The sequence below is a fragment of the Acetobacter indonesiensis genome (assembly GCF_000963945.1).
GTDB lineage: Bacteria > Pseudomonadota > Alphaproteobacteria > Acetobacterales > Acetobacteraceae > Acetobacter > Acetobacter indonesiensis.
In genome coordinates this window covers 115,343-171,518 of the sequence record NZ_BAMW01000007.1, presented here as the reverse complement: position 1 = coordinate 171,518, position 56,176 = coordinate 115,343, and the positions used below count along the sequence as shown (strand labels likewise).

Annotated in this window: 56 protein-coding genes (2 of these 56 cut by a window edge); 37 read left to right on the top strand and 19 right to left on the bottom strand. The window is 55.3% G+C overall.

Annotated elements, in window-relative coordinates; translation table 11 throughout:
* Nucleotides 1-412 carry the 5' portion of a DUF3159 domain-containing protein gene (locus tag Abin_RS03660; protein ID WP_048844991.1) on the bottom strand. The gene continues 206 nt to the left of window position 1, outside the view, so only the first 412 of its 618 coding nucleotides appear in the window; its start codon is at nucleotides 410-412; the stop codon falls past the left edge of the window.
* Between the two features lie 166 nt (nucleotides 413-578).
* On the opposite strand from Abin_RS03660, the gene Abin_RS03655 reads away from it, so the two are divergent.
* Nucleotides 579-1,190 carry a TetR/AcrR family transcriptional regulator gene (locus Abin_RS03655; RefSeq protein WP_048844990.1) on the top strand — a complete coding sequence of 204 codons (612 nt, stop codon included), beginning with the start codon at nucleotides 579-581 and terminating at the stop codon, nucleotides 1,188-1,190.
* 99 nt (nucleotides 1,191-1,289) lie between these two features.
* On the opposite strand, the gene Abin_RS03650 is transcribed toward Abin_RS03655, so the two are convergent.
* Nucleotides 1,290-1,898, bottom strand: a complete 609-nt coding sequence (locus tag Abin_RS03650) for a superoxide dismutase (protein WP_048844989.1) — start codon at nucleotides 1,896-1,898, stop codon at nucleotides 1,290-1,292.
* Nucleotides 1,899-2,163: 265 nt separating this feature from the next.
* On the opposite strand from Abin_RS03650, the gene Abin_RS03645 reads away from it, so the two are divergent.
* Nucleotides 2,164-2,916 (top strand): squalene/phytoene synthase family protein, encoded by a 753-nt coding sequence (locus Abin_RS03645; RefSeq protein WP_048844988.1) that lies wholly within the window; start codon nucleotides 2,164-2,166, stop codon nucleotides 2,914-2,916.
* Between the two features lie 83 nt (nucleotides 2,917-2,999).
* Here the strand turns inward: Abin_RS03645 and Abin_RS03640 are convergent, their stop codons facing one another.
* Nucleotides 3,000-3,293, bottom strand: coding sequence for a helix-hairpin-helix domain-containing protein (locus Abin_RS03640; protein ID WP_048844987.1), 294 nt, complete (start codon nucleotides 3,291-3,293; stop codon nucleotides 3,000-3,002).
* 72 nt (nucleotides 3,294-3,365) lie between these two features.
* The gene (locus tag Abin_RS03635; protein ID WP_255319307.1) at nucleotides 3,366-4,247 is read right to left on the bottom strand and encodes an NAD(P)-dependent oxidoreductase; all 882 of its coding nucleotides are present in this window, start codon (nucleotides 4,245-4,247) and stop codon (nucleotides 3,366-3,368) included.
* 141 nt (nucleotides 4,248-4,388) lie between these two features.
* Here Abin_RS03635 and msrP point away from each other — a divergent pair, with 141 nt between their 5' ends.
* The 4 genes from msrP (at nucleotide 4,389) to sthA (ending at nucleotide 8,108) form a co-directional block, all read left to right on the top strand.
* Nucleotides 4,389-5,333, top strand: coding sequence for a protein-methionine-sulfoxide reductase catalytic subunit MsrP (gene msrP / locus Abin_RS03630; protein ID WP_048844985.1), 945 nt, complete (start codon nucleotides 4,389-4,391; stop codon nucleotides 5,331-5,333).
* 4 nt (nucleotides 5,334-5,337) lie between these two features.
* Nucleotides 5,338-5,964, top strand: coding sequence for a protein-methionine-sulfoxide reductase heme-binding subunit MsrQ (locus tag Abin_RS03625; protein WP_084593434.1), 627 nt, complete (start codon nucleotides 5,338-5,340; stop codon nucleotides 5,962-5,964).
* Between the two features lie 24 nt (nucleotides 5,965-5,988).
* Complete coding sequence (locus Abin_RS03620; protein WP_048844983.1) at nucleotides 5,989-6,558, top strand: nucleotidyltransferase family protein; 570 nt, start codon at nucleotides 5,989-5,991, stop codon at nucleotides 6,556-6,558.
* Between the two features lie 77 nt (nucleotides 6,559-6,635).
* Nucleotides 6,636-8,108 (top strand): Si-specific NAD(P)(+) transhydrogenase, encoded by a 1,473-nt coding sequence (gene sthA, locus Abin_RS03615; RefSeq protein WP_048844982.1) that lies wholly within the window; start codon nucleotides 6,636-6,638, stop codon nucleotides 8,106-8,108.
* 131 nt (nucleotides 8,109-8,239) lie between these two features.
* Here the strand turns inward: sthA and Abin_RS03610 are convergent, their stop codons facing one another.
* On the bottom strand, nucleotides 8,240-9,712 hold the full coding sequence (locus tag Abin_RS03610; protein WP_048845040.1) for a SulP family inorganic anion transporter: 1,473 nt from the start codon (nucleotides 9,710-9,712) through the stop codon (nucleotides 8,240-8,242).
* A 151-nt stretch (nucleotides 9,713-9,863) separates the two neighbouring features.
* On the opposite strand from Abin_RS03610, the gene lpxB reads away from it, so the two are divergent.
* Nucleotides 9,864-11,054, top strand: a complete 1,191-nt coding sequence (lpxB, locus tag Abin_RS03605) for a lipid-A-disaccharide synthase (protein WP_048845039.1) — start codon at nucleotides 9,864-9,866, stop codon at nucleotides 11,052-11,054.
* A gap of 126 nt (nucleotides 11,055-11,180) precedes the next feature.
* Here the strand turns inward: lpxB and Abin_RS03600 are convergent, their stop codons facing one another.
* The 7 genes from Abin_RS03600 to Abin_RS03570 form a co-directional block, all read right to left on the bottom strand.
* Nucleotides 11,181-11,993: a mechanosensitive ion channel family protein gene (locus Abin_RS03600; protein WP_048844981.1), complete on the bottom strand. Its 813-nt coding sequence runs from the start codon at nucleotides 11,991-11,993 to the stop codon at nucleotides 11,181-11,183.
* Between the two features lie 245 nt (nucleotides 11,994-12,238).
* A complete protein-coding gene (locus Abin_RS03595; RefSeq protein ID WP_048844980.1) occupies nucleotides 12,239-13,228 on the bottom strand; it encodes an SPFH domain-containing protein in 990 nt (329 codons plus the stop codon).
* A gap of 37 nt (nucleotides 13,229-13,265) precedes the next feature.
* Nucleotides 13,266-13,688: a phosphoribosyl-AMP cyclohydrolase gene (gene hisI, locus Abin_RS03590; protein WP_048844979.1), complete on the bottom strand. Its 423-nt coding sequence runs from the start codon at nucleotides 13,686-13,688 to the stop codon at nucleotides 13,266-13,268.
* Nucleotides 13,685-14,566: a CAF17-like 4Fe-4S cluster assembly/insertion protein YgfZ gene (ygfZ, locus tag Abin_RS03585; RefSeq protein ID WP_048845038.1), complete on the bottom strand. Its 882-nt coding sequence runs from the start codon at nucleotides 14,564-14,566 to the stop codon at nucleotides 13,685-13,687. The genes hisI and ygfZ overlap by 4 nt, the downstream gene beginning before the upstream one ends.
* Nucleotides 14,567-14,610: 44 nt before the next feature.
* Nucleotides 14,611-16,377, bottom strand: coding sequence for an asparagine synthase (glutamine-hydrolyzing) (gene asnB / locus Abin_RS03580; protein ID WP_048844978.1), 1,767 nt, complete (start codon nucleotides 16,375-16,377; stop codon nucleotides 14,611-14,613).
* Entirely contained in the window at nucleotides 16,377-17,453 is a 1,077-nt protein-coding gene (locus Abin_RS03575; protein ID WP_255319302.1) for a glycosyltransferase, read from the bottom strand. Before Abin_RS03575 ends, asnB begins: the two co-directional genes overlap by 1 nt.
* A complete protein-coding gene (locus Abin_RS03570) occupies nucleotides 17,450-18,355 on the bottom strand; it encodes a glycosyltransferase family 9 protein (protein WP_048844977.1) in 906 nt (301 codons plus the stop codon). The genes Abin_RS03575 and Abin_RS03570 overlap by 4 nt, the downstream gene beginning before the upstream one ends.
* 184 nt (nucleotides 18,356-18,539) lie before the next feature.
* On the opposite strand from Abin_RS03570, the gene Abin_RS03565 reads away from it, so the two are divergent.
* The 5 genes from Abin_RS03565 to Abin_RS03545 all read left to right on the top strand — a co-directional run bounded on the left by Abin_RS03565 (nucleotide 18,540) and on the right by Abin_RS03545 (nucleotide 23,653).
* Nucleotides 18,540-18,932 (top strand): hypothetical protein, encoded by a 393-nt coding sequence (locus Abin_RS03565; protein WP_084593433.1) that lies wholly within the window; start codon nucleotides 18,540-18,542, stop codon nucleotides 18,930-18,932.
* Between the two features lie 178 nt (nucleotides 18,933-19,110).
* Complete coding sequence (locus Abin_RS03560; RefSeq protein WP_048844976.1) at nucleotides 19,111-19,803, top strand: tetratricopeptide repeat protein; 693 nt, start codon at nucleotides 19,111-19,113, stop codon at nucleotides 19,801-19,803.
* Between the two features lie 7 nt (nucleotides 19,804-19,810).
* On the top strand, nucleotides 19,811-21,205 hold the full coding sequence (locus tag Abin_RS03555; protein ID WP_048844975.1) for a PQQ-binding-like beta-propeller repeat protein: 1,395 nt from the start codon (nucleotides 19,811-19,813) through the stop codon (nucleotides 21,203-21,205).
* Nucleotides 21,198-22,655 carry a ribosome biogenesis GTPase Der gene (der, locus tag Abin_RS03550; RefSeq protein ID WP_048844974.1) on the top strand — a complete coding sequence of 486 codons (1,458 nt, stop codon included), beginning with the start codon at nucleotides 21,198-21,200 and terminating at the stop codon, nucleotides 22,653-22,655. Before Abin_RS03555 ends, der begins: the two co-directional genes overlap by 8 nt.
* Before the next feature lie 113 nt (nucleotides 22,656-22,768).
* Nucleotides 22,769-23,653 carry a hypothetical protein gene (locus Abin_RS03545; RefSeq protein ID WP_048844973.1) on the top strand — a complete coding sequence of 295 codons (885 nt, stop codon included), beginning with the start codon at nucleotides 22,769-22,771 and terminating at the stop codon, nucleotides 23,651-23,653.
* 54 nt (nucleotides 23,654-23,707) lie between these two features.
* On the opposite strand, the gene Abin_RS03540 is transcribed toward Abin_RS03545, so the two are convergent.
* On the bottom strand, nucleotides 23,708-25,051 hold the full coding sequence (locus tag Abin_RS03540; RefSeq protein ID WP_048844972.1) for a GntT/GntP/DsdX family permease: 1,344 nt from the start codon (nucleotides 25,049-25,051) through the stop codon (nucleotides 23,708-23,710).
* A gap of 314 nt (nucleotides 25,052-25,365) precedes the next feature.
* Here Abin_RS03540 and Abin_RS03535 point away from each other — a divergent pair, with 314 nt between their 5' ends.
* Nucleotides 25,366-26,757, top strand: a complete 1,392-nt coding sequence (locus tag Abin_RS03535; RefSeq protein ID WP_048844971.1) for an MFS transporter — start codon at nucleotides 25,366-25,368, stop codon at nucleotides 26,755-26,757.
* On the opposite strand, the gene Abin_RS03530 is transcribed toward Abin_RS03535, so the two are convergent.
* Both Abin_RS03530 and Abin_RS03525 read right to left on the bottom strand, forming a co-directional pair.
* Nucleotides 26,758-28,185 (bottom strand): glutamate--cysteine ligase, encoded by a 1,428-nt coding sequence (locus Abin_RS03530; RefSeq protein WP_048844970.1) that lies wholly within the window; start codon nucleotides 28,183-28,185, stop codon nucleotides 26,758-26,760.
* A 66-nt stretch (nucleotides 28,186-28,251) separates the two neighbouring features.
* Nucleotides 28,252-29,016 (bottom strand): 16S rRNA (uracil(1498)-N(3))-methyltransferase, encoded by a 765-nt coding sequence (locus Abin_RS03525; RefSeq protein ID WP_048844969.1) that lies wholly within the window; start codon nucleotides 29,014-29,016, stop codon nucleotides 28,252-28,254.
* Between the two features lie 253 nt (nucleotides 29,017-29,269).
* Here Abin_RS03525 and ubiA point away from each other — a divergent pair, with 253 nt between their 5' ends.
* From ubiA to Abin_RS03445, 16 genes are all read left to right on the top strand, one after another.
* On the top strand, nucleotides 29,270-30,193 hold the full coding sequence (ubiA, locus tag Abin_RS03520; protein ID WP_048844968.1) for a 4-hydroxybenzoate octaprenyltransferase: 924 nt from the start codon (nucleotides 29,270-29,272) through the stop codon (nucleotides 30,191-30,193).
* A gap of 251 nt (nucleotides 30,194-30,444) precedes the next feature.
* Nucleotides 30,445-31,023, top strand: a complete 579-nt coding sequence (locus Abin_RS03515; protein WP_048845035.1) for a LolA family protein — start codon at nucleotides 30,445-30,447, stop codon at nucleotides 31,021-31,023.
* 185 nt (nucleotides 31,024-31,208) lie between these two features.
* The gene (locus Abin_RS03510; protein WP_048844967.1) at nucleotides 31,209-32,579 is read left to right on the top strand and encodes a replication-associated recombination protein A; all 1,371 of its coding nucleotides are present in this window, start codon (nucleotides 31,209-31,211) and stop codon (nucleotides 32,577-32,579) included.
* A gap of 10 nt (nucleotides 32,580-32,589) precedes the next feature.
* On the top strand, nucleotides 32,590-33,573 hold the full coding sequence (locus tag Abin_RS03505; protein WP_048844966.1) for an RluA family pseudouridine synthase: 984 nt from the start codon (nucleotides 32,590-32,592) through the stop codon (nucleotides 33,571-33,573).
* 36 nt (nucleotides 33,574-33,609) lie between these two features.
* The gene (locus Abin_RS03500) at nucleotides 33,610-35,772 is read left to right on the top strand and encodes an AsmA family protein (RefSeq protein ID WP_048844965.1); all 2,163 of its coding nucleotides are present in this window, start codon (nucleotides 33,610-33,612) and stop codon (nucleotides 35,770-35,772) included.
* The gene (locus Abin_RS03495; RefSeq protein ID WP_048844964.1) at nucleotides 35,769-36,521 is read left to right on the top strand and encodes an ATP12 family chaperone protein; all 753 of its coding nucleotides are present in this window, start codon (nucleotides 35,769-35,771) and stop codon (nucleotides 36,519-36,521) included. The genes Abin_RS03500 and Abin_RS03495 overlap by 4 nt, the downstream gene beginning before the upstream one ends.
* Before the next feature lie 427 nt (nucleotides 36,522-36,948).
* Nucleotides 36,949-37,461, top strand: coding sequence for a Spy/CpxP family protein refolding chaperone (locus tag Abin_RS03490; protein WP_048844962.1), 513 nt, complete (start codon nucleotides 36,949-36,951; stop codon nucleotides 37,459-37,461).
* Nucleotides 37,462-37,578: 117 nt separating this feature from the next.
* A complete protein-coding gene (gene ffh / locus Abin_RS03485) occupies nucleotides 37,579-38,973 on the top strand; it encodes a signal recognition particle protein (protein ID WP_048844961.1) in 1,395 nt (464 codons plus the stop codon).
* 46 nt (nucleotides 38,974-39,019) lie between these two features.
* Nucleotides 39,020-39,373 carry a 30S ribosomal protein S16 gene (gene rpsP / locus Abin_RS03480; RefSeq protein ID WP_048844960.1) on the top strand — a complete coding sequence of 118 codons (354 nt, stop codon included), beginning with the start codon at nucleotides 39,020-39,022 and terminating at the stop codon, nucleotides 39,371-39,373.
* 29 nt (nucleotides 39,374-39,402) lie between these two features.
* On the top strand, nucleotides 39,403-39,945 hold the full coding sequence (gene rimM / locus Abin_RS03475) for a ribosome maturation factor RimM (protein WP_048844959.1): 543 nt from the start codon (nucleotides 39,403-39,405) through the stop codon (nucleotides 39,943-39,945).
* Complete coding sequence (gene trmD / locus Abin_RS03470; RefSeq protein ID WP_048844958.1) at nucleotides 39,942-40,694, top strand: tRNA (guanosine(37)-N1)-methyltransferase TrmD; 753 nt, start codon at nucleotides 39,942-39,944, stop codon at nucleotides 40,692-40,694. Before rimM ends, trmD begins: the two co-directional genes overlap by 4 nt.
* Nucleotides 40,695-40,708: 14 nt before the next feature.
* Nucleotides 40,709-41,095, top strand: coding sequence for a 50S ribosomal protein L19 (gene rplS, locus Abin_RS03465; protein ID WP_048844957.1), 387 nt, complete (start codon nucleotides 40,709-40,711; stop codon nucleotides 41,093-41,095).
* 255 nt (nucleotides 41,096-41,350) lie between these two features.
* Entirely contained in the window at nucleotides 41,351-42,754 is a 1,404-nt protein-coding gene (gene leuC / locus Abin_RS03460; protein WP_048844956.1) for a 3-isopropylmalate dehydratase large subunit, read from the top strand.
* Nucleotides 42,754-43,377: a 3-isopropylmalate dehydratase small subunit gene (leuD, locus tag Abin_RS03455; RefSeq protein ID WP_048844955.1), complete on the top strand. Its 624-nt coding sequence runs from the start codon at nucleotides 42,754-42,756 to the stop codon at nucleotides 43,375-43,377. The genes leuC and leuD overlap by 1 nt, the downstream gene beginning before the upstream one ends.
* Nucleotides 43,378-43,394: 17 nt before the next feature.
* Complete coding sequence (gene leuB, locus Abin_RS03450; RefSeq protein WP_048844954.1) at nucleotides 43,395-44,513, top strand: 3-isopropylmalate dehydrogenase; 1,119 nt, start codon at nucleotides 43,395-43,397, stop codon at nucleotides 44,511-44,513.
* 199 nt (nucleotides 44,514-44,712) lie between these two features.
* Entirely contained in the window at nucleotides 44,713-46,830 is a 2,118-nt protein-coding gene (locus tag Abin_RS03445; RefSeq protein ID WP_048844953.1) for a prolyl oligopeptidase family serine peptidase, read from the top strand.
* 83 nt (nucleotides 46,831-46,913) lie between these two features.
* Here the strand turns inward: Abin_RS03445 and Abin_RS03440 are convergent, their stop codons facing one another.
* A complete protein-coding gene (locus Abin_RS03440) occupies nucleotides 46,914-47,843 on the bottom strand; it encodes a Dyp-type peroxidase (RefSeq protein ID WP_048844952.1) in 930 nt (309 codons plus the stop codon).
* 385 nt (nucleotides 47,844-48,228) lie between these two features.
* On the opposite strand from Abin_RS03440, the gene Abin_RS03435 reads away from it, so the two are divergent.
* Genes Abin_RS03435 through Abin_RS03425 form a run of 3 tightly spaced genes read left to right on the top strand, consistent with a single transcriptional unit; the run spans nucleotide 48,229 to nucleotide 50,828 of the window.
* Nucleotides 48,229-49,656, top strand: coding sequence for a cytochrome ubiquinol oxidase subunit I (locus tag Abin_RS03435; RefSeq protein ID WP_048844951.1), 1,428 nt, complete (start codon nucleotides 48,229-48,231; stop codon nucleotides 49,654-49,656).
* A 2-nt stretch (nucleotides 49,657-49,658) separates the two neighbouring features.
* Nucleotides 49,659-50,693, top strand: coding sequence for a cytochrome d ubiquinol oxidase subunit II (cydB, locus tag Abin_RS03430; protein WP_048844950.1), 1,035 nt, complete (start codon nucleotides 49,659-49,661; stop codon nucleotides 50,691-50,693).
* A 15-nt stretch (nucleotides 50,694-50,708) separates the two neighbouring features.
* A complete protein-coding gene (locus Abin_RS03425; protein ID WP_084593430.1) occupies nucleotides 50,709-50,828 on the top strand; it encodes a DUF2474 family protein in 120 nt (39 codons plus the stop codon).
* 113 nt (nucleotides 50,829-50,941) lie between these two features.
* Here Abin_RS03425 and Abin_RS03420 read toward each other — a convergent pair whose 3' ends face one another.
* On the bottom strand, nucleotides 50,942-51,886 hold the full coding sequence (locus tag Abin_RS03420; protein WP_048844949.1) for a hydrogen peroxide-inducible genes activator: 945 nt from the start codon (nucleotides 51,884-51,886) through the stop codon (nucleotides 50,942-50,944).
* 102 nt (nucleotides 51,887-51,988) lie between these two features.
* On the opposite strand from Abin_RS03420, the gene Abin_RS03415 reads away from it, so the two are divergent.
* Nucleotides 51,989-53,443, top strand: a complete 1,455-nt coding sequence (locus tag Abin_RS03415; RefSeq protein ID WP_048844948.1) for a catalase — start codon at nucleotides 51,989-51,991, stop codon at nucleotides 53,441-53,443.
* Between the two features lie 39 nt (nucleotides 53,444-53,482).
* Here the strand turns inward: Abin_RS03415 and Abin_RS03410 are convergent, their stop codons facing one another.
* On the bottom strand, nucleotides 53,483-53,947 hold the full coding sequence (locus tag Abin_RS03410; RefSeq protein ID WP_048845034.1) for an Lrp/AsnC family transcriptional regulator: 465 nt from the start codon (nucleotides 53,945-53,947) through the stop codon (nucleotides 53,483-53,485).
* A 198-nt stretch (nucleotides 53,948-54,145) separates the two neighbouring features.
* On the opposite strand from Abin_RS03410, the gene Abin_RS03405 reads away from it, so the two are divergent.
* Nucleotides 54,146-54,787, top strand: a complete 642-nt coding sequence (locus Abin_RS03405; protein WP_218026270.1) for an AzlC family ABC transporter permease — start codon at nucleotides 54,146-54,148, stop codon at nucleotides 54,785-54,787.
* Nucleotides 54,784-55,077 carry an AzlD family protein gene (locus Abin_RS03400; RefSeq protein ID WP_048844946.1) on the top strand — a complete coding sequence of 98 codons (294 nt, stop codon included), beginning with the start codon at nucleotides 54,784-54,786 and terminating at the stop codon, nucleotides 55,075-55,077. Before Abin_RS03405 ends, Abin_RS03400 begins: the two co-directional genes overlap by 4 nt.
* 131 nt (nucleotides 55,078-55,208) lie before the next feature.
* Here the strand turns inward: Abin_RS03400 and rpsU are convergent, their stop codons facing one another.
* On the bottom strand, nucleotides 55,209-55,412 hold the full coding sequence (gene rpsU / locus Abin_RS03395) for a 30S ribosomal protein S21 (RefSeq protein ID WP_048836534.1): 204 nt from the start codon (nucleotides 55,410-55,412) through the stop codon (nucleotides 55,209-55,211).
* Between the two features lie 201 nt (nucleotides 55,413-55,613).
* Here rpsU and def point away from each other — a divergent pair, with 201 nt between their 5' ends.
* Both def and Abin_RS03385 read left to right on the top strand, forming a co-directional pair.
* Nucleotides 55,614-56,144, top strand: a complete 531-nt coding sequence (gene def / locus Abin_RS03390) for a peptide deformylase (protein WP_048844945.1) — start codon at nucleotides 55,614-55,616, stop codon at nucleotides 56,142-56,144.
* Nucleotides 56,141-56,176: the beginning of a ubiquinone biosynthesis protein COQ9 gene (locus tag Abin_RS03385; RefSeq protein ID WP_048844944.1), read on the top strand. The gene runs 645 nt beyond the window's last position; only the first 36 of its 681 coding nucleotides appear in the window; the start codon lies at nucleotides 56,141-56,143; its stop codon lies off the right edge, out of view. The genes def and Abin_RS03385 overlap by 4 nt, the downstream gene beginning before the upstream one ends.

Below are 56,176 nucleotides of genomic sequence, written 5' to 3'. Positions count from 1 at the left end.
CCCAAACCAATGTGAACGCGCGAAAATAGGCTTTCAGCTCCAGACGGTCTGGTGGGAAAGGGAAGCCCTGTCTTTCCTCGACTATTTCCTGCACCAGAGAGGTAGAACCAAATGCGCTGACAGTAAAACAGACCGCCGTGATCAGATTGGTCAGGACTGCTTCGTAGGGCAGCAGGAAAGGCGAAATGGATATCAGGTCGATCACCCCGAACAGGATGGCCAACGTGTTGATAATAATCCACAGGCGGGGGAAGGATCGCCCGTTGCGGTAGCGGCGCACAGCATCCCAGATAATAAAGACAAGCGTGCCCGCAATGGCCACACGGAGAGAGAAAAGGGATGCCAAGACCCAGAAAACCAGCAGACTACCGGCTTCCAACATAATTTTGGCCAGAGGGAACGAGCGCGCCATTGTGAGACCTTCAGTCTGAAGAGCGAAGGAGACCGCTCTGTTTTATTGTAACGGAATAAAAACGAGTCGATGCAGTTTATGTGTTTGGCTGATGCTTCGCAGTTTTCTGCGGGTTGTCAAGAATAATTTACAATGTAAAGATTGGTGCAACACAAGGCTTTATTCTATGGCAGAAAAACAGACTTCCGCTGGTAAGGATGACTATCACCACGGTAATCTGCGTGTAGAGTTGCTACGCGTAGCGCGTGATATGCTGGAGGCAGAGGGGATCAATGCCCTGAAGCTAAGGGCGATTACCCGTGAGGCGGGTGTTTCCGCCATGGCAGCAACACCCCATTTTGGGAATCTGCGCGGATTGCTGACAGCCCTTGCGACACAGGGGTTTGAGGAACTGGCTTGCACTCTTCGTGAAGGTAACGGGCGTTCCGTGAAGGATGCCGGGTTAGCCTATGTACTTTTCGCAGTGCGAAATCCCGGTTTGTTCACACTGATGTTTCGTGGAGATGCCATAAACAGGCATGACGCAGCTTTTACCCATGCGGCACAACAGAGTTTTGGGTTGCTGGGGCAGTTATTAGCCCAGACTGAGCCACCGAAAACGCACAAATCGGATGTTGGGGGAGAAGTCGGGCAGGCCGCTTTATGGGCCAAGGTGCATGGTCTGGCTGTGCTGGCAATAGACGGGTTATTGGCACCGTTGGTCGTGCAATCAGGCTTTGCTGATCATCAGGAAGCGTTTCTGGCACAGGCGCTGGATGCGATGGTGGGCCCAGTTTAGTGCGTGGGGCTTTTTGGAAAGCTCTCTTCAGTTTTGCTGAAAATGGGTGATCTTAAGTTATAAAAAAAACGGGCCCCCGAAGGAGCCCGCTTTCTCAAATCACGCAGCGTTAAGCTGTGCTTCGGCGAATTCATAGTTCGCCAGCTTGTCCAGATAGTTGGTGATGTAGTCAGGACGACGGTTGCGGAAATCCAGATAGTAAGCGTGTTCCCACACATCCAGACCCAGCAGCACCTTGCCCTGACCTTCGGCCAGAGGGTTGGAACCGTTAGCGGTTTTGGTAACAGCCAGTTTGCCGTCTTTACCCAGAACCAGCCAAGCCCAGCCAGACCCGAACTGCGTGGTAGCCGCCTTCTTGAATTCTTCCTTGAAGGTTTCAACGCTACCGAAGTCGCTGTTGATTTTGGAAGCCAGCTTGTCGGGGATAGCGCCACCAGCAGCGGACAGGTTCTGCCAGAACAGAATGTGGTTCCAATGCTGACCAGCATTGTTGAACACAGGAGCCTGAGCGCTGTCGCCCTTAACAGCCAGAATGATTTCGTCCAGAGACTTGCCCTGAAGTTCTGGTTTGGCTTCAACAAAGTTGTTCAGCGCCGTGACATAAGCCTGATGGTGCTTGTCATGATGCAGTTCAAGCGTTTCCTGGCACATGCCACGAGCGGCCAGTGCATTGTAGGAATAGGGAAGAGCTGGCAGTTCAAAAGCCATGACATACTCCGTTAAAAATCAGGGCGGAAATGCGCCGTTCCCCAGAGCTATGGGGCTACGGCTGATGCGTCAAGAGACAGCGGCATGACAAATGCTGCTGAAAGGGTGCCTCACACATTCTTGCCCTTGGTGGGGGTGTGCCCTGCTAACGCATCGGAGGGAAAAAGGATGCGTCCACAAATGGCTGCCTGACTTGCCGCAGGGATAATCCGTCCGTGTCTTGGGCTGATACCGAGTCTGGGGTAGGAAGGACGGAACACAGTTGATGACACGGAACAGAGCGGCGAAGATGCATTTATTGGAAGAACGCGCCCGGCAGGCCGACCCCGACAGAACGCTGTGTGCCCGTTTTCTTCCTGTTGGCATCCGGCCTGCGGTGTGGAGCCTTATTCTATTTCATGATGAATTGGTCCGGGCACTTGCTCCCGCCCGCTCGGCGGCGGTTGCGGGGCCTATTGCCGGGTTTGTCAGGTTGCAATGGTGGCGGGAGGTGCTGGATGGTCAGCGGCCCCCAGACCACGAATTGGCCCCAGCCATTATGCACGCGATAGAGGGTGGTGTGTTTCAACAGGCCACACTGCTACGTCTGATTGACGCCCGAGAAACAGAGTTGATTCCCAATACTGACAAAGCGGCATGGCAGAGCATGATGCGCCACGGGGCAGGGGGGGTGCAGCGTGCCGTGGGGGAAGCTCTTGGTATAAAAGATGAGGCTTTGCTTGCCAGTCTGGAAGCATGTGGTGCGGCTTACGGGGCTGGGGCCATGTTGCGGCATTGGCCTAAATTACAACAAAGCGGCCGTTTTCTTTGTCCCGAGGGTGAGGACGGCTTGAAAGAGGCGGGGCAGATTTTTCTTGCGCAAGCCGAGGTCTTCTCTTTTCCCAAAGAAACGCATGTCGCATTTTTGCCCAGTATTTTAGCCCAGCGTGATCTAGCGCGGGGAAGCCAGCAGGCCGGTCAACCGCGCGGGCTGGGTGATAGAATGGCCGTCATGAAAGCAGGTTTCTTTGGCGGATAAACAGAAAGACAGATTGTAACGGTCAGCTTTTGTCCGGGATGAATGATGGACCGGATGCCCGGCAAAATTTAACCAGCAACACTCTATTTTTCGACTGTAATGTAGTCTGGAAAGCATCCTTCCTGCTGGCGCGTTTTGCGGGCAGGGGTAAAGTGCCACCAATCCAGTGCTTCACCTGTGCGCGCCTGATGAATGGCGGCTGTCAGCACATCATGCACACATGGGTCATGGCGCTGGTTGGTGGCCTGACAGAGCGCCACGTAAAGGGTGTCAGCGTCTCGCGTGGCTAAATCCTCAACAGAAGTCACGTTCAGGATGGCGAAGTCAGCTAAGGCGGCTTTCCCGATATTGCGCAGGTCTGTGAGCGAGCGGGTCATGGCTGATGGGTCATGATGAAAACCCCTGTTGGCCGAGGGAAGATGTCCCCCGGCGTGGGTTGGCGGGCGTTTTCAGGCGTCGTTGGCGACAATTTTTTCCATCACGCCAATCAGGGCAGAATAGTCGGCATCTTCAGCCGCGCGGCGTGTCAGGGACAGTTGCTGCGTGGTGGCCGCAAGCGTGGGCACAGGCACGGCCAGACGGGCGGCTGCATCCAGCAACAGGCGCATGTCTTTCTGCATCAGACGGGTAGGGAACTGTGGTGAAAAATCGCCAGATTTGGCAGCCCGGATTTTGCGTTTGTGATGAGGGGAAATGACAGCAACTTCATCCAGCGCATCAAACAGCATGGACCGATTAAGCCCTGCGGCCAGACCATATGCGATGGTTTCCGCCACAGCGGCCAAGCCAGCCCCCATAATCCCGTTGATAACCAGCTTCAGACGGGCACCGCTGCCTGCTGGGCCAGCATGAATGGTGGTTTTGCCTATGGCATCAAAAATTGGTTTGGCGCGGGCCAATATGGCATCGTCCCCCCCAGCCAGTACGACCAGATTTCCTGCTTCGGCTTCGGGGGTGCTGCCAGAAACGGGACAATCAATCACGGCAATATGGCGGTCTTGCGCGGCGTTGAATAACGCATCGGCTGCTTCGGGGGAGACAGAACTGGTATTCAACAGAAGTTGATCGGCTTTCATGCCAGCCAGTGTGCCTTTTGGCCCATACATGGCAGCAGCAAGGGAGTCATCATCCGGCACGCAGACCAGAACGATATCTGCTTTTGATGCAACATCAGCCGCGGTGGGAAGAAAAGAGGTGCTGCCGTCTCCGCCCTTGCCAGACGGGGTATAGGCAATGGCACCATAGCCTGCTTTTTTAAGGTTATCGGCCATACGGCTGGCCATGGCACCAAAACCAATGAACCCAATGGTCTGCTGAGACGTCATTTCAATAAATCCTTTCTCTTGCGCTTGCGGCCTGTGGCACAAACGAAGGGTGGTCTAATCGGGTTGCCTGTCAGCCAAGTCTGGCGGGCGTGTACGTGGAAGTCGAGTCCCAGAAGCTGGGTCTGTTTGGAAAAAGGTGTTCACACTATGGTGGCGTATCAGTATCCCCGGCCCAGAAGTTCTGAAATTACACCACAGCCCCTGTTTGTTTCACGCCGTGCGGTTCTAGCCGGGGGCATAATGGCGGCAGGGTTGGGGGCATCGTCCGCTTTTGCGGCAGATGGCGGGCCTGACAACGTGGCTGCCTGGCCAGCCGCTGAAAAGCCAACGCCGCTTAATGATGTGACACATTATAATAATTTTTATGAATTTGGGACCGACAAATCAGACCCGGCAGAACTGTCAGGCAGTTTCAAGCCCACACCTTGGAGCGTGCAGGTCGATGGTATGGTGGATAAGCCCAAACAATGGGATCTGGCTGACCTGCAAAAACAGTTTGGTCAGGAAGAGCGTTTGTATAGGATGCGCTGCGTTGAAGCGTGGTCTATGGTGATACCGTGGAACGGCTTTTCTCTGGCGGCCCTGCTGAAAGCTGCCGGGCCAAAAGTCGGTGCCCGCTATGTGGCATTTACGTCTGTGGTCCGGCCATCAGAAATGCCGGGTCAGCGGGGCGGTCTGTTTGCCCTCAAATGGCCCTACGTGGAGGGGTTGAGGCTGGATGAAGCCATGCATCCCCTCACGCTTTTGGCAACCGGTGTCTATGGGCAAGCACTGCCAGCACAAAATGGAGCCCCCATTCGTCTGGTTGTGCCATGGAAATACGGGTTTAAGGGCATTAAATCGATAACGCGCATTACTCTGACAGATCAGCAACCGCCAACAAGCTGGAATTTAATGGCACCCGAGGAATACGGGTTTTATGCAAACGTAAACCCAGCCGTTGACCACCCCCGCTGGAGCCAGGCCAGCGAGCAGATTATTGGCGAGGGTAGTCTGTTCCGAAGTGCCAGAAAACCAACGCAGCTTTTTAATGGCTATGCAGAACAGGTTGCGCACCTGTATCAGGGAATGGATCTGCGAAAGGATTTCTGAGCGCATGCCTTCGTCTCCGTCGCCACGGCGCAAGCGTGCGCGTTTTTCGCCCGTAACACGGCAGGTTTTTCTTTATCTGTTTTTTCTATTCCCCGCCGTGTTGGATATTGCACAGGGCATGACCGGGGCACTTGGGCCTAATCCTGTTTCTGTCTGCCTTCATGATTTCGGGCGGTATGCCTTTCGCTTTTTGCTGGCATCGCTTGTTGTGACACCCCTTAAACGGTTTTTAGGGGTCGATATCATGCTGTATCGGCGTCCGCTGGGGTTGTTGGCGTTTACCTATGCGGCCCTACATGTGTTCTTTTATGTCGTTGTGGCACGGCAGCTTGATATGCATGTATTGTGGAAAGATTTCACGTCACGTCCATTCCTGACATTTGGTATTCTGACATTCATCATTCTTGCCGTGTTGGCTGCAACGTCCACACGGCGGGCAATCCGCGCTTTGGGCCGGAAATGGGCGCAGTTGCACAAGCTGGTGTATGTGGCAATGGTTCTGGCCAGCATCCATTACAGTATTGCGTTCAAGACGTGGCATGTTGAACCGTTTATCTATGCGGCCCTTGCTTTATTCGTCCTTGCATTACGGTTGGTGCCGAAGCAGAACAGACGTAAAGTTGGAACTTAAAGACCAGAAAAAAGATTTTCTGGAATGACGAATGACGTTCACGCGCTTGTATCGTTGTTGCAAAAAGACTCCTTAAGGCTGCACTTGTTAAAGTTGGTGCATGACGTGAGTGGGCCAGAATGCTGGCTTGCTGCCGGATTTGTTCGGGATGCTGTGTGGGGTCAGTTACACGGGTTTCAGCCAACCAAACCGCAGGGGGATATTGACCTTGTATGGTTTGATACCCAGCGCACTGATCAGGAACACGACACGTTGCTGGAGCAAGCGCTGCGACTGAAAGCGCCAGAATATTTATGGTCTGTAAAAAATCAGGCCCGCATGCACCTGCGAAATGGTGATGCTCCCTATCAGAGTGTGGCTGACGCCATGCGACACTGGCCGGAAACAGCAACAGCCGTAGCTGTTCGTTTGGGGCCGACAGGGTGCATTGAGGTCAATGCCCCGTTTGGGCTGGATGATCTGTTTCAACTCCGCCTGAAACCGGGCCCCTGTTTCCTGCACGCCAAACACGTCATGTTTGAAGAAAGAGTCAGGAAAAAGAACTGGTTACAGCGTTTCCCACTGTTGCGTGTGGAAGGAAAAGACGTCGGATAGCGCTATAATAGGCAACCTGCGGCCAGCAGGAACGTCCTTGCTAGACAGAACCAACTGGCTAGGTGCGGAAAACTGTCATGACCCAAGCCTATGACTATGACCTGATTGTTATTGGAAGCGGCCCGTCAGGCCGCAGGGCTTCCGTACAGGCCTCGAAATTCGGAAAATCTGTTCTGGTTATTGATCGGCATGGGCAGATGGGGGGCGTTTCTGTGCATACAGGCACGATCCCGTCAAAAACCTTGCGCGAAACAGTGCTGAACCTGACCGGCTGGCGCGAACGCGGAATCTACGGCATCAATTATCGGGTTAAACAGCATATTGATGCACAAGATCTGGGGCGGCGGGTAGGGAAAACCCTTTCTGACAAAGTGGACGTTCTGGAACACCAGTTTGCCCGGAATGGCATTACACTGATGTATGGCTCTGCCCGATTTCGTGACCCACACACGCTGGAAGTTACAGATGCACAAGGGGACGTTCAACACGTTACCGGCAAGTCGATTGTGATTGCTGTCGGGTCAGAACCGCACAGACCGGACCATATTCCGTTTGATGGCACTTGTGTGATTGACAGCGACGGTATGGTGAAGCTGGATAAAATCCCACGATCTCTGGTGGTGATTGGTGCCGGTGTTATTGGCATAGAATACGCAACCATATTCAGCGCGCTGGATGTTCGGGTAACGGTGGTTGATCAACGCGACCATATTCTTGATTTTATTGACCGTGAGACCGTGCAGGAATTTGTCCATCAACTGCGTGAGCGGGGCGTGAATTTTCGGTTGGGATGCACCCTTGATTCCATTATCATGGAAGCAGGGCAACCCGTCGCCATTCTGGATGGGGGCCGCCGCGTCAGGGGGGATTTGCTACTTTATACCGGCGGTAGGCAGGGGGCGACGGCAGACCTTAATCTGGCAGCAGCAGACCTGACGGCGGATAGTCGTGGCCGGCTGAAGGTAGACCCAGATTCTTTTCAGACTGACGTCTCACACATCTATGCCACGGGGGATGTGATTGGCTTTCCCGCTCTGGCCTCCACCTCCATGGAACAGGGGCGCATAGCGGCCTGTCATGCCTGCGGGTATCCGGTGCCACCAGCACCAACGTATTTTCCATATGGCATTTATTCGGTGCCAGAAATTTCAACTGTCGGCCTGACAGAGGAAGAAGCACAACAAAAGAAGCTGCCTTATGAAACCGGAATTGCCCGGTTCCGCGAGACCTCACGCGGGCAGATTATGGGTGAAACAGCTGGGTTTCTGAAAATCATAGTCTGTTTGCAAACCCACAAACTTCTGGGTGTGCATATTGTTGGTGAAGCGGCAACAGAACTGATTCATATCGGGCAGGCGGTGCTGAATTTTGGCGGTAGTTTTGAGTATTTTATTGAAGCGACCTTCAATTATCCCACATTTGCAGAAGCCTATAAAATAGCGGCTCTGGATGTGTGGAACCGTATGACACCACGGCAGGATGGCGAGCCACCTGCCATAGCGCCAGAAGCACTCTCCCCTGAACGCGGAGCAGAGGGAGCCGCAGTTTAACCGCAGACATGCTGGCTGTGGACGCTGCCCTCAAAATTCTCCATGTCCGCAATACACTATCTCTAAAAACAGAAAAGCCGGACTGCACTGAATGTGCAGCCCGGCTTTATTCGTTATGCCTAATAGGGTTTTCAGGCCGGTTGCGTATCGTCCAGTAAAGTTTCGTGCCCTAACGCATTGAGCAAACGGGCTGCTCGTTCATCCGTATGCGTGATGTGCACGGTCTTACTCCGCGCCTGAAGCCGAGACACCAGCTTTTCAAGCGCATCGGCCGCACTGATATCCCACAGGCGTGCGGCACTCAGGTCAAGCACAACGTGCGGCGCAGCATCCTGAAAATCGATTGCGTCTGTCAGAATAGTTGTTGATGCAAAGAAAAGCTGGCCTCGCACATGATAGGTGCGCGTTTGACCATCCGTGCTCAGGCTGGAGGTAATCTGCAAAAGCTGCATGACCTGAAAGGAAAAGAACAGGCCACTCAAAATCACGCCGCAGGCCACACCAGCCGCAAGGTCATGCGTCAGCACAACCACCACCACTGTTACAATCATGACGGTGGAAGAAAGCCGTGGATGGCGGACAAGATCACGCAAGGAAGACCATGAAAATGTGCTGATGGAGACCATGATCATGATGGCAACCAGTGCGGCAACCGGAACCTGCGCTACAAAATTATGCAAAACAACCAGGAGCAAAAGCAGAAAAGCCCCGGCGGTAAATGTCGAAAGACGGCCTGTACCCCCATAACGCAGGTTACCAACTGTCTGTCCAATCATGCCACAGCCAGCCATGCCACCAAACAGGCCCACCAGAATGTTTGAAACCCCAAGCCCAGTGCATTCCATACGTTTGTTGCTATGCGTGTCGGTCATTTCATCCACCACACCCGCGGTCATCAGGGATTCCAGAACGCCTACCATCGCCATGGCAAAAGCGTAAGGCAGCACTATTTTGAAGGTTTCCAGCGTGAGTGGCAGATGCGGAAGCGTGAAGGACGGAAGCCCGGTTGGTAATGGGCCAAGGTCTGAGACCACATGCACGGGCATGGGATAGGCTATGCTTATACCTGTCAGCACAACAATGCAGATCAAGGGGGAGGGGATAAGTGTTGTGATGCGGGGCAGCAGATACACAATAGCCAACCCAAGGGCGATAAGCGCGTAAGTCTGCCAACTGACATGCACCATTTGCGGAATCTGTGCAGAGAAAATCAGAATAGCCAGAGCGTTGACAAAGCCGGTTGCCACTTCGCGTGAGACAAAGCGCATCATATTCTGAAGTTTGAACAGTCCGAACAGAACCTGAATGGCCCCAGCCAGTAATGTTGCAAGCAGTAGATACTGGAACCCATGACCATGAACCAGATCAGCGGCAACCAGCGCGACTGATCCTGCAGCGCCAGAAATCATCCCCGGCCTGCCGCCCGTAATGGCAATGGCAATGCTGATAACGAATGAAGCATAAAGCCCGACTTCAGGCGCGACACCTGCGGCGTAAGAAAACGCGATGACTTCCGGAATGAGGGCAAACGTGCCGACCATGCCCGCCAGCACGTTTTTGACGGGGGCATCAGTCCATTCCTTTATATAGCTGCTAACGGTCACGAAGCATCCTTCGGCTATTTTGTCAGGGTAAGTGTCTAAGGGCATAAAGGGGATAGCGGCCCACCGAAAGAGCTTTTTCAGGCTGATTTGGTTCATCTGCACATGCTCTGGGGCGTTGTGCGCACGTGGGTAGCCCTTTATGCGTGACGATATGGACGAACATTCCTCTTCCCCCCTGATCTGGATTCTGGCTGGCGAGGCCAGTGGCGATGTTCTGGGCGCACGCCTGATGCAGGCCCTGCACGACAGAAGCCCGGCCGTGCGTTTTGCCGGGGTTGGCGGCACACGTATGGAGGAGCAGGGGCTGCATAGCCTGTTCCCCATGCGGGATCTGGCTGTGATGGGGTTGGTGGAAATCCTGCCGCGTGTTCGTGCCCTGTCTGCAAGGCTGACGCAGGCTGTAGACGATATTGCCGCCAGAAAGCCTGATCTGGTCATTACGATTGATAGTCCGGGTTTTGCCCTGCGTCTGCTGCGACGTATTGCGCATACGGGTGTGCTGCGGGTGCATTATGTCGCGCCCCAGGTCTGGGCCTGGCGGCAGAAACGGGTAAAGGAGTTTCCCGGCCTGTGGGATGAACTGCTGTGCCTGCTGCCATTTGAGGAAGCTTTTTTTAGCCGTCATGGCTTGCTGACGCGTTTTGTGGGGCACCCGGTACTTCAATCGGGCGCGCAGAATGGGGACGGCGCGCGTTTTTACCAGCAGCATGGCTTGACAGCAGATGCGCGTGTTCTGGTGCTTATGCCGGGTAGTCGGCGGTCTGAAGCCCCTCGGCTGTTACCTGTGTTTGGGCAGATGCTGGCTTTGTTACGCAAAGACATGCCTGATTTGGTGCCCGTTATCCCAGTTTCCCCCGTTGTGGCTGCCACTGTGGCGCGGGAAACGGCGAACTGGCCTGTGCGCCCGGTAATTGTGACGGATATTCAGGACAAGCATGACGCATTTGCGGCTGCCGGTGCTGCTTTGACAAAGTCCGGAACATCCACGCTAGAATTGGCGTTGGCTGGTGTGCCTATGGCCGTGACATACAGGGTTAACCCCATTACGGCCTTCATGGCCCGGCGGCTTATCAAAGTGCCTTACGTTGCCATGGTTAATCTGCTGGCTGGCCGGGCGATTGTGCCGGAACTGTTGCAGGAACAGTGCAAGCCTTCTGTTCTGGCAAAAGCTGTCAAACGTCTGTTTGAAAACCAGCAGATTGTGCAGCAGCAGAAAGAGGCGTTCAGAACTGTGCTGGATGGCCTGCAAGGCCCCGATGGAAAACTGCCAGCCGATGCAGCAGCAGATGCGGTTCTGGCTTTGTTGAATGAACGGAAAGGGCAGGCGCATCTTTCCGGCTAAGTATTAGGCTAGGCAATGACCGGGAAAATCTGGCTTCTGGAAAGAACGCGGCCCATAAAAAGGCTGGCAGATTGTTCTGCCAGCCCTGAACGAGAAATCGTTTTGTAAAAGGTAAGCTAAAAAACGTTAGCCAGACGCCTTGGTGCTGACACCTAGGCGGAAGCCTGCCTGTTTAAGCGCTTTGATGGCAGCTTCAGAATATTTACCGACCAGAGGTACAACATTGCCCGGTGCGCACCAGAACCCGAAGGATACAGACACGTTGGCCGCCTGCGGAAGAAAGCCGACTGCCGGTGCTGGGGATGTCAGCACCAGTGAATCCCCCTCAACCAGACCAAGCAGAATGGCGCGGGCTTTATCAAGGTCATCATTATAATCAATCAGAAGGCTGACAGACGCCAGAACGTGGTCTGCCTGTGAACTGTTGACCACCACATTGTTGGAAAGAGTGCCGTTGGGCACGTAGATAAACTCATTGCTGGCGTCACGCAGAACGGTGCGGAACATTTCAATGGAGACAACGGTGCCTGCGCTGCCACCAGCGGAAATGGAATCGCCCACTTTGAAGGGACGGAACAGCAGAATAAGCACGCCGCCAGCAAAATTAGCCAAGCTGCCCTGCAACGCCATGCCGACGGCCAAACCGGCAGCACCCAGCACCGCAACGAACGAGGTTGTGGCAATACCAACCATGGAGGCAACGCTGATCAGCAGCAGCGCCTTCAGCAGCATGCCCACGACGCTAAGCAGGAAGCCGCGCAGCGTTGGTTCAATATGGCTGGCAGCCATCATGCGGCCCATGCCGCGGGTGACCATATTGATAATGGCCCACCCAACCAGCAGCACAATAATGGCAAGCACAAGTTGGCCTGCATACGCAATAATGGTTGGCACCCAGCCGTTAAACTGGGTCCATAATGAATTGACCTGATGTTCCATAATCGTCCCTGATTGTTTTTCTAGTGCTGCTTGGCGGCAATACAGTCAGTGCATTTGTCTGTCAGATTGACGGTCTTTTCAAGGCATCTGACGGGAGCTTGGCGCTGATATGGGCGAAGAAAGCGAATATAGACCCTGTATTGGCATGTTATAACTGCACTGTGCGCGCCCCGTGGTTAGCAGAAGCGCGATAGAGGCGTTTTTATAAGGCCGTTTTATGAATATTTTCTGTAAAAACTAAAAAATTAGAGGCCCGCGTTTACCACAGGCGTTGCTTCCCGGTCGCCGATCAGAACAACCAGCAGATTTGAAATCATGGCTGCCCGTTGTTCAGGCTCAAGCCGGTGATCCATACGACCTTCCAGATCAGCCAGTGCATCTTCAATGATGGAAACCGCCCCACGGGTAATGACGCGACGGGCGGCGATAACAGCGTTGGCAGCCTGTTTGCGTAACATGGCCCCGGCAATTTCAGGCGCATAGGCTAAGTGCGAAATCCGGGCATCGACGACCTCAATCCCGACAGGTGCCATACGAAGTTGTAGTTCCTGCAACAGAAGTCCCGCCAGAACATCGCTTCCATCCCGCAGGGTGATGGCGGAGTAAGTGTCTGAGACTGTATCAGAAGCTGACGTGCCTTGCGGGGTGAAGGCATCATACTGTTCCGTAGGGTCATAGGGGTGACGACTGGCCAGCAGGCGGAGGGTTGTTTCGCTTTGGGCAGAAACATACCGGTCGTAGTTTTCAACCTCCAGCGTTGCACGCGCCGCCTGCGCCACCCGCCAGATGACGACCGCCCCGATTTCTACCGGATTACCAACAGCATCATTGACCTTAAGCGGCCCCGTTTCCTGCGTTTTAAGCCGAAGGGATAGTTTGATGCGGCTATAAAGCGGGTTAACCCAGCGAAACCCGGCGTCAGTCAAAGTCCCTTTGTAATTACCAAACAGAAGACAGACGGCGGCTTCATTGGGTTGAAGAATAATCAGCCCCTTCAGCAGAACAGGAATGGGCAGAAAACAGGCAATACCCAGCAGCGCAGGAACTGACTCAGCCGGGGTGGACGGCGCACCAGCGCTTGCAACCAAAGCTAATCCGACTACCAGAAGGCCGATGCATAATGCCAGCACAACCCATGCACTAACGGCGCGAGCAGGACGTTCTATAATGCGTCCGGATTGAAAAACCGTGTCTTCAGGCCGAGCAGAACGTGAAGGCTGTGGCGCTGAAGTCATGGGCTGTTACTTTCACTATGCTGGCATCACCCCTAGGTCAGGTGTGGGTGTGGCCATAAAGCTGGTTCGGATCAATCTCCGGTTTGGTCAGTTCTACCAGTCCCTGTGGCTCAAATGCACGATAAAAGCAGCTTCTGCGCCCCGTGTGGCAGGCAACCCCAATCTGGTTGACCAGTAACAGGACCGCGTCGGCATCACAGTCCAGCCGGGCTTCATGAAGATGTTGCACCTGACCCGATGTTTCCCCTTTGCGCCATAGCTTTTTGCGGCTGCGCGAATAATAGCAGACCCGACCGGTTTGCAGCGTTTCCTGCAACGCTTCCCGCGTCATCCACGCGATCATCAGCACTTCGCCCGTATCATGTTGTTGGGCAATGGCAGCCACCAGACCAGAGGCATCAAAAGACACAGCGTCCAGCATGGTATCAAGGGCTGCGGGGGCAGGGGCAGTATAGGTCATGACGGTTCAGGGGTTTCCGGGTTTGAGGAAGAAGATTGAGCGGCATCAAGCGCAGCACTAAGCCAGACTGGCGGCCGTGGCACCAGCTTATGGCCATCACACAACAGGTCTTTTTCAAGAGCCGCAGTCTTCAGAAGGGCCAAGCCCACATGATCTTGCGAGGACCGAAGCGTGCCGACCTCGACACCATCTGCCAGAACTGGCGTGCCGGGGGCGGGAAGGGGCGTTGTACTGGCAACGGGGATCAGCCGCCGTTTGACTAATGTGCGATAATGCATGCGGGCAGTCACTTCCTGCCCCATATAGCAGCCTTTGGTCCATGACACGCCGCCCAACAGATCCATATTGGCTTCCGCGACCAGCGTGCGGCCCACTTCGCAATCCTGCACCCCATCGGGCAGGCCTAGAACAAGGCGGTGCAGATTATAATCCAGTTCAGTCGCTGTCAGCGCGGTGTCGGCGGGCGCATCAAGCAGCCGCCAGCCTGCGGTTTCCAGCCGTGGGTCAGCAAAAATAATGGCATTTTCCAGTAGGGCTGCGTCAGGGCGTTCACCCCATGCGGCCAGAACGCGCATACCTGTTGCTTCAAGCTGCACATCAGACCGCAGCCGAAAACGCAGCAACTGCGTGCGCAGGCTTTCGGCCTGCTCCGTCGCGCAATCCAGCAGCAGGCACGTATCATCCGGGTCTGGCACAATAAAAAAATCGGCCTGCCACCGACCTTGTGGCGTCAGACACGCAGACCACGTCGCAGCACCGTGTGTCAGGGCCGCAATATCAGCCGTGACCAGTCCTTGTAGAAATTTCACCCGGTCAGCACCTGACAGTTTCAGAACCGTCCGGTTTTCAAGCAGGGCAACATGCGAGACGGATGGCATGACGGGTTCTCCCATAAGCAACAGAGGGTCTTCTTGACATGAGGTTACGCGCTTAATGTGTCAAACACATCCCCGGCTGGTGCAAGGCCTTGGATATGGGTGCGGTGCCAGAGAGCATAGAATAGCAACGTCCATGCAGCAGGCCCGTTCTTGCGGCCAGAGGCTGCCTGAAACAGCGCCCGAACGCGGTCTGGGCGGGCAATTTCCTGAATACAGGCCTGCTGTGCCACCAATGTGCCCAGACGGTCACCCTGTTCAGCAATCCATGCGCCAATGGGCACCGTAAAGCCCTGTTTTGGAGCAAACGGTTTGGCCGCGGGGCAATTCTGTTCAAGCCAGCGCCGCAGCAGCCATTTGCCTTTATCCCCCCGTACCCGCAGTGAATCGGGAAGCCGCCATGCACAGTCAGCCATGACAGGGTCAAGCAGAGGGGTGCGGCCTTCCAGCCCATGGGCCATCAGGCAGCGATCCAGCTTCAGCAGCAGATCATTGGGCAGCCATTCCGCGCAATCAACCTGCTGGGCGGCGGCCAGCCGTGTTGGGGCGTTTGCCGTATTGACCTCGGCCGCCATAATGCCGTCCCGCCAGTGGGTTGGGGCCGTGCGCAAAACATCCAGCCCGTCAAACATGCCGCGTCGCCACATGCGGCGGCCACCGCGCCACCATGGCCGCATGGCAGAGCGATACCGCCCATACCCACAGAAAAGCTCATCTCCGCCTTCACCAGACAGGATAACCCGCACGTCTTCTGCTGCTTTGCGGGCCAGAAACCATGTGGGAATAATGGCGTAATCGGCGGCGGGGTCATCCATGCAGGCGACGATAGCGGGCAGGTGTTGCCAGACCATGGGCGCTGTAATGCGAACCGTTTCGTGGTCAGTCTGTGCCGCGCGGGCTAGTGCCGTTGCAGCATCGGCTTCGTCCGCCGCGTTACGGGCTTCAAACGTTGCGGTCCATGTGCGCAGTTTTTCCGGGCGCGGCAGACGGGTCATGGCTGTTAGCAAGCTCGCGCTGTCGATACCGCCTGACAGAAACAGGCCGAACGGTACGTCAGAGCGTTCATGCGCCTGCACACTGTCCATCAAGGCAGCATCCAGCGCGGTGAGGGCTTCGTCCTCGTTCTGAAACATGCTGTGTGGCGCTGGGGTTGGTAAGGCCGGGCGTATGGAGCGGTCGAGGATATGACCTTGGCCTACGCGAATTGTCTCACCGGGCATGACACGGTGGATAGTGCTGAAAATAGTCTCCCGCCCTGTTGTGAACTGAAGCTGCAACAACTCATCGCGGGCAGCAGGGCGGAGTGTCCGTGGAGCAAGACCAGCAGCCAGCAGAACACCGGGTTCTGATGCAAACGCCACGCCGCCCTCAAACTCGGTCAGATAAAGGGGCTTGATGCCAAAGGGGTCACGCGACAGCAGCAATTCTTCCTGTGCGCTGTCATACAGGGCGATGGCATACATGCCCCGCAGCCCATTGGCGTAATCTGCCCCATTGCGCTCCCACAAAAGAAGCGGGGATTCGCAGTCGCTACCTGTTTTGAAGTGGGATGCGCCAATTTGCTGGCGGATTTGCGGGTCGTTATAAATTTCGCCGTTTGCAATCAGTGTGCCACTGCCAGCTGACAGTGGCTGGTCCCCGCCCGCCAGATCAATAATGGAGAGGCGCGTGTGAATCAGGTCGGCCTGCGGCAGGCGTGCAAAATGGGCACCATCCGGGCCGCGATGCATCAGGGCCTGCGCCATCCGGTCGAGAACATCCTGTGGCTGGGCTTTGGTGCCTCGGGTATAAACCAGCCCACCAATACCGCACATCAGAGTGCCTCCACAGTTGAGAGGAACTGCTGCCATGCACTTAAAACGGGGCCTGTTGCAAAGGTCTGGTCATAATCCGAGCGGCCTGCTGCGGCTAGTTTCTGTGCAAACGACGCGTCTTCCAACACGGAGCTAATCTGATGCGCCAGCCTTTGCGCATCTTCAACCGGAGCCAGCAATCCGTTCTCCCCGGAGCGGATCAGTTCGGTTGGCCCTTGTGATGCCGCGGCAACGACCGGTTTGGTGGCAGAGAAGCCCTCGATAACCACATTGCCAAGTGGCTCGTGCCGAGATGGGCAAACCAGCACCGAACACGCACGGACAAGCCCACCCGGCTGCGTGGCCCAACCCGGCATCAGCACACGGTCGGCAACGCCCTCCTGCCGGGCCAGTGCTTCAAGCGCATCCCGTTCCGGGCCTTCGCCACAAATAACCAGCCACTGGCGGGGGAGATACCGCATGGCGCGAATGAGCACGTCGAAAGCTTTATTTTTATGCAGTCGGCCCAGCGCCAGCAGAAAAGGGGCATCAGGCGGCACGCCCGCTGGTCTGACAGGAGCGGTGGCAGCCAGGTCGGTCGCAAAATTGGGTAGATAATGAACGCGCTTTTCTGACCAACCCTGTTCAATCATCCATTTGACCAGTCCGTGGGTGTTCCCGATCAGATGTCCGCACCGGCGGTAATAGGAAAGGTCATAAAACCCGCCTAGTCGACCCGCCAGAACCCAGTCTCCTTGGGGCGTAAAGCGGGCTGCGCGGTTCATCCATGCGACCGTGACGCGTGGGGAGAATTTGGTAAGAGCCTGCTTCAGGCGAAAACGTGTGCTGAAATCGGCCATGCCGCCAAAGCGTAGTTCAAGCGCTGGTATTCCTCCACGCCGCATACGGTCGGCGCGGGCCTCTTCACGCCGGATGATAGGCATTACTGAGAGCCCGGAAGCGGCTTGCGCAATGCAGAGCCGTTCAAAGAACAGTTCGGCCCCACCAGTAGCAGCCCCCGCCATGACATGCGCAACGCGGAGGGATGGGTTCAGTTTGACGCTGTCGGGCGTTGAAAGGGGCATATCAGGGCTCATGAGTGTGTTTCCGCCAGCAGGCGGTTGGCGGCCTCGGCCACGGTTGCAACGCTTAGACCAGCGATGGGGGCTTCTCCTTCAGGGCCGGGGGCCACGACCCACGCTGTATGCGGGCCAGATGGCGCGTATTCAGACGCGCGTGATGGCCCAAACAACCCGAGAGTGGGCGTGCCAGACGCTGCGGCCAGATGCATCAACCCGGAATCGTTACCAATATACAGGCAGCAGCGTGTCAGCATGGCGGCAACCTGTGTCAGTGAAAAATGGCCTCCCGCATCAATGGCGTTCGGTAAGGCTTCCAGAACAGGCTGCGCCAACATGCGTTCCTGCTGGCCGGGACCATAAAAAATAACAGGACGAGCAGCGGGCAGCGTTTTTGAAACCGCAGCCCAAAGTGCCAGATAGCGGTCAGTTGGCCAGATCTTGCCCGTCCAGTTAGCTGTAGGGCCAATCGCAATTAACGGACCAGACACAGGGAGCATCTGATCTGCCATCGTCTGATCAGCGTCATTCAGCCAAACGGTTGGTAGGGGTGGCGGTGAAAGTTTCAGCACTTGACCCAAATGCGCGACGCGCAGCCCCGGCCGGCGGCCGCCACGCATGATCAGCCGCTTACGGGTATTCAGAAAAAATGTGATGGCAGAACCACGGAGGTCAATGGCCAGATCCCATTTCTGGCCGATGCAGTTTTTCCACAAATCAAGCCAGTGAAGGTCGTGTTTGCGCTTTTCCATAACAATCACGCGTTCGAGTCCCGGCAGATTCTGGAACAGGCCTGCCGCGACGGGGCCGCACACTATGGTAAAACGGGCATCTGGCACATGGCGTATCAGGTGGGCCAGCAAACCTGTCGAGAGCACGGCATCGCCCAAGCGTGTGGCCGTGATGAAGAGAATACGCATTGGCTTCTGTTATACTGCCCTTTTGTTTTTTCCAAGGCGGCGCGCGTTGGGCTGGCTGGATGCGGGCAGGGGGATGGACATTTGCACCGTCTGTGCCATGAACCTGCGGTTGCAACGGCCGCCCGAATTTTACCTTTGTGGTGTGTCAGGCTGGATACGTTGCTCATCACAGGGAATGAAAAGAATGAGGAAAGGTTTTTTGCTGGTTTGTGGCGTGGCAGTGCTTGTGGCCCAGCCATTGGTGCAGAACGTCGCCCACGCGGCAGCCACCGGTTGGACCGCTGCAGCCTGCGGGGCAGAGCCGACAATGCCGTCACTCGATGTGTCATCTGTCGAGCACTATAATGCCAGTGTGGATAAAGCCACTACCTACGAAAAAGCGGCTCGTGCCTATAATAGCTGTGTGGCAAAGACGGCCAATAAGGAAGAAACCGCAATCAGCAACGAAGCCCGTGAAAAAATTGCCCATATTCACGAAGGCAGCGCAGCCGTGCAGAAGCATATTGCCGCCAACTTTACGCGCATGACGGCTGCCCTGAAGGCTGGGAGTGCCAAATTTGGTGGGGCGTCCCACTAAATTTTTCTGACCGAGGAACCTGAAATCAGAAAAAACTGGGTAACCTGTGTGTGTAAACCGCACAGGTTACCCGATGGTTAGGGGTGTCTTTCCCGATTGGTGCCTTGTATGATGCGTGCGGGTAGGGCAGATATGCCCGTTACGCACCAATGTTAGCCAGAACGGGAACGGGCCAGACGTGGCAGAAGATGTTTTCAAGGAAGTGGACGACGAACTGAAGGCTGAGCGCCTGCGTCAGGCAGCACGCCGTTACGCCGGGCTGGGCCTTGGTGTGCTGGCCGCTGTTCTTGTGGGGGCAGGGGCATGGTCATGGCATCTGTCCAGCCAGAAATCAGCGTCTCTTGCTGCTACCGGTTCGTATCTTACTGCCCTACGGCAGACGGACCATCTGCCGCCAGCCTCGGCTGGTCTGACACCGCTTGGTGAAACAGCAAAAGCTGGACTTGCTGACCTTCAGAAGCTGGCCGCATCCAGCCCGTCAGGGATTGCAACGCTTGCCCGCCTTCAGGAAGCTGCCGTGCAGGCCGCCCATGGAGATGTAAAGTCGGCCCTGGCCACGTGGGATGCTGTGCAAAATGACCAGAAAGCAGACCCGTTGCTGCGTGATCTGGCGACACTGCTGTGGTGCCAGAAACAGATTGATGCGGGTGACCCTGCAACTCTGCGGTCCCGTCTTTCCCTGCTGACGGGTAAGGGGAAAGCCTGGAATGGTCTGGCATCCGAAGCCCTTGCCACGCTAGATGTGCGTGAAGGGCATCTTGATGATGCCCGTAAGAAATTTGCTGCATTGGCAGCGACAGAAGATGAGCCCTCCGGCGTACGCAGCCGGGCACAGGCTATGTCCCAGGCACTAGATCCTTCGGCAGGGTGAGGCACCTATGAGCAAGACGCGTTCTTCTAACGTTGCAAAAGCGCCCGTGCGGCGCAGAACTTTGCTGGCTGGTGCCGCATTGGCCCCCGCGCTGGGTGCGTGCAGCATGTTTGACGATGATGAAAAGCCTGTGCTGGCAGGACATCGAACAGACGTCCTGTCTTCAGGGTCTGGCCTTGAAGTTGATAAGGAGGATCATACACCCATTACGCTGCCAGAGCCGATAACGGTTTCTGACTGGCCGCTGGTTGGGCGTGTGACATCGCATGTTGGCAGCAACTACCGTTGGGGTGGCCTGCGTGAACGCTGGTCCAAATCTGTCGGTGCCAGCATTTCTGAACCTGACATGCTGGCATGGGCTGCTCTGGGCTCATTGGGGCGTGGGCTGATTCAGTCTCCGCCCGTTATTTCTGGCGGGCGTCTGTTTATTATGGATGCGCAGGGCGTCGTTCGGGGCTTTTCCTGGCCGCGGATGTCGCATCTTTGGACGCTTAACCCCAAGCCAAAGAAAATGCGCTCCAGCAATATGGGCGGTGGTTTGGCCGTTGATGGCGACACAGTTTATATCGTCAGTGGGATTGCCGATGCGTTGGCCGTCAATGCTGAAACAGGCAAGGTAAAATGGCGCGTTGATATTGGTGCGCCAGGTCGTTCTCCGCCAACGGTAGTTGATGGCCGTATGTTCTTTGGCACGCTGGATGAACGGTTCTTTGCGCTTGATGCCGCGACCGGCCGCCAGTTGTGGTCTTATGGGGCAACGCAGGCCGATACTACCGTGTTCGGTCAGCCCGCACCAGCGTACACCAATGGCGTTGTGATCGCTGGTTTTGGTGGGGGTGATCTGGTCGCCTTCCGTGCCGAAACGGGTGAAATTGTCTGGAGCGACATGCTCGGCAACGTCAACAGTCAGGCCAGCACGTTGAACCTGTCCTGTGTTCGTGGCCTGCCTGTGGTGGTGGATAGCACCATTTACGCGGTCAGCATGGCGCAGGTTCTGGCTGCCGTTGATATCCGTACCGGTCGCCGCCAGTGGGAACGTGCAATCGCCAGTCAGAACAGCATTCTGTGTGTTGGTGACTGGCTGTTCATTGTCTCTCTGGATGAACAGTTGGCCTGTATTGACCGTCTTTCAGGCCACGTACGCTGGATTACGCAGCTTCGCCGCTTCCGCCGTGTGGATGTGGGTAAGGATATTGTCACCTGGATTGGCCCTGTCATGGCCGGTGGGCAGCTTGTCTGCATCAGCACCCTGCCAGGAAATGGTGTGGTGCGTGTTAACCCGGTTAATGGCGCCATTATCTCTGTTGATTCTTCAAACGCGGTCTCTTTTGTGCCGCCTATAGTGGTTGATGAGCAGATGCTCATTATCACGAATGATGGAAAGCTCCGTTCTTATGGCTGAACGTCGTCGGCCCATGCGGCCAGTTGCGCCGCTACCCTCGGCTGACTTACCTGTGGTGGCTATTGTTGGCCGCCCCAATGTGGGGAAATCCACACTTTTTAACCGTCTTGTTGGGCGTCGGCAGGCGCTGGTTGCTGACACCCCTGGCGTGACCCGCGACCGTAAGGAAGGTCTGGCCGTCGTCCGTGGGCGGCAGATCCGCCTGATTGACACCGCCGGGCTGGAAGAGGCCGCACCGGATACACTCTTTGGGCGTATGCGGTCGTCTTCTGAAGGGGCAATGGTTAATGCTGCCCTTGTGTTGTTCTGTGTCGATGCCCGTGCTGGCATTACGCCTTCAGATGAGCATTTTGCCCAATGGGTGCGGCGTCAGGGTCGCCCTGTTCTGCTTGTTGCGACCAAAGCTGAAGGCCGTGCTGGTGCAGCAGCGGCCATGGAAGCTTATTCCCTTGGTCTGGGTGAGCCTGTTGCGATTTCTGCCGAACATGGCGAAGGTCTGGCTGACCTTATGTTCGAAATTGTCGATCACCTTCCGCCAGAACCAGCCCCAGAAAAAGACGACGAGTCTGAAGACGAATGGGCAGAAGACCCTGAAGCCGGACTGGACGGGGAAGAAATTATTGAGACCCGCCCCAAGGGGCCGATGCGTCTGGCTATTGTTGGGCGGCCAAACGCTGGTAAGTCCACCCTGATGAATGCTCTGCTGGGTGAGGAACGGATGATTACCGGCCCTGAACCCGGCCTGACCCGCGATTCCGTAGCGGTCACCCTCTACGATGAAGGGGACGAGTTCGAGGTTGTTGATACTGCCGGCCTGCGTCGCAAGGCCCGTATTGATGAAGCGCTGGAAAAAATGTCCGTTTCAGCGTCGATCGAAGCGCTGAAAATGGCAGAAGTTGCTGTCCTTGTGCTTGATGCGACACTGGGTGTGCACGAACAGGATTTGCAGATTGCGCGTCTGATTGAACGTGAAGGCCGCGCCTGTGTTCTGGCCCTGAACAAGTGGGATATGGTCGAAGACCGTATCGGCACGCGCAAGGCTATTCTTGACCGTTTGAGTATTTCTCTGGCGCAGATGCGTGGTGTGCCAGTTGTGACGTTCTCTGCTTTGACGGGTGCGGGCTTACGCCGTTTGTTGCCGGCTGTGCGTGATGCATGGACTGTGTGGAATGCCCGTGTGCCAACAGGCGAACTGAACCGTTGGTTTGAGGCAGCACTTGAGCGGCACACACCACCGTTGGTTGAGGGGCGGCGTCTGAAACTGCGATATATGACGCAGGTTAAATCACGTCCGCCAACCTTTGTGATTTTCGGGACCCGTGCCGAATTGCTGCCTGAAGACTACAAACGCTATCTGGTCAACGGCCTGCGTGAAACATTTGATCTGCCGGGCGTGCCCATTCGCTTGCAGCTGCGGGGCACAAAGAACCCCTATGCAGAGTCACGATAAGTGAATGATTGATTGAGAAAACTACAAAAACGCCTTTCCTCCTGAAGAGGAAAGGCGTTTTTTATTTAAGTGTTTTTTTGAACCAATGCTTTTTCAAAAGAGGGTGAAAAACAATGGGTTATGACATAACGATTTCTCGTGAAGCATTCATGTGGATTGAGGCCGGACGCCCGCTATTACAATACACACGCGAAATGATTTATGCGCTTGTCGCGACTGACCCGACCCTTTCTTATGAAGCTGACATCTTGAAAAACGGTAAGGAAAGTGAAGAACAAGGTAGCATTGTTTACCTTTCCCACCCTGACCCAACAGTGGTTACTGAGGGAGGCAACAAGTTGTGGTACCATACATCCGGTATTACAGCGAAATACCCAGACGAACATCTTATCAAAAAAATGGCAGATATTGCTAAAAGACTAAATTCTTTTGCTGTCGGTGATAATGGTGAAAGTTATATCATTGGGAATGATGGTGAACTTATTGTCGATGATTCTGGTGAAAATTTTAATTATGTTGTTGGGGATTCGGGGCGGCGTTACGAATTAGATAGTGACGGTCGTCTCGCGAACCTGAATTTAATACCAGATTATCTGGAAGAAAATAAACATTCCTTCTCAAAAGAAGACCGGGATCGTTTTATCCCGTCTTCAGCGCCCCCACCACCTCCTCCTAAAAAAGGTCCCAAAATTTATGGTTTGGGAACAAAACCATGTGAAGAATTTTCGAATAGTCATGAACAGAAGAAAATGGAAAGAGTCTACTACTATTACACGTGGTATTTTGGCCTTATAACAGCACTCAATATGGTGCATGCGGCAAGCAACAGAGAGCCTCTCAATTACGAGACAACAGATAATATTATCAATGAAGATATCGCTTTTCTGTATGCATTCAGTAAAGCCAACCCCCAAAAGAGTTTTATCAGGGCGTGTGAGGCTCTGATACAAATGCGGACAGCCCGTCAGTCAGCTTCAAAAGAACAGAAGCCAACTTAGCTCTGGAAGGTTGAATAAAGGACAAAGGCGCGGCGTCAGCCACTTTCATGCGTGTCAGTGAATGATCCACGAAAGTGGCAGGCAGATTGCCAATCCCAGCACGGCAATCAAGGATTCGATGACTGTCCAGCTTTTCAGGGTCTGACTCAGGTTCATGCCCAGATACTCTTTCATCTGCCAGAAGCCAGCATCATTCATCAGGCTTAACCCCACAGACCCGGCCCCGGTTACCAGAACCAGAAGCTCAGGTGATACGGAGTGAGAGGACGCAAGGATAGGCCCCACAATGCCCGATGCCGTTGTGGTGGCAACGGTGGCCGAACCTGTGGCGATGCGCACCAGTAATGCCAGCAACCATGCCAGCACCAGCAAGGGCACATGGGCCCCCAACGCAAGATCAGTGATGGAATGAGACAGGCCGCTGTCCATCAATTCCTGACCAAAGCCGCCACCCGCACCAATTAGCAGCATGATAGTGGCTGTCGGGGCCAGACATTCGTTTGAAAACCGCAGAATGGTTTCGCGTGAAAGGCCGCTAACACTGCCCAGAAGCCAGAAGGACATCAGGGTGGCAACCAGAAGGGCCACATCCGTATTGCCCAGAAAATGAAGAACCTTGTGCTGCCACGCGGTCGCTGGCCACAGCATTTCAGCCAGAGCACCTCCAAGCATCAGAACAACTGGCATCAGCAATGTCAGGCAAGACAGGCTAAAAGAAGGAAGGTGCTCACGTTCCGGGCGGCGTGAAAACTGATCGGACAGGGCGGTGGGGGAAATGGCTCCCAGACGCGGTACAATGACATACGCATATAACGGCCCCGCTATGGCTGCGATGGGTGTGCCAATAATGATCCCCCAGAAGAGGGTGTGGGCTGTGTTAGCGTGATAGGCAGATATTGCCAGAAGTGTGGCCGGGTGAGGGGGCACCATGGCATGCGTTACGGAAAGAGCCGCCGCCATGGGAAAGGCCAGCATGGGCAGCGGCAGGTCATTGCGGCGCGACAAAACGATAGCCAGCGGAATCAATAGCACAAACCCGACCTCGTAAAAGACGGGAAGCCCCACCAGCAGGCCAATGACCATCATGGCCCAGTTCAGCCGCTTTTTGCCTGCCAGACGCGAGAGAGTGAGCGCTATCTGATCGGCTCCACCGGTTTCAGCCAGAATTTTGCCAAGCATGGTGCCGAGCGCAATAACGCCAGCAACATGGCCAAGCACATGCCCCATTCCCGCTTCAAATGATGCAATGGCTTTTTCAGTGGGCATCCCGGCAACCAGCGCCAACCCCACTGATACAATAAACAGCGAGATGAACGGATTAAGGCGCACCCACCCAATCAGCGTGACAAGCAGCAGGATGGCGGCGGCCGTCAGGCCTGTAGCAAGTAAGGGCGTCATGATGGCAGGATGGAGCGACCCTGCACCATGATGTCAACCATTTGATGAAGGCAGGATGCTGCATTTGGTCTTCGCTTTCAGCCCGCATAATCGCCGAAGGCCAGAAGAATAGCCGCTAAAGCGCACGTTTATTTTAGAAAGCACTCTATCCCGCAGCGCCACACGATTGTGTGTGACACGACAAAAACAGCCTCAACTGGGTGTAGAAGCTGTTATCACAAGCGGGATTAAGACTTTCTCTTTGAGTGTGAGGGTGGCACAGAAGCGCCTAGCGCAAGCCCATGAGAGATATGGCAAAGGAGCCACACCAACCCATGACTGATCTTGCGCCCCCCGTTGCGCGTGTCACCCAACCCAAACTGCCAGATGGTCTGCATGGTTCTGCCCGGCTGTGGGCCATGATGGCTGTTTCGCTGGCTGTCTTGCTGGCACTGCTTGATTACGCGATTGCCAATGTAGCGCTGCCCGATATTGCCCAAGATTTGAAAGCATCGGCGTCTTCATCCATCTGGGTGGTAAATGCGTATCAGCTTGCCAGTCTGGTATCCTTACTGCCGCTAGCGTCGTTGGGAAGCCGGGTCGGGTTTGCACGGCTGTGCCGGGCCGGGATTATTCTGTTCATGGCATCGTCCTTGCTGTGTGCCACAGCAACGTCTCTTCCCATGCTGGCGGGGGCACGTGTTTTGCAGGGCATTGGCGGTGCCTGCATAATGAGCGTGAATATTGCGCTCATCCGCTTCATTTACCCGCATGCAGAAATTGGTCGGGGCATCGCCCTGAATGGCGTGACAATTGCCGTGGGGGTGGCGTTAGGGCCAACGGCTGCGGCCATTATTCTCAGTGTCGCTACTTGGCCATGGTTGTTCTGGATCAATCTGCCGCTGGGGGCGCTGGCGCTGGGTATGGCGTTCAAAGCGTTGCCGGAAACACCGCGCACCAACCAGAAGTCTGACATTCTGGGCAGTTTCCTGTGCATTCTGGGTGTTGGTTCCTTCGTGATGGGGTTTGATGAACTCTCCCACCACGGCAATGTTGCGTTATCTGTCAGTCTGATTGCTATCGGTCTGGGGGCGGGTATTGCGCTGGTACGGCGGGAAGCTGAGGCACCACAGCCCATTCTGCCGGTTGATCTGCTGATACGCTCGGATTTTGCCGTGGCATTTGTGACAGGCTTTCTGGGGTTTGTGGCCTCCAATTTTTACATCATATCCATGCCGTTCACACTGCATGATGAACTGGGCTTAAGCGCTGCCTTGACAGGTCTGCTGATTACGCCGTGGCCAATTGGTATCATGTGTTCCGCACCCGTGGTCAGACGCTTTGCCGATACGGTTTCCGCTGGGGTGCTTTCCTCCATCGGGTTGTCTGTTACCGCGACGGGCTTCATTCTGCTGTGGCTTCTGCCATTACAGCCATCAGTTTTTGATATTGCGTGGCGGACGTGGGTTGCTGGTTGGGGTTTTGGGTTTTTCCAGCCCCCGAACAACCGGGCCATGATGGTTTCAGTGTCGCATGCTCGCGCCGGTGGGGCCAGCGGTATGGTGCAGGTGGCACGTCAGGCCGGGCAGGCTTTTGGGGCTATGGGGGTTGCTGCCTTTTTTGTACTGTTTGCCCATGAAGGTGCTCATGCCTGCTTGCTGGCGGCAGCCTGTGTGGCGGCAAGTGCGGCGGCTTTAAGCGCAAGCCGCCTGTTTATGCGGGGGTGATCAGATTTCGCTTTCCAGGAAGATGCGGCTGGTGTCGCCCATCCATGCGCCATAATAGCGTTCCAGCCAGCGTTCGGCCTGTGTGGGGGCTCCGGCAGCCAGCGCGGTAAGGGGGGCCAGATAAGCCCATTCTTCCACGCCGTTGTCATCAACATGGCCACGGCCCTGTAAGCCGTCCATTGCAATACCAACCATCTGCGCTGCAAGGTCACGCACTGTGCCTTCACCCCATGGGGTATCCAGCGCCTGCATGGGCACAAGCGAACGCAGTTTGACGTAATCTTCCCACGGGCGTTCACGCACCAGTTCGTAAGCAGCTTCAAGGGCGGCATCGTCATACAGCAGCCCGACCCACAGGGCCGACTGCGCCATCATCATTTCATATGATCCGGCGTCCGCACCACGCATTTCCAGAAACTGTTTCAGCCGCACGTCAGGGAAAGCTGTTGTCAGGTGGTCTTCAAAGTCACCCAGCGTTGGTGTGACGTCTTCTAGCCCGTCCTGACGATCACCATTTATCCAGGCGCGGAAAGAGCGTCCGGCCACGTTACGCATCTTGCCATTCCGCATGATGAAATACATGGGCACGTCCAGCGCCCATTCAGCATAGCGTTCAAAGCTGAAGTCTTTTTCAAACACGCAGGCAGGCATGCCGGCGCGTGCGTTATCTGTATCGGTCCAGATACGCGCACGGTTTGACAGGAAATTGTTGGGCTTACCCTCGACAAAGGGAGAGTTCGCAAACAGGGCTGTTGCAACTGGCTGAAGGGCCAGAGACACCTGCATTTTGCGCACCATGTCTTGCTCAGACCCGAAATCCAGATTGACCTGCACCGTGCAGGTGCGCTGCATCATGTCCAGCCCCAGCTTGCCAACCTTGGGCATATAGTCGCGCATGATGGCATAGCGCGACTTTGGCATCCACGGCAGGTCTGCGCGCGTGGCGGTAGGGTGGAACCCAAGGGCGGAGAACCCCAACCCCAGCTTACGCGCCAGCGGACGCAGTGTTTCGTAATGGTCTGTCAGTTCCTGCGCGGTTTCGTGCAGGGTGCGTAATGGTGCACCTGATAATTCGAACTGCCCGGCCGGTTCCAGCGAAATACCAGCGCCTTTGGCGTCGTTCTGGCCTTTCAGGCCGATAATGCTTCCTGCGTCGATAATAGGCTGCCAGTCGTCCGGGCTATTTTTTTGCAGGCCAATCAGCAGGTCTTCAATGCCAGCGGGGGCGTAAGGGGGCGCGGCATAGGCCGGGCGGCCGCCCTGCGGATTGCTGCCATTGCTGGCGGCTTCAGGGCGTATGAAGCCAAATTTCTCATGCTCGGTGCCAATGCGCCATGAGTCACGAGGTTTGCACCCTTGCGCCAGAATTTCGGCCAACTGCGAAACAGAGCGGACAGGCGTATCGTCTTGGGCACCAGCATTGGACATGAGAGCGTACTGTTCCTTGAAAGTCAGTCCGAAGCGGAAACCCGGACCAAAAACGGAGAGGTAAGGTTATTCTGACTGATCTTGCGCAGAGCGCAAGCCATCGCCCATTAACGCAAGCCCCGCGGCGACAGCGGTATCTGCCCGTAGCACCAGAGCGCCAAGAGAAACAGGGGTAACAAAAGACCGGGCCAAAAGAGCCTGACATTCCGTATCACTGAAACCTCCCTCCGGCCCAATCAGCAGCCCGTCGCCAGCCCGCGTGGCGCGAAAAGAAACGGGAGCTTCAATATTGCGGTCTTGTGCGCGTTCAATGGCCGTAAACAGACGGCTACCTTCGGGCCATGACCCCAACAGGGCCGTAAGCGCGCAGGGTTCCGCAACATGCGGGATATCCAGACGTTCGCATTGTTCCGCAGCTTCGGTGGCAATAGCGGTTAAACGCTCCAAATTCACCCGGTGTGTATTGGTGCGCTCTGTCATAATGGGCAGGAATGACGTGACGCCCAGTTCCGTGCCCATCCGCAACACAAGGTCGGTCGCATCGCGCTTTAACAGCGCAAAGGCCAGCACCAGACCCGGTTGTGCCGAAGGGATGCGCAGACGTTCCGTGAAGGTCAGGCTGCCTTTGTCTTTGCGAATATCACCCAACGTGGCCAGCCATTCGCCCATCTGTTCGTTAAAAACACGAACAGGCTCGCCCATCTGTCTGCGCAGAACAGTGCCCAGATAGCGGGCCTGTGCCGGTAACAGAGGGCAAGACGTGCCTTCTGTCGCATCTGGTGCGGTGTCTGCAGGCAGATAAAGGCGGGGAAGGTGGGCGTGGTCGCTCATGCTCGGACGGTTCTGTTATGGGAACGGAGGGCAGAGGCCCCGCGATGAAGGAGTTTTCGGTTTAGGCTGATCTGTACCGTTATGCAAAGAGCTTCCGGGCGACCCAGTTTGTGTAATAGAGACAATGTTTCTATTACACTGGTGCCGTAGAGTATGGGCCTGCCAGAGGTCACTTTGTTGGCTATGGCCACCCCCACCCTTATGCGGGCCGTATTCTACCAGCTTTCTGTCTTGCCAAGGATCAGCCAGATTCGTGTCTGTATCAGCTTCTTCCCCGCATACTGATATCAAGGTCACCGGGTGGATTTCTCGCCTGCCACCCTCATTGCGTCCTTATGCGCTGCTGGCGCGTCTTGATAGACCCATTGGCACATGGCTGCTGTTTCTGCCAGGTGTATGGGGGATTCTTCTGCCGCACGACGTCGCTGTGGCAGAGCGCGTGCGGCTGATTATTCTGTTTGGGGTCGGTAGCCTCGTCATGCGCGCAGCCGGGTGCGTGGTCAATGACATGTGGGACCGCGATATTGACCGGCAGGTGGCCCGCACGGCGGGGCGACCCTTGGCGTCTGGTGCGCTGAGCATGCGGCATGCGGCCCTGTTCCTGTTGCTGCTTCTGCTTATCGGGCTGGGTATTCTGGTTCAGTTGAACGGGCTTTCGTGCCTGCTGGGGGTGTCGTCCCTGTTGCTGGTGGCGCTTTACCCGCTGGCCAAGCGTTTTACCTGGTGGCCGCAGTTGGTCATGGGGTTTACGTTCGGGTTTGGCGCACCGATGGGGTATGCGGCAGCGGCGGGGTATCTGTCATGGGCGCAGGCCGCGCTCTATGGCGCAACCATTCTGTGGCAGTTGGGTTTTGATACAATCTACGGCTTTCAGGATATGGAGGATGATGCCCGCATTGGCGTAAAATCGACCTCTCGCCTGTGGGCTTCCCGCGCGCGCGGATTTATCGGAACCTGCTATGCGGGCATGGTCGTTTTATTGGCAGTTGCTGGGGCATTGGCAGGTGTCGGTCTGCTCTTCTGGCCAGCATTGCTTTTACCCATTGCGCTGCTGGCACTGCAGGCAGGGAGCGTGAACCCGGCCGACCCGGCACTCTGCCTGCGGCAGTTCCGGTTCAGCCGTGAAATCGGTTTGGCAGTGGCTCTGGCCCTGCTTGTCGGGCTTGTGGCGGTTTAAGCGGTAGGCTGTTTGAGTGTGGCCCCTGTTATCCTGCGGCCCACATTGCCATAATAAAAGGCATTGAGCCTGTGTCTGCTGGCCAGAGTGGCCAGCGCATGGCGCAGATAGGAAGAGCATAAGACATGACTTTGGTTTCGCGTGATTTTTTTCTGTCTCGTCGTGGATTGATGGCAGGCGTTGCTGTGCTGCTGCCAGTTCTGGCGCTGTCATGTGCTCCGGTCGTCATGGCGCAGGGGGCTGGGGCCCGTATGTCTGTGCCTCAACAGGATGCCGTAGCGCCTGAAGCGGCTGTCCTGTCTGATACTGATCGTGCATGGCTGGCCAAGATTGAGCAGACACTCAATAGTGCCAGCACGTTTCAGGCGCGGATGCAGCAGCTTGATGCAGATGGAAAACGCACAACGGGCGTTGTGTGGATGAAACGCCCCGGCCAGATGCGTCTGGCGTATGACCCGCCAACCCCGCTGCTCCTGGTGGCGAACGAGGGCAAGGTGGTGTTTCGTGATAACCAGTTGGATCAGACCACGGTTATCCCAATGGAACGCACACCCTTGGGGCTTCTTCTGCGCCAGCATGTCAGCCTGTCTGACGATGTGACAGTTACGGGTTTTGCTCACGAAGGTGGCCTTGTTCAGGTGTCACTTGTGCGGACGTCCTCGCCCGGAGACGGCAGCCTGACGCTGGTTTTCCATGACAAACCACTGGCCCTTCGGTCATGGAGCGTGCTGGACGCGCAGGGGCGTGAAACACGCGTGACCCTGTTTGATGTGCATACGGGCATCGCTATCCCCCCCGACACGTTTGCCTTGCCTGCCCAGCCGGAATAACCGGCGGCAGCGTTCTGCTATTTGGGTATGGCGTAGGCTGATGGGCCTTCTTTGCGGGGTATGGCTGGAAAAAACAGTCTGGCAGGCCGATATAGGGACGCAGAGAGACAGAACCTGCGGTGAGGGGTATTAGGACTAACTCCCCGCAGTCTATCTGAATGAAGAGAGCAAGGCAGGCTTTAGGTATGACGGCACGGCGCACCACGCCCATGGGGGGAGATCTTTTTGGGCAGGATGCCCCCGCGCCGACTTTTGACAATGTGACGTCTGCCGGGTCTGCTCGTCCAGCCCCCAATCAACCGCTTGCAGACAGGTTGCGCCCTAACAAACTGGAAGACGTGGTGGGGCAGGGGCATCTACTCGGCCCAGAAGGTAGCCTGACCCGTATGCTGGAACGCGGGTCACTGGCCAGTCTGATTTTATGGGGCGGCCCGGGGGTTGGTAAAACCACGATTGCCCGTCTTCTGGCGCAGGCGGCTGGCCTGAAATTTGTTCAGCTTTCTGCCGTTTTTTCCGGCGTCGCAGACCTGAAAAAAGCCTTTGAAAATGCCCGCCGGCAGGCGGAGGTCGGCGGCGGGACGCTGCTGTTTGTGGATGAAATTCATCGCTTTAACCGGGCCCAGCAAGATGGTTTTCTGCCGGTGGTGGAAGACGGCACCATTGTGCTGGTAGGGGCCACGACGGAGAATCCGTCTTTCGCGCTGAACTCTGCTTTGCTGTCACGCTGTCAGGTAATGGTGCTGAACCGGCTGGATGATGCCGCGATGGAAGCCCTTCTGGCGCGGGCAGAGGAAGAAACTGAACGCCCCCTACCTTTGACCGAGGAAGCTCGCGCTACGTTGCGGGCCATGGCCGATGGCGATGGGCGGTATCTGTTGAATATGGTGGAGCAGCTTCTGAACCTGAAAGCGGAAAAACCGCTTGATGCACAGGCATTGGCGCGCCTTCTGGCCAAACGGGCCGTGCTGTATGACCGTGACCGGGAAGAACATTACAATCTGATTTCCGCGCTGCATAAATCCCTGCGTGGGTCAGACCCCGATGCCGCCCTGTATTGGTTTGCCCGTATGCTGGAAGGCGGGGAAGATCCGCGTTATCTGGCCCGTCGCATGACTCGCTTTGCGGCCGAGGATGTGGGGATGGCTGACCCCCATGCCCTGCCATTAGCCATTGCCGCGTGGGAGACGTATGAGCGTCTTGGCTCGCCGGAGGGGGAATTGGCACTGGCGCAACTTGTGGTGCATCTGGCCACGGCCCCGAAATCAAACGCGGTCTATAAGGCATACGGTGCGGTACGCCGCGCAGCGAAGGCCACAGGCAGTCTGATGCCACCCGCGCATATTCTCAATGCGCCCACCCGGCTGATGCAGGATATCGGGTATGGAAAGGGCTATGAATATGATCACGATGCCGAAGAAGGCTTTTCTGGTCAGAACTATTTTCCAGACGGCATGAAGCGGCAGACCTTCTATAACCCAACAGGCCGAGGCTATGAGCGGGAGGTCCGGCATAGGCTGGAAACATGGTCCCGCTTGCGGGATCGGCGTCAGTCGTGAATATCGTGCCATGAGTGTTGTGATTCTGACCGTAAGCGAAGACGAGGCGGATATTCGTCTTGATCGCTATTTTCGTCGCCATTACCCGCATTTGACGCAGGGGGCGCTTCAGAAACTGTGCCGTACCGGGCAGATTCGGGTTGAGGGCAAGCGTGTTGAGGCTTCGACGCGGCTGCAACCCGGCCAGTCGGTGCGTGTGCCGCCCATCCCGCAGGCCGCCAAGCCAGCGCCAGATGTGCCCCGCCAGCTTGATGAACGCCTTGTGCGGGAAATCAAAGGCATGGTTCTGTATCAGGACAAGCAGGTTATTGTTCTGAACAAACCTGCGGGTCTGGCGGTGCAGGGCGGCCCCGGCATTACCAAGCATGTGGACATGATGCTGGATGGCCTGCGCGCCAACCCGGATGACCCGCGCCCGCGTCTGGTGCATCGTATTGACCGCGACACGTCAGGGCTGTTGCTGCTGGCCCGTACGCCGGGTGTCGCTGCTAAGTTGGCAGAGGCATTCCGCGGGCGTGACGTCAAAAAAACCTATTGGGCAGTTGTCGTGGGGCGCCCGGACCCGCAGGCAGGTGAAATTGACCAGCCCCTTGCACGGCTTGGAGTCGGTGCCAACGCGATTATGGTGGCGGCAGATCGTAAGGACCCGGACGGACAATACGCTCGCACCACCTACGAAGTGGTAGACTCGGCGGCCCGTAAGTTTTCATGGCTGGCATTGTCACCGCTGACAGGGCGCACGCACCAGCTGCGTGTGCATTGTGAATCGCTGGGCACACCCATTTTGGGTGACCCGAAATATGGCGGTGCAACTGCCCATGTGGATGGATTTATAGATCAGCTTCATTTGCATGCGCGTGAGCTGGATATGCCACATCCCGCTGGCGGCCGCTTAACCCTTACCGCCGAATTGCCGCCGCATATGCGTGAGACATTCCGGGCTTTGGGCTTTACGCCGGGTACAACACCCAAACCCGTCCGACGTGGCGGCTAAGGTAAGACAAACCCGGTTGATGCAGGAGACAAAGACATGCGGCTGAAATGGAAGCTGGGCCTGTTGGCTGGTGCCGCCGTTGTTCTGGTGGGGGGCGGTAGCGTTGTCTCCTCCATGCAGGATGCAAACTGGATGCGCGTCCGGTTGGCTGCGGCCGTTGAGCAGCGTACAGGCCGGCATTTAAATATTGATAGGCTGCATGTCTGGATTCTGCCTTTCCCGTGGATTGAAGCGCGAGGGGTCAGACTTTCCGGTGTGGAAGAAGGCGGCCCGGATATGCTGACCGCGGGCGAGGTCCGTGCCCGTCTGGCGCTGTTGCCGCTGTTTCAGCACCGGATTGTGCTGAACGATGTCAGCATTATCCAGCCGCATGTTTCGGTGCGTCGTCTGGCTGATGGCCGGGCAGACTGGCAGTTTACACCCCAGCCGGATGTTCCGTCAGATGCACCGGCAGGCCGCGTGTCATCAGGGACCATGCACTGGAATCTGGGCATGACTGGCATTCAGGTCAGTAAGGCAGATGTGCAGTGGCAGGATCTGCTGCGCCATCGGTCAGGCTGGGTGCCGCTTGATTTGGTAGAGATCAAGAACCTTGATAGCAGCAAGCCAGAGTTTGAGGTTAAGGCAACCAAAGGCAACGGCGCTTTTGTGCTGACCGGCCAGACCGGGCAGATATTCCCCACTATGGCAGAAACGCTGCCCGTGCAGGCCAGATTATCCTTTACGGTGGATGGGAAACCGGCGGGGTTGGCTCATCTTGATGGGTCTGTGGCTGACCCCGAAGGCAAGCGCAGCTATGCCTTGAATTTTGGTGGGTCGCTTGGGCAGCTTCAGGCGCTTGAAAGCTTCTTTCCGCATGCGGCCCTTCCGGATGGGCAGAATATTTCTGTTGATGCTATTATCGGCGGGCAGGGAGAGCAGCCGGTTGTGCAGGGGCTTCATGTCCGCACCGCGCAAATTGATGCCAGCCGAATTATCCCTGCGGCGAGCATCAGCCGCCTGACACTGGATGCCACACGACCGGAGGACAGATTATCCGTCGTGCTGGATGGCAAGCTTGGAGCACAGGCGCTTGGGCTGCGCGGCACTGTTGGCACGCTGGCGCAGGTCACGGCATTGGCGCTGGCGCCAGAGCAGACTGATATGCCCGCAGACCTGATGATTATGGATGGCGCGTCCAGCCTACGTGTTGCAGGGACACTGGGGGGCGGCCACTCCGCGCTTGATGTGCATGGTGTTCTTGAACATCTGGCTTTAGGCGATAACCGCCCCACGATTGATGACCTGAAAATCGATGGTCATGTTGAAACGCCTGATACAAAGGCGCTGGTGCATGAACACGATGCTCCTCATGTTATTCGTGGTGTTACGGGGGCCGTAGATGCTCAAAGCCCGCATGTGACATGGCGTGGCCTGACATGGACGCAGGTTTCAAGCCATATTGTTGTGCAGAACAGCAAACTGGTTGCTGACCCGATTACGGCGCAGGGTTCTGGAGTTCAGCAGTCTGGCCGTTTTGCGTATGACGCATCGGGCGCGGCGCCCCAAATGGATGTTGCGGCACATCCTGTCATTCTGCCGGTTGAGTTTGTGCAGGAATGGGCGGGCGTTCCATCCCTTATGCAGGGGGCGTTGACGCTTGTCGGGGCTGTCTCCATGCAGGGGGATGATGAAGCAACCCGGCGTAAAAGCCTGAATGGCCATATTGGTGCATCGGTGGTTGATGGCGCACTGGGCGGCCCCGCCCTGCGGGCAATGGTGGGGCAGAATATTCCCGTCAAAGGCAGAATGCCGGTGCGGTGCTTTGGCACACATATGCAGTTGAGTGATGGGAGGGCCACCATTGATCTGCTGGGGCTGGAAAGCGATTTTCTGTCCCTGCATGGGCATGGCACTGTCGGGCTTGAAAATCAGGCGCTTGATCTGCACCTGTCGCCGCGCGTTGCGCTGGGCGGAGCGTCAGCCGGGTCTGACGTGCGGGTGACAGGAACCTTCGCAGCCCCCGTGCCGCAGATGGAGCCCACTTACGGCGGTCGCTATGGCATTAATATCGGCGGGAACGATGGCGGCGATGATAATTGCCCTGCCTTGCTGTCCTCTGCACGGGAAGGGGGAACCGGACCTGCGGCCTCTCCCCCCAAGGCGGGTAAGGAAGGAAAAGTGATGAACGTGCTGCGTGGCTTGGGGCTGTTTAAATGACCAATGACATCAAGCCACCCGTTGCAGCCCCAGCCGGGCGGAAACGATTCTGGAAGCAGGCAACAATCGTGCCAGCCGGAACAGGATACGCCGTTGAACTGGATGGCCGTCCCGTCAAATTGCCCGAACGCACAACACTGGCTGTTGAAAGCAACGCGCTGGCGCAGGCTCTGGCAGAGGAATGGCAAGCGGCAGGTAAGGAAGCGGGCGGTCTGTTCAGGCCAGAAGACCTGCCGCTGACCAGAATCGCTGGTTCCATGCTGGAGCGGATTCCAAACCAGCGAGAAGGCGTTATTGAAAGTCTGCTGGCTTACGCAGGCAGTGATCTGCTGTGCTACCGCGCAGAAAACTGGTCTGATCTTTCAAGTCAGCAAAAAGAACGCTGGGATCCATGGTTAGCTTGGTGCGAAAAAACCTTTGGCGCGAAGCTTGCTGTTTCTGGCGGCGTCATGCCGATCAAGCAGAGCGGCGCTGCGATCGCTGCGCTGCGAAAGACGCTCGAAAGCGCATCCGATGCGGAACTGGCGGTTCTGGGTGTTGCCGTACCTGCATTAGGTAGTTTGGTTCTTGGGTTGGCGCTTCTGCACCAACAGGCCTCACCAGAAGATCTGACAGGCTGCGCCACGCTTGATGAACAGGCGCAGATGCAGCGCTGGGGTGAAGATACGGAAATTACCGATCGGATTGCGCGTATGGGGCGTGACGTTGCGGATGCCGGGCGCTTCCTGATATTGCTGAAGCAAGGATAACCACTTTATCTCATGGTAGCGCCTGCATGATGCGAATGTGTCATCGCTGCCATGAATTTGCCTCGGTGTATTTTTAGACAGTTTTCCAGACGCAGGGCGAACAATGTTCGTTGGTTGAATTATCATGTTACCGAACGGGGAAAACGTGATGCGATCTGAGAGATATAGCGCAGACAATTCTGATCATTCGCTGCCTGTCATACGGGCGCGGGGCAGGGTTCAGGCACGCGCCGCACATATTTTTGCAACCTGTGCCATGGGTTCGTGGTTTCTGCTTGGCATCATTCCTGTTGCTGTCATTCTTTATTCCATGAGCTAACCTGAAACCTGCTAGAGTAGACGCGTGTCAGCATGCGGGTTTGCCGGGTTGGGTTGAAAGACTGTTCGTGGCAGGCTGAAAGCAGATTTTCAGGAGAGGTTTAGGCCAATGGCATATAAAAATAAGGTTCTGGCGGCACTGGCTGTTGCAGGGCTTTCCTGTGCGGCTGTGCCTGTTTTTGCGCACTCGGGCACACCTTCTTCGCTGGGTGGTGGTTCTCATGGTGCTCCCATGTGGGGTGCTGGTGGCCTAAGCATGCTTGAAGGTATTTCCCTGACCAAGCAGCAGCGCAAAAAAATTGAGACCATCCTGAGCGATGCGCATGATCAGGATCAGACGGATGATATCCGTAACGATATGGGTAAAATCCACCAGCAGATTCAGGATCAGCTGACAGACCCCGGGCCCATCAATCGTGAGCAGATCAATACCCTGCTCCAGCAGCAGGCATCCCTGCGTGCCCAGCAGGAAGCCCGCCATCTTGATGTGGCAGAACGGATTCATGATGTGCTGACACCTGAACAGCTTTCCCAGATCAAGGCCCGTCAGGCCAAGATTCATGATCTGATGGAACAGCTGCATGAAGTGCAGCATCCGTCCACACCGGACGACAGCAAGTAATAAAGCCAGAAGTTTCTTGACTCGGAGAGGGGGGTAGCTTAACCCCTCTCTCAAATCAGGACAGCCACCCCGCGAGTACTCGCGCAGTGGCGCGTTTTCTTATGGGGTGGTACGCTATTGTTCGAGGCTCTCTCAGGCAGGCTTTCAGGGGTTTTTGACGGACTCGCCAAACGTGGTGCGCTGTCTGAAGCCGATGTTATGGAGGCAATGCGCGAGGTCCGTCTGGCTATGCTGGACGCAGACGTTGCGCTGCCTGTTGTTAAAGACTTCGTAAACAAAGTTAAAGAACGCGCCGTGGGTGCCGAGGTGCTTGAAAGCATCTCTCCCGGTCAGGCTGTTGCCAAAATTGTCAACGACGCCCTGATTGACGCGCTGGGTGGTGCCGGTGCGGTTCCGCTCAACCTGAATGCCGTCCCACCTGTGCCAGTGCTGATGGTGGGGTTGCAGGGGTCAGGTAAAACCACCACGTCCGGTAAAATTGCGCTACGGCTGAAAACGCGCGAACGCAAAAAGGTGCTTCTGGCATCGCTGGATACCCAGCGCCCTGCGGCGCAGTTGCAGTTGGCGCAGTTGGCTCAGCAGGCTGGTGTGCCGTCTCTGCCAATCGTTGCGGGTCAGACCCCGGTTGAAATTGCGCATCGCGCGCTTGATACCGCACGGCGTGAAGGGTTTGACGTCGTCATCCTTGATACTGCCGGTCGTCTGTCCATTGACGAAGCGTTGATGGAAGAGGTGCGGCAGGTTCGTGCAGCAACCCAGCCCGCAGAAACCCTGCTGGTTGTGGATGCCATGACCGGTCAGGACGCCGTGAACACCGCAAAAGCCTTTAACGAGGCAGTGGGTGTGACCGGTGTTGTCATGACCCGTATGGATGGTGACGCACGCGGTGGTGCTGCGCTGTCCATGAAGGCCATTACAGGCGCACCCATCAAGCTGACGGGTTCTGGCGAAAAGCTGGATGCGCTTGAAGAATTCCACCCTGAACGTGTTGCAGGCCGTATCCTTGGTCTGGGTGACATCGCCGGGTTGGTGGAAAAAGCGGCTGATACGCTTGATCATGAAGAAGGCGAACGCCTGGCCAAGAAAATGATGGCCGGTAAGTTCGACCTTGATGATTACGCGTCCCAGATCAAGCAGATTAACAAACTGGGTTCTATCTCGGGTATTGTTGGTATGCTGCCGGGTATGGGGAAGCTGAAGGAAGCCCTTGGGGATAAAGACCTCGATACGTCTGTTCTCAAGCGTCACCTTGCCATTATTTCATCCATGACCAAGGCCGAGCGGAAAACGCCGGCTATTATCAAGGCGTCACGCAAAAAGCGTATTGCCGCCGGGTCTGGAACCACTGTTCAGGAAATCAACAAGCTGCTGAAGCAGTTTGATATGATGTCCGACATGATGAAGCGCTTTAACAAGCTGGGCGTGAAAGGTCTCATGCGCCAGGGAATGTCCGCGCTCATGCCTAAAGGGATGGGAGGAGGGCCGCCGGGTGGTGGTCGTCCCTTCCGCTAAAGCGGCCTGTTTCTATCTGAAGTTTTCTGGGTTTGGAGAAGTCTGAATGAGTCTTAAAATTCGTCTTGCCCGCGCTGGTGCAAAGAAGCGTCCGTACTACCACATTGTTGTGGCAGACAGCCGTTCACCGCGTGATGGTCGTTTCATTGAAAAGGTTGGCGCATACAACCCGATGCTGCCGTCTGACCACGCTGAACGCGTACGTCTGGTTGGTGAGCGTATCACCCACTGGCTTTCTCAGGGTGCACAGCCGACCGACCGTGTAGCCCGCTTCCTGGGTAACGCTGGTCTGGCTCCGAAGCCTGCTTACAGCGAACAGCCCAAGCAGTCTGCACCGAAAAAGAAAGCGCAGGCTCGCGCTGCTGCGGCTGCTAAAGCTGCCGAAGCTGCTGCTGCCTAAGGCTGAAGCCAGACAGAGCAGACCGGATCATGCGTCCTGACCTTATTCTGATTGGCGTTGTGGGAAGACCGCATGGCGTGCGTGGCCTTGTGCACGTGCATAGCTACGCGGATGATTCCTCCACGCTGGAGACGTATAAGGCACTCGTTGATGATCAGGGCCGCTCTTGGTCCTTGCGCTGGCGCGGGTCAGATGGTGTGGCGGAACTGCGTGATGCGCAGGGCCAGCCACTTGCTGACCGGACGGCTGCACAGGGGCTGGTTAATACACGTCTTTATGTATCACGCGATGTTCTGCCCGAGCCTGAGGAAGAAGAATTCTACCATGCCGATCTGATCGGTATGGAGGCACAGGAAGAAGGACAGTCTCTGGGGCAAGTGGTCATGGTTCATGACTACGGCGCAGGGGCTAGTCTGGAGCTGACTGGCGGTTTGCTGGTTCCGTTCACGCGGGCTTGTGTTCCGGCAGTTGATCTTGCCGGGCGCGTTCTGACCATTGTTCGCCCTGTTGAAGTGGCGGGCGAGGAAGGGCGGGGCGTAGGTGGTGCTAAAGCGGCCGAGCCTTCAGCATGAGCTGGCAGGCAACGGTGCTGACCCTTTTCCCGGAAATGTTTCCGGGGCCGCTTGGCCTGTCATTGGCCGGGCGAGCGCTGAATGAAGGCACATGGTCATGCACACCGCATGATTTGCGCCCTCATGGCTTGGGGCGGCATCGGGCAGTGGATGATACGCCGTTTGGTGGCGGGGCCGGGATGGTTATTCGGGCAGATGTGGTTGATGCCGCTCTGTCTGCTGTTCAGGCACCCGCCGATGTGCCGCGTGTCTTCATGACGCCCCGCGGTCGGCCCCTGCGCCAGCGCGACGTCAGTCGTTATGCCGAAGGGCCGGGTGTAGTTCTGCTGTGTGGTCGGTTTGAAGGTGTGGATGAGCGTGTTCTGCAGGCCCGGAACATAGAACAGGTCTCCATCGGGGATTATGTTCTTTCCGGGGGTGAGACGGCTGCTCTGGTTTTGCTGGACGCATGCGTCCGGTTGTTGCCCGGCGTCATGGGGAGCGATGAAAGCGGTGTGGAGGAAAGTTTTTCCGACGGGCTGCTGGAATACCCCCATTATACCCGCCCCGCAGTATGGGATGGGCATGACGTGCCGGAAGTTCTGCTTTCAGGCAATCATGGTGCAATTGCAGCATGGCGGCAGAAGCAGGCTGAAGAGATAACGCGGGAAAGACGGCCGGACCTGTGGTCTGCCTGGCTGGCTCGCAGGGAAGAAAATGAGGCCACTGCTGCCGGACTGTCCGGACAGACACGCCATACTGGGGTTTGAGGAAGGATACGGATATGAACATTATTCAGCAGTATGAAGCTGCCGAAATTGCGCGTCTGACAGCAGAACGCGCAGTACCGGTGTTTGCCGCAGGTGACACCGTTCGCGTTTCCGTTCGCGTTGTTGAAGGTGAACGGAAGCGTCTGCAGGCTTTTGAAGGTGTGGTTATTGCCCGCTCTAACAAAGGTCTGAACAGCAACTTCACCGTGCGCAAAATCTCTAACGGTGAAGGCGTTGAACGCGTGTTCCCGCTGTATGCACCGACCATTGCTGAAATTCAGGTTGTGCGTCGCGGTAAAGTACGTCGTGCAAAGCTGTACTATCTGCGTGGCCGTAGCGGTAAATCTGCCCGTATTGCTGAACGTCCGCGTGACGTTGTGGCACCGGCTGCTGCTGGCTAAAAACTGGACAAGGCCTGCCTATGGCGGGCCTGTTCTTTATAAAAACCCGGTTGGGCCTGTGCCCGCCGGGTCTTTGCGATGCTGAGAAGATGAAGGCGCGGGTCTTTTCGTCTGTCAGATAAGCTGTTTTGCCCCCTCTCCGGCATAGCGCGTCATTGCTGGATGAACCCTGCAGCGGTAAAAGCTTGCCCTGCTGGGTGTGGTATTTCAGGCGCGTCTGCGCGAGTCCGCACCGTTTCATGAAAGGGGAGGGCCATGGCGCCGCGTACGTTGTTCGACAAAATCTGGGATCACCACGTTGTCGAGACTCTGCCGGATGGCACCTCTATCCTTTATATTGACCGTCACCTTCTTCACGAAGTGACCAGCCCGCAGGCATTTGAAGGTCTGCGCCTTGCTGGCCGTAAGCTGCGCCACCCCGAAATGACCGTGGCTGTGGTCGACCATAACGTCCCGACATCTGACCGCACCCAGCCCATCGAGGAACCAGAAAGCCGGAACCAGATTGAAACGCTGGAACGGAACGTGAAGGAGTTTGGCGTCCCGTATATTCCGCTGCTGTCAGCCAATCAGGGTATTGTGCATGTCGTCGGGCCAGAGCAGGGTATTTCTCTGCCGGGGATGACGATTGTATGCGGTGACTCTCATACCTCCACCCACGGGGCAATGGGCGCGCTGGCCTTCGGCATCGGCACATCCGAAGTTGAACATGTCATGGCTACGCAGACCATTCTGCAACGGCCCGCAAAGAACATGCGCGTGACTGTAGAAGGCACACTGGGTGCTGGTGTTTCTGCCAAAGACGTAATGCTGGCCATTATTGGTCATATTGGCACCGCTGGCGGCACAGGCCATGTCATCGAATTTGCGGGTTCTGCTATTCGTGGGCTGGATATGGCCGGGCGTATGACCATCTGCAACATGTCGATTGAAGCAGGTGCCCGGGCTGGTCTGGTTGCCCCGGATGATGTGACGTTTGATTATGTGCGTGGCCGCCCCTTTGCCCCCAAAGGTGAGGATTTTGATAAAGCGGTTGCCTATTGGCGGACCCTTTCATCAGATGACGGGGCGCATTTTGATACGGAAGTCACGCTACGCGCTGAAGATATTGCCCCAAGCCTGACATGGGGCACCAGCCCGGAAACAGTGCTGCCAATCACGGCCACTGTGCCAGACCCGGCGCAGGAGTCTGATGAAGCCAAGCGCGTCCAGATGCAGCGTATGCTGGATTATATGGGGCTGGATGCCGGGCAGAAAATTGCGGGCACCCCTGTCGATGTCGTGTTTATCGGGTCATGCACCAACAGCCGAATTGAAGATTTACGTGCGGCCGCAAATGTTGCTGCGGGGCGTAAGGTGGCTGACGGTGTGCGCGCCATGATTGTTCCGGGCTCTGGTCTGGTGAAACGTCAGGCTGAAGAAGAAGGTTTGGACAAGATTTTTCTGGATGCAGGGTTTGAATGGCGTGAAGCTGGGTGCTCCATGTGTCTGGGCATGAACCCGGACCGGCTGACACCGGGGCAGCGTTGTGCTTCGACGTCCAACCGTAACTTTGAAGGCCGTCAGGGGCCGGGTGGTCGCACACATCTGCTTTCGCCCGCCATGGCTGCTGCTGCGGCCGTTACTGGTTGCCTGACAGACGTAAGGGAACTGGCATAATGGATAAATTCACTGTTCTGTCTGCTGTGGCGGCGGCTTTGCCTGAAGCCAATATTGATACAGACAAAATTATCCCCGCCCGGTTTCTGAAAACAACACAGCGTACCGGCCTAGGCAAACACGCCTTCGATAGTATGCGCTATCTGGCCGAGGGTTCTGAAAACCCGGACTTCGTACTGAATCAGCAGCCGTGGCGTCAGGCCGAAATTCTGGTCACTTATGATAATCTGGGCTGCGGATCATCGCGTGAACATGCGCCTTGGGCGTTGCTTGATTTTGGTATTCGCTGCGTTATTGCACCGTCTTTTGCCGATATCTTTTTCAATAACTGCTTCAAAAACGGTATTCTGCCCATTCGTCTGCCGCGTGACATCTGTGATGCGCTGATGGGCGATGCAGCTATGGGCAGCAACGCCAGGCTGACGGTTGATCTACCCCGGCAGGTTGTTATTCGGCCAGATGGGCAGGAAGTGCCATTTGAAATTGATCCGTTCCGCAAGCACATGCTGCTTGAAGGGCTGGATGATATTGGCCAGACGCTTCAGCACGAAGGCGAAATTACCGTCTTTGAACAGACCGTGGCAGGGGAACGCCCCTGGATGCCGAAAATTTCTTTCGAGTAATGAGAGTGGAGACCCCGATGACTGCCCAACCAGCCAAGAAACTGCTCGTTCTGCCCGGAGACGGGATTGGCCCGGAAGTGATGCGCGAAGTCACCCGCATCATCACATGGCTGGAAGAAAAACGGGGTCTTTCTTTCGATATTACGGAAGATCTGGTGGGGGGAGCCTCCCTTGCCGAATATGGCGAGCCCATTCGGGATGAAGTCATTGAAAAAGCCCGTGCTGCCGATGCCGTGCTGTTTGGTTCGGTGGGTGATCCGCGCTGGAACCATGTGGGTTTTGACAAACGTCCTGAATTGGCCATTCTCAAGCTGCGTCAGGAACTGGCTCTGTTTGCCAACCTGCGTCCTGCCAAAGTGTTTGATGCTCTGGTCGATGCCAGCACGCTGAAGCCAGATGTGGTGCGTGGTCTGGATATCATGATTGTGCGCGAAACCGTGGGCGGCATTTACTTTGGTAATCCACGCGGTATCGAAACGCTGCCAGATGGTAGCAAGCGTGGCATCAACACCGAAGTTTATACGACTTCTGAAATTGAACGTGTCGCGCGTGTGGCGTTTGATCTGGCCCGCAAACGGTCTGGCCGCGTCTGTTCGGTTGAAAAATGCAACGTCATGGAAAGCGGTCTGCTGTGGAAAGAGGTTGTGACCGACCTTCACGCCCGTGAATACAAGGATGTCGAACTGTCACATATGCTGGCAGATAACTGCGCCATGCAGTTGGTGCGTAACCCGCGCCAGTTTGATGTGATTGTAACCGGCAACCTGTTTGGTGATATTCTGTCAGACCTTGCCTCCATGTTGACTGGCAGCCTTGGTATGCTGCCATCAGCCACGTTGGGGGCTGCTGATTCACACGGTAAGCTGCCTGCACTTTATGAACCTATCCACGGCAGCGCGCCGGATATTGCCGGGCAGGGCATTGCCAATCCGATTGCACAGATCCTCTCCTTCGCCATGCTGCTGCGGTATTCATTCAACATGCAGGATGAAGGGCAACTGATTGAAGATGCCGTCTCTAACGTGTTGGAAAGCGGCCTGCGCACCGCCGATATCATGAGCGATGGTAAAACCCGTGTCAGCACGTCGGTCATGGGCGATGCTATTCTGGGCGAACTGGACAAGTTGCAGAAGTAAAAAAGGGAGCCAGAGGCATGAAACGCCTCTGGCTTTCGCGGCAAATCAGGCTGCGAAACGTCTCTTCTTCCTCTCCGGTTCGATGCAACGCCGGGAAGGGGGGATGAGCGATTGATAGGAAAACCGAGACAAATTGTCTCCATTCCGATACAAAACAGAACCCGATGACACACAATACCAGAACAAAAGGACAGTCTTGATGCGTCTTGGACGTTGGATACTGGCTTGCGCAGCATCGGCGCTGGTCATGACAGGGGCAGCCGCGCAGGCGGGTGCTGAAACTTCCGGGACGGGGAAAGATTTTTCTTTTCTGGATGATATCCACGGTGCCAAGGCGCTCGGCTGGGTGCGGGCACAGAACCACCATACCACGTCTACACTTGAAAAAGATAAGCGTTACGCAGGTTTTTATAAAAGTACACTGGCTGTCTTGCAGGCTCCGGACCGTCTGGCTTTGCCGTCCCTTCTGGGTGGCGATATCTGGAACTTCTGGCAGGATGCCCAGCATCCGCATGGGATCTGGCGTGAAACGACGCAGTCTTCCTATCTGGCCAAAAACCCTAAATGGGAAACACGGCTGGACGTGGATGCTTTGGCCGCCAAAGAGCACATGAACTGGGTGTTCAAGGAAGCCAACTGTCTGGCACCGGATGATGAACACTGCCTGATTGTGCTTTCAAATGGTGGTGAAGACGCAGACACATTACGTGAATTCAACACAAAAACTGGCCAGTTTGTGCCGAATGGATTTCAGTTTTCGCGTTCAAAGCAGACCGCAGCGTGGGTCGACCAGAATACGGTGTTGTTGACCAGAGATTGGGACGGGAAGGGGGAAACCCTTACGCCTTCAGGTTATCCGTTTGTTGTAAAAAAAATAGTGCGTGGCGCGGCTCCCGGTCAGGAAGTTGAAGTCTATCGCGGCGAAAAATCAGACATGATGGTTGCTCCCACAGTGTTGACTGATGGGGCCGGCCATAAGCTGGTGCTTATTCAGCGGAGTGTGACATTTTTTGAAAACCACTATGCCATTGTAGAAGGGGACAAGCTGCGCTGGTTGCCATTACCCGCAAAAACGGAACTTCACGGTCTGCTGAAAGGGCGTTTGGTTCTTTCTGTTGAGGAAGACTGGCACCCGCAAGGCTTGCCCGTGGTGCCAGCAGGTAGCCTTGTCTCCGTTGATCCCGCAGCCCCAGACCAAAGTGTAGAAGTTATTTTCACACCGGGGCCTTCTCAATCGATTGATGAAGTCGGCGTCACAAAAAATACTGTTCTGGTTAGTTTGTTTGACAATGTGCGTGGCCGCGCCATGCGTTTTACGGAAATGCAACGTGGTCGCCCATGGGATGGAGACGCGCTGGATCTTCCCGACATGACCTCTATCCATATTGTTGATACGGATCACGCATCGGACACCGCCTATCTGAGTGTTGAAGGTTATCTTGAACCGCAACAACTGTGGATGGTCGAAAAAGATGCGGCACCGCGCAAAATTAAATCAGCACCGGCACGGTTCAAAACAGCAAACCTGAAAACAGAACAGTTCTGGGCGCAGTCACCAGATGGTACCCGGGTTCCGTATTTTGTTGTGCATCGGCGGAATATGAAGCTGGACGGACAGAACCCGACGTTGCTGACAGCCTATGGTGGTTTTCAGGTTTCCTACACACCGACGTATGCGCCTGAAATTGGCAAGCTGTGGTTGGAGCGTGGGGGCGTGTATGTGGTGGCCAATATTCGCGGTGGTGGCGAATTTGGCCCGGCATGGCACGAAGCCGGGCGTAAGTCAGGCCGCCAGAATGTGTATGATGATTTTGCTGCCGTGGGGCAGGATCTTGTAACCCGCAAAATCACCACGCCACGTCATTTGGGTATCAGGGGCCGGTCTAACGGCGGTCTGCTTGCTGGTGTGCAGATGGTGCAGCATCCCCATATGTGGAATGCCGTCATTATTGGTGTGCCATTGCTAGATATGGAACATTTTGAAACCATGTCAGCCGGTGCGTCATGGGCGGACGAATATGGGTCGATGTCTGTGCCGGAGGAAGCGAAGTTTCTTAAGCGTATTTCGCCGGTTCATCATCTGAAGGCTGAAGTGACTTACCCAACGCCATTCATCTTCACGGCTACCAGTGATGATCGTGTCGGCCCGGTTCATGCGCGGCGTTTTGCTGCCCGACTAGAGTCAATGGGCAAGCCTTTCTATTATTACGAAGATATCGAAGGCGGCCATTCTGGCACGGTGAATGCACCAGAAGTCGCCCATGAACGGGCTTTAGAGGCGGTTTATCTGTCTCATCGTCTGATGGATGCGCATTGAGCCGATAAAAAAAGCCCCCTGCTTTAAGGGGGCTTTTTTGTAGGAGTTGCTAAACTATTCGTCGCGTCGGCAACGAGGCGTTCCTACGCCTGCACGTCATCCAGAAAATCGATTGTTGGTACAAAAAACAATGTGCCTGTCACAGCCTTGCTGAAATCAAGCAGACGGTCATAGTTGCCAGCAGGTTTGCCAACAAACATGTTTTGCAGCATTTCCTCTGTTGTGGAAACGGAACGTGCATACCCGATAAAATAGGTGCCAAATTCACCTTTTCCAATTTCTCCATAAGGCATGTTGTCACGGACAATATCAATCTGTTTGCCATCGCGTGTGACAACATTCAGGGCATTATGGGCGTAGTCAGGCTTTGTGGCGTCATCCAGTTCAACGTTTGACAGCTTTTTGCGGCCAATAATTTTTTCCTGCATTTCGATAGGCAGTTTGTTCCATGCCTTAACATCGTGCAGATATTTTTGGGTGATGACGTAGCTGCCACCCGCAAATGCAGGGTCTTCATCCCCAATAAACGCTGCTTCACTGGCTGCTGCATTTTCAGGGTTTTCAGTGCCGTCTACAAAACCGATTAGGTCGCGGTCATCAAAATATTTAAAGCCATGCACTTCATCTACCACGGTTGTGTAGGGGCGCAGACGGTCCATAATGAGGGCCGCCATTTCAAAGCACATATCCATGCGCACAGCACGAATATGCAGCAGCAGATCGCCCGGCGTTGAGACAGCGTGATGCACGCCCTGAATTTCCTTGAACGGATGTAACTCTTTGGGGCGTTCGCCCGGAAACAGGCGGTCCCACGCTGCGGAACCAACCCCCAGTACACAGGAAAGTTGGCCGTTCAGATCACGAAACCCCACGGTGCGCCGTAAGCCCGACAGGTCAGCGCAGAGCTGTTTGACCGCGGTAGCTGCTTCAGCATCCGGGTTGATGGTCAGAACAAGAAAAATGGCTGCGCGGGTCAATGGAGCCACAACGGGCTGGGGGGCGACTGGGGGCATGGTGTGTCCGTATCTAACAAAAGGTAAGGCGGGAGGGCATTATCTGTAAGTTCAGACAAAACGTAAGAAAATAATAGCAAAACAGGGAACCAGAGGCTCCCGATATCGTTTGCACGACGAAATGCATAGAAGCAGAGGGGGGCAAAGAGCAAGGTGCCGTGCCCATCATTACTGTTGCTTATAATTCCATAATTGGAATAACTTTGTCACACACCGCAAAGCACAGTTAGAACAGAAAGACTGCCATCAAAGATAATTTTTATTGCCGTCTTTGATCATGTGTTCTGGCGGATGCGTATTTCACGTCATGGCGTAATGCGTCCCATCGTATGCCTGACACGCTGGATAAGCTTTCTTTACAACCGCCTCTTTTTCCTCTTGGAGTATGCCCCCGGTGACAGGACTAGATGCCCTTTTTCTGGCGCGATTGCAGTTTGCATTCACTGTCGGATTTCATATTGTTTTCCCCGCGTTTTCCATAGGGCTGGCTGCCTATCTGGCTGTGCTGGAAGGCTTGTGGCTTAAAACGGGGCGGCAGGTTTATCTTGATCTGTTCCGTTACTGGTTGCGGGCGTTTTCTATTGTATTTGGCATGGGCGTTGTTTCCGGTTTGGTCATGTCTTACGAATTCGGAACCAACTGGGCGCAGTTTTCCCAGAAAGCAGGCCCAATTTTGGGGCCGCTTCTGGGCTACGAAGTTATGACCGCGTTTTTTCTTGAGGCGGGTTTTTTAGGGATCATGCTGTTTGGCATGAACAAGGTTGGTAAGAAGCTCCATTTCTTTGCCACCTGTGTTGTCTCCCTTGGCACACTCATTTCCATGAGCTGGATTTTATCTTCAAACTCATGGATGCAGACGCCCCAGGGGTATGCCATAGAACCTGGTACAGGACGTTTTATCCCGCAGGATTGGTGGGCAATTGTCTTTAATCCGTCCTTTCCGTTTCGTCTTGTGCACATGGCGCTGGCGGCGTTTCTCTCCGTCGCGTTTGTGGTCGGGGGTGTTGGGGCCTGGCATCTTATCCGGGCGCGCCGTGCAGGTAGACAGCCTACAGAAGCCGTTAAAATCATGTTTTCTATGGCCATGTGGATGGCCGCGATTGTTGGCCCACTTCAAATTCTGGCGGGTGATGCCCACGGTCTGAACACATTGAAATATCAGCCCGCCAAGATTGCCGCCATGGAAGGTGATTGGGAGAGCGAAGGCTATGCCCCGGAACTGTTGTTCGGTATCCCGGATATGGAGAACGAGGTCACCCGCTATAAGATCGCCATACCATATGCAGGCTCGCTGATTCTGACCCACAGTTTGAGCGGGAAAGTGCCCGGTTTGAAGGATTATCCCAAAGACCAGCGTGCGCCGTCCTATGTCGTGTTTTTCAGCTTCCGGATCATGATTGCTCTGGGTGTCTTGATGGCACTGGCAGGGCTATATTCACTGTGGCTCCGGTGGCGTGGTGCTTTGTGGAACAGCAAGCTGTTGCAGCGTGCCGTCCTTATCATGACCCCGGCAGGTTTTATTGCGTTGCTGTGCGGTTGGGTCACGACCGAAGTGGGGCGTCAGCCCTTCACCGTTTATGGTCTGTTGCGCACGGTTGATAGCGCATCGCCAGTACCGAGTGCCAGCATCTGGGGCACGCTGGTCATTTTTGTAATTGTCTATGCGATTGTTTTTGCATCGGGCATCAGCATTCTGCTGCGTGGTTTCGCGCAGGAGCCTCACTCCAATGAAACGGGGCCAGATCCCCGGCACCCACAACGTGCGGCCGCCATGGCTGGCGCTGTGTCAGATAACGCAGGGACGGAAGCATAATTATGATAGAGCTATCAGGTGCTGCCTATTGGCTGCCGGTTGTCTGGGCTGTGTTGGCTGCCGTGGCAATCTTCATCTACATTGTTCTTGATGGGTTTGATCTTGGCTTGGGCATTCTGTTCTTTGCCGAGAAAAACAAGATACATCGCAACATCATGATTCAGACCATTGCCCCCGTCTGGGACGGCAATGAAACATGGATGATTTTTGGTGGGGCTGCCCTATACGGGGTTTTTCCTAACGCATACGCCACCATCCTGCCGGCTTTGTATCTGCCGATCTTCATTATGCTGTTTGCATTGATTATTCGTGGTGTAGCGTTTGAGTTTCGCTCCCGCATGCATACCGAACAAGCGCAGGCTTTGTGGGATATTGGGTTCTGTGTAGGGTCTTTTATTGCCACCTTTATGCAGGGCGTTGTTCTGGGAACATTGGTGTCCGGCATCAAAGTTGAAAACAACCAGTTTGTCGGTAGCAGCTTTGACTGGTTGTCGCCTTTCCCGCTGTTTTGCGGTCTGGCTGTTGTGTGTGGTTATACATTGCTTGGCGCGGCATGGCTGGTGTGGCGAACAGAAAGCACGCTGCAAGACAGTATGCGGAAATGGAGCGGTATCCTTTCCGTTCTGATGCTGCTGATGATTGTGGGTGTGTCAGTCTGGACACCCGCTTTGCACGCAACCTACATGCAACACTGGACTGACTGGCCGCGTATTCTGTTTGTTGCGCCTGTGCCTGTTGCCGTTGCGGTGCTTGCTATCGTGATGATGATGGCTCTGCGCGGAAAAACCTCTCGGCGGATTCCGTTTTTCTGTGCACTGGGCTGGTTTTTCCTGTCATTTACAGGGCTGGGTATCAATATGTGGCCCTATATCGTGCCCCCTGGCATGACAATCTGGGATGCGTCGTCTCCACCAACCAGTCAGGCTTTTCTGCTGGTGGGGGCTGCGGTTTTGATCCCGCTTATTCTGACCTATACCGCTTTTGCCTATCATGTGTTTCGTGGCCCCGTGAACGAACACAGCGAAAGCTACCATTAAAAGGAGCAGACGCAGATGCAGACGGTTGAACAGCCCTTGTGGCGTAAGCTTGCCTGGTTTCTGGCGCTCTGGGTTGGTGGGGTTTTGGCTCTGGGCGTTGTCGCGGGTGTGTTAAAGCTGGTTATTCATAATTAGCTTTCTGTGTGCGGAAAGCGGGGCTGTGCGGTTTCTTAAACGCCGTACAGCCTTTTTTATATCATGCGGGCAAAGCGACTTCATAAAACTCTCATGCAATGGATATGGGGTGTTTATGGGTGCTGTTTATAATCAGGCGATGCGGTTCTGATAACGTCTGCAAGGTTTTCAAACAGGGTGCAGCGAGGATCAGTCTTGCGCCACCAGAGCGCTATGGTGCGGCCAAGGGTCGGATCTGTAAAAGAGAGCGCTTTGGAAAAACCACCTGTCTGTCCTAATCCTTCCACCGCTAAGGCAGGCATGACAGCAACGCCTTCTCCTGCTTCGACCATGTAGCGTAGCATTTCCACACTGGTGGCGATCAGAGCATCGTCCGGTGTGCGGGATGGCTGTGTGATTGAACAAAGTGACAGGGTCTGGTCACGCAAACAGTTTCCCTGATCAAGCAGAATCAAATCTGCACTTTCAAGATCAGCAGGCGTTAGGTGTATTTTCTGTGCAAGTGGATGGGTAAGGGGCACCAGCGCACGAAAAGGCTCGAAGAAAAGTGGGGCTGTCGTTATGCCGCTTTCAGAAGCGGGCAGGGCGGCGACAACCAAATCAAGCTCGTAATCCAATAACTGACGCGCCAGATCAGCCGTGCGGTTTTCAGTCAATCGCAGTGCGATGTCAGGTGTGTGGCAGCGTAACTGCCGTAAAAGAGTAGGCATGTAATAGGGGGCCAGCGTCGGAATAATACCAAGTGCCAGCGAGCCCTGCAGGGTTTCTTCAGCACTTCGGGCCTGTGCCATCAGGGCGCGGGCATCACGGACAATGGTTTCCATCAAAGGAAGAAGGGTTGTGCCGCGTTGGGTGAGCCTTGCTCCATGACGGCCGCGTTCAAACAGCACGCACTCAAGCAGGGTTTCTACTTTGCGAATCTGTTCGCTCAATGCGGGTTGCGTCACGGCGCATTGTTCAGCGGCCCGGCCAAAATGGCCCGTGCGGGCAACGGCAAGAATATATTCAAGGTCACGGAGTGTCAGGCCGCTAAGGGAGCGAGAAACTGTTTGAGACATTAGATAGGTATACCCTATCTAAACAATAAAATTAAACGAATTATTTTATTGAATGGGGGCTGATAGATCTGTGTTTACACACAGAAAAGAAGGCAGATCATCATGTCTCAAACAGCCAAACCACCCGTTTTAACCACGACTGCGGGCACCCCCGTGCCAGACAACCAGAATAGCAAGAGTGCCGGTAAACATGGGCCGCTGCTGCTGGAAAATTATCAGTTACTGGAAAAACTGGCCCACCAGAACCGGGAACGGATTCCCGAACGTGTTGTTCATGCAAAAGGATCTGGAGCATATGGAACATTCACCGTCACGCACGATATCACCCGCTACACGCGTGCTGCGATATTTGGGGAAATTGGCAAGCAGACCGATCTGCTTGTGCGCTTTTCAACCGTAGCCGGAGAACGTGGCGCAGCCGATGCTGAACGTGACGTGCGCGGCTTTGCCATGAAGTTTTATACAGACGAAGGCAACTGGGATCTGGTGGGGAATAACACCCCGGTCTTTTTCATCCGTGACCCTATGAAATTTCCTGACTTCATTCATACGCAAAAGCGCCACCCGCGCACCAACATGCGCTCGGCAACGGCTATGTGGGATTTCTGGTCACTTAGCCCGGAAAGCCTGCATCAGGTGGCTATTCTGTTCTCTGACCGAGGCTTGCCGCAGGGATATCGTTTCATGAATGGTTTTGGTAGCCACACCTATTCATTCTGGAACAATGCGGGTGAGCGGTTTTGGGTGAAATTTCATTTCAAGACGCAGCAGGGGCACAAACACTGGACGAACGCAGAAGCGGCGGAAGTTGTCGGGCAGGACCGCGAAAGTGCCCAGCGTGATCTCTATAATGCTATTGAAGCCGGAGATTTTCCCCGCTGGACGCTGTTTGTTCAGATAATGCCGGAAGAAGATGCCCTGAAGCAGTCTTTTGATCCGTTTGATCTGACCAAAGTCTGGCCGCACGCAGATTTTCCGTTGATAGAAGTCGGTGTCATGGAGCTTAACCGCAACCCGGAACATTATTTTGCGGAAATGGAGCAGGCATCGTTCTCTCCTTCAAATATTGTGCCGGGAATTGGCTATTCGCCAGATAAAGTCTTGCAGGGCAGATTGTTTGCCTATGCTGATGCTCATCGCTATCGGGTGGGTACGCATTACGAAAATCTGCCGGTTAATCGACCTAAAACGCAGGTGCGGACATATCATGCCGATGGCCCGATGCGGTCTGATTCTCCTCGTGGCACAGATGCTTACTACGAGCCCAATTCCTTCAGCGGCCCGGTTGAGGAGCCTTCAGTCAAAGAACCGCCCCTGCGTCTGGAAGGCTATGCCGGGTATTATGATCATCGTGAAGGGAATGACGATTACACCCAGCCAGCGGCATTGTTCCGACTGTTTGATGATGGGCAAAAGCAGCGGTTCTTCAGCAACATAGCAGCGGCCATGCAGGGTGTGCCGACATTTATTATCGAACGCCAGCTTGAGCATTTTCACAAGGCCGACCCCGCGTGGGCAGAAGGGGTCAGGCAAGCCTTGGCAACCCAGAACGGCTAAGGGCACGGGCAGGGTGTTTCTTTATGCCACTCTGCCTCCCTAGAGCGGTATTTCCCATGAGAGTTTGATTTTTTGCATGGGAATATCCGTTTTCAGGCTACGCACACCTTTGACCCGCGCCAGATATTCAGCCTGAAACCGTCTATATGTTTCCAGATCCTGCGCAACAACACGGAGCAGAAAATCACAGTCTCCAGCCATCAGGTGACATTCGACCACTTCGGGTGACGCCTGTACGGCTTTTACAAAATGGCTGACGGTATCTTCATCTTGTCCCTCCAGCCACACTCGGACAAAAACGGTGGTGGTGATGCCCATTTTGGTGGGGTTCAGCAGGGCAACGTAGCGATCAATAATGCCTGCATCTTCCAGAATTTTAACGCGACGCAGACAAGGTGTAGGGGAAAGCCCGACCTTTTTCGCCAGTTCCACATTGCTGATGCGGCCATTGCGTTGCAGTGCGGCCAGAATTTTCTTGTCTATGACATCAATTTTAAGCGACATTTTCCAACCAATATAAGAAATAATTTTAGCATTATACTCTAATAAATCAGTAAAAGAACGATGCTTTTGCATGCACATGCCACGGGGAGTGAGATAAGATTGCGTATTCGATGAGCAAATAGGTTTCAAGTCGTGCCAAGTGAAAGGCCTGCGCCAGACGTGCGCTGTAGAAAAGCGGAATATTGGCGCGGATTGCGTGTGTCTTTGCCTATTATGGTGGGGTTTGTGCCGTTTGCCTTGGTACTGGGCGCACAGGCCCGCATGCACCAGTTCAGTCTGCTTGATGTTCCCTTGATGACCGGGTTGAATTTCGGTGGTGGGTCAGAATTTGCAGCGGTCGGGTTATGGACGTCTCCCCCACATATGTTGCTGATTGTTGGCGTGACGTTTCTGGTCAACAGTCGGCATATTCTTATGGGCGCGACCCTTGCGCCTTATCTGCGCCGCATACCGAGTAAAATCATGCTGCCCAGCCTGTTTTTTATGTGTGATGAAACGTGGGCGCTTAGTCTGACTGATGCCCGTAAAACCGGATTTAGCCTGCCTTATTACATGGGGATATCAAGCGGGCTTTATGGCTCATGGATTGTTTTTACTTTTTTCGGCGCTTTGCTCGGTCCGATATTAGGGGACGTTACCCGCTATGGGTTTGATATGGCCTTTCCGGCCGTATTTTTTGTTTTGCTGCGTGGCATGTGGAAAGGCGTGGGGTCCATGCTGCCGTGGCTGGCAAGCCTGAGTGTGGCTGTGGCGGCTTATCTGGTTCTGCCCAAAGGGTGGTATGTGCCGTTGGGGGCGTTGGCCGGTATCACGGTGTCCTGGATGCAGGCCCGCACATGATGAGCGTTCTGACAATCGTGCTTATGGCGCTTACGACGTATAGCACGCGGGTTGCCGGGTATCTGCTGCTTAATAATGCCGTGATTTCACCCCGCACAGCCAAAGTCATGGAAGCCGCGCCGGGTTGTGTTTTGATTGCTGTGCTGGCTCCCAGCTTTGCATCTGGCAAAGTGGCGGATCTGGCAGCTTTGGCTGTTACCGCACTGGCAGCAAGCCGATGCTCGCTGTTAATGACCGTCGTGATTGGTGTTGCCAGTGGAGGACTATTCCGGCTGTTTCTGCCGATGTGATCTTGCGCCTGTGGGGTTCAGAGAAGAAGGGCTTTGTATTAGGCTCGTTATTCTCTACTGGCATATAGGCAAGAAAAAAGGCCGGGCACCAAGGGTGCTCCGGCCTTTTTCTGACGCTTTAGCGCGATAGCTTAGAAGCCTTCGCGTTCAATGCGCTTGCGTTCCATCTTGCGGGCGCGACGCACGGCCTCAGCAGACTCACGGGCTTTACGCTCGGAAGGCTTTTCAAAATGACGGCGCAGCTTCATTTCGCGGAAAATACCTTCACGCTGCATTTTCTTTTTGAGCGCTTTAAGAGCCTGATCGACATTGTTGTCACGGACGAGAACGTGCACTTGGTCACTAACCCCTGTTTCAGAAAACCCGGATAACCCCGGTTTTGAAGTGATATGAAAAAAGAAGCGGATACAGCACTCACATGCCGCCGATTCCTCTATTGGCGGCGTCTATAGCACGGTGTTGAGCAAACACACAATTCGTTCTTGCTTCTTATCAACAAACTCTTGTGACACAGTGCGTGCAAAGAGGAGAACGAAATGGCTGTGCTGAAAATTGCCCGCATGGGGCACCCAGTCCTGCTTGAGCGGGCCGAGGCCATAGCAGACATGACGACGCCTGAGCTTCAGCAACTGATTGATAACATGATTGAAACATTGGCGGATGCAGGTGGCGTTGGCTTGGCCGCCCCACAAGTGCATGTTTCAAAAAGGCTTTTTCTTTATTCTGTACCTCAAAGCCGGAGCGAGGGAGAAGAAGACCCAGCCCTTGATGTGCAGGTTATCATCAACCCCGAGCTTGAGCCTGTGGATGATGAAATGATCCCACGGTTTGAAGGGTGTCTGTCTATTCCGGGCCTGCGAGGGGAAGTGCCGCGTTATAAACGGGTCCGCTATGCGGGATATGACAGGCAGGGAAAAAGAGTGGAGGGCGTAGCATCAGGCTTCCGGGCGCATGTCATGCAACATGAAATGGACCATCTGAACGGGATTCTCTATCCCATGCGGATGGATGATCTGGGTAAACTGGGGTTTGAGGCCGAAATGGTGCGATACGGTGTAAGGGCATGAGCGTGACAGGAAACAAAGTGCAGCAGGCAATT

Excerpts from the sequence above, each read along its gene's own strand:
- hisI (WP_048844979.1), bottom strand. The coding sequence starts at position 13,688 with ATGACCTATACTGCCCCTGCCCCCGCAGCCCTTGATACCATGCTGGAC.
- leuC (WP_048844956.1), top strand. The coding sequence starts at position 41,351 with ATGGCGCCGCGTACGTTGTTCGACAAAATCTGGGATCACCACGTTGTC.
- def (WP_048844945.1), top strand. The coding sequence starts at position 55,614 with ATGGCTGTGCTGAAAATTGCCCGCATGGGGCACCCAGTCCTGCTTGAG.
- Abin_RS03640 (WP_048844987.1), bottom strand. The coding sequence starts at position 3,293 with ATGACCCGCTCGCTCACAGACCTGCGCAATATCGGGAAAGCCGCCTTA.
- Abin_RS03410 (WP_048845034.1), bottom strand. The coding sequence starts at position 53,947 with ATGTCGCTTAAAATTGATGTCATAGACAAGAAAATTCTGGCCGCACTG.
- Abin_RS03515 (WP_048845035.1), top strand. The coding sequence starts at position 30,445 with ATGTCTGTGCCTCAACAGGATGCCGTAGCGCCTGAAGCGGCTGTCCTG.
- Abin_RS03575 (WP_255319302.1), bottom strand. The coding sequence starts at position 17,453 with ATGAGCCCTGATATGCCCCTTTCAACGCCCGACAGCGTCAAACTGAAC.
- Abin_RS03415 (WP_048844948.1), top strand. The coding sequence starts at position 51,989 with ATGTCTCAAACAGCCAAACCACCCGTTTTAACCACGACTGCGGGCACC.
- Abin_RS03655 (WP_048844990.1), top strand. The coding sequence starts at position 579 with ATGGCAGAAAAACAGACTTCCGCTGGTAAGGATGACTATCACCACGGT.
- Abin_RS03425 (WP_084593430.1), top strand. The coding sequence starts at position 50,709 with ATGCAGACGGTTGAACAGCCCTTGTGGCGTAAGCTTGCCTGGTTTCTG.
- leuB (WP_048844954.1), top strand. The coding sequence starts at position 43,395 with ATGACTGCCCAACCAGCCAAGAAACTGCTCGTTCTGCCCGGAGACGGG.
- Abin_RS03540 (WP_048844972.1), bottom strand. The coding sequence starts at position 25,051 with ATGACGCCCTTACTTGCTACAGGCCTGACGGCCGCCGCCATCCTGCTG.
- Abin_RS03570 (WP_048844977.1), bottom strand. The coding sequence starts at position 18,355 with ATGCGTATTCTCTTCATCACGGCCACACGCTTGGGCGATGCCGTGCTC.
- rpsP (WP_048844960.1), top strand. The coding sequence starts at position 39,020 with ATGAGTCTTAAAATTCGTCTTGCCCGCGCTGGTGCAAAGAAGCGTCCG.
- asnB (WP_048844978.1), bottom strand. The coding sequence starts at position 16,377 with ATGTGCGGTATTGGTGGGCTGGTTTATACCCGAGGCACCAAAGCCCAG.
- cydB (WP_048844950.1), top strand. The coding sequence starts at position 49,659 with ATGATAGAGCTATCAGGTGCTGCCTATTGGCTGCCGGTTGTCTGGGCT.
- Abin_RS03435 (WP_048844951.1), top strand. The coding sequence starts at position 48,229 with ATGCCCCCGGTGACAGGACTAGATGCCCTTTTTCTGGCGCGATTGCAG.
- Abin_RS03530 (WP_048844970.1), bottom strand. The coding sequence starts at position 28,185 with ATGTCCAATGCTGGTGCCCAAGACGATACGCCTGTCCGCTCTGTTTCG.
- sthA (WP_048844982.1), top strand. The coding sequence starts at position 6,636 with ATGACCCAAGCCTATGACTATGACCTGATTGTTATTGGAAGCGGCCCG.
- rplS (WP_048844957.1), top strand. The coding sequence starts at position 40,709 with ATGAACATTATTCAGCAGTATGAAGCTGCCGAAATTGCGCGTCTGACA.
- Abin_RS03595 (WP_048844980.1), bottom strand. The coding sequence starts at position 13,228 with ATGACTTCAGCGCCACAGCCTTCACGTTCTGCTCGGCCTGAAGACACG.
- Abin_RS03545 (WP_048844973.1), top strand. The coding sequence starts at position 22,769 with ATGGGTTATGACATAACGATTTCTCGTGAAGCATTCATGTGGATTGAG.
- ygfZ (WP_048845038.1), bottom strand. The coding sequence starts at position 14,566 with ATGCCATCCGTCTCGCATGTTGCCCTGCTTGAAAACCGGACGGTTCTG.
- Abin_RS03490 (WP_048844962.1), top strand. The coding sequence starts at position 36,949 with ATGGCATATAAAAATAAGGTTCTGGCGGCACTGGCTGTTGCAGGGCTT.
- Abin_RS03440 (WP_048844952.1), bottom strand. The coding sequence starts at position 47,843 with ATGCCCCCAGTCGCCCCCCAGCCCGTTGTGGCTCCATTGACCCGCGCA.
- Abin_RS03645 (WP_048844988.1), top strand. The coding sequence starts at position 2,164 with ATGACACGGAACAGAGCGGCGAAGATGCATTTATTGGAAGAACGCGCC.
- trmD (WP_048844958.1), top strand. The coding sequence starts at position 39,942 with ATGAGCTGGCAGGCAACGGTGCTGACCCTTTTCCCGGAAATGTTTCCG.
- Abin_RS03400 (WP_048844946.1), top strand. The coding sequence starts at position 54,784 with ATGATGAGCGTTCTGACAATCGTGCTTATGGCGCTTACGACGTATAGC.
- msrP (WP_048844985.1), top strand. The coding sequence starts at position 4,389 with ATGGTGGCGTATCAGTATCCCCGGCCCAGAAGTTCTGAAATTACACCA.
- Abin_RS03510 (WP_048844967.1), top strand. The coding sequence starts at position 31,209 with ATGACGGCACGGCGCACCACGCCCATGGGGGGAGATCTTTTTGGGCAG.
- Abin_RS03555 (WP_048844975.1), top strand. The coding sequence starts at position 19,811 with ATGAGCAAGACGCGTTCTTCTAACGTTGCAAAAGCGCCCGTGCGGCGC.
- leuD (WP_048844955.1), top strand. The coding sequence starts at position 42,754 with ATGGATAAATTCACTGTTCTGTCTGCTGTGGCGGCGGCTTTGCCTGAA.
- lpxB (WP_048845039.1), top strand. The coding sequence starts at position 9,864 with ATGGACGAACATTCCTCTTCCCCCCTGATCTGGATTCTGGCTGGCGAG.
- Abin_RS03625 (WP_084593434.1), top strand. The coding sequence starts at position 5,338 with ATGCCTTCGTCTCCGTCGCCACGGCGCAAGCGTGCGCGTTTTTCGCCC.
- Abin_RS03525 (WP_048844969.1), bottom strand. The coding sequence starts at position 29,016 with ATGAGCGACCACGCCCACCTTCCCCGCCTTTATCTGCCTGCAGACACC.
- Abin_RS03505 (WP_048844966.1), top strand. The coding sequence starts at position 32,590 with ATGAGTGTTGTGATTCTGACCGTAAGCGAAGACGAGGCGGATATTCGT.
- Abin_RS03600 (WP_048844981.1), bottom strand. The coding sequence starts at position 11,993 with ATGGAACATCAGGTCAATTCATTATGGACCCAGTTTAACGGCTGGGTG.
- Abin_RS03420 (WP_048844949.1), bottom strand. The coding sequence starts at position 51,886 with ATGTCTCAAACAGTTTCTCGCTCCCTTAGCGGCCTGACACTCCGTGAC.
- Abin_RS03500 (WP_048844965.1), top strand. The coding sequence starts at position 33,610 with ATGCGGCTGAAATGGAAGCTGGGCCTGTTGGCTGGTGCCGCCGTTGTT.
- Abin_RS03565 (WP_084593433.1), top strand. The coding sequence starts at position 18,540 with ATGAGGAAAGGTTTTTTGCTGGTTTGTGGCGTGGCAGTGCTTGTGGCC.
- rimM (WP_048844959.1), top strand. The coding sequence starts at position 39,403 with ATGCGTCCTGACCTTATTCTGATTGGCGTTGTGGGAAGACCGCATGGC.
- Abin_RS03445 (WP_048844953.1), top strand. The coding sequence starts at position 44,713 with ATGCGTCTTGGACGTTGGATACTGGCTTGCGCAGCATCGGCGCTGGTC.
- Abin_RS03650 (WP_048844989.1), bottom strand. The coding sequence starts at position 1,898 with ATGGCTTTTGAACTGCCAGCTCTTCCCTATTCCTACAATGCACTGGCC.
- Abin_RS03535 (WP_048844971.1), top strand. The coding sequence starts at position 25,366 with ATGACTGATCTTGCGCCCCCCGTTGCGCGTGTCACCCAACCCAAACTG.
- Abin_RS03620 (WP_048844983.1), top strand. The coding sequence starts at position 5,989 with ATGACGAATGACGTTCACGCGCTTGTATCGTTGTTGCAAAAAGACTCC.
- Abin_RS03495 (WP_048844964.1), top strand. The coding sequence starts at position 35,769 with ATGACCAATGACATCAAGCCACCCGTTGCAGCCCCAGCCGGGCGGAAA.
- der (WP_048844974.1), top strand. The coding sequence starts at position 21,198 with ATGGCTGAACGTCGTCGGCCCATGCGGCCAGTTGCGCCGCTACCCTCG.